At 64.3% G+C, this 54,212-nt stretch carries 61 protein-coding genes and 1 tRNA gene (1 of these 62 running past the window's edge); 35 read left to right on the top strand and 27 right to left on the bottom strand.

Annotation, left to right across the window (positions count from 1 at the left end; all coding sequences use genetic code 11):
- Positions 1-61: 61 nt before the first annotated feature.
- The 3 genes from Q8S60_RS16370 (at position 62) to Q8S60_RS16380 (ending at position 2,544) form a co-directional block, all read left to right on the top strand.
- Entirely contained in the window at positions 62-664 is a 603-nt protein-coding gene (locus Q8S60_RS16370; RefSeq protein WP_305276698.1) for a PilZ domain-containing protein, read from the top strand.
- A gap of 43 nt (positions 665-707) precedes the next feature.
- The gene (locus Q8S60_RS16375; protein ID WP_305276697.1) at positions 708-1,415 is read left to right on the top strand and encodes a crotonase/enoyl-CoA hydratase family protein; all 708 of its coding nucleotides are present in this window, start codon (positions 708-710) and stop codon (positions 1,413-1,415) included.
- 319 nt (positions 1,416-1,734) lie between these two features.
- The gene (locus Q8S60_RS16380; RefSeq protein ID WP_305276695.1) at positions 1,735-2,544 is read left to right on the top strand and encodes a transglutaminase-like cysteine peptidase; all 810 of its coding nucleotides are present in this window, start codon (positions 1,735-1,737) and stop codon (positions 2,542-2,544) included.
- A gap of 108 nt (positions 2,545-2,652) precedes the next feature.
- Here the strand turns inward: Q8S60_RS16380 and Q8S60_RS16385 are convergent, their stop codons facing one another.
- Positions 2,653-3,426: an enoyl-CoA hydratase-related protein gene (locus tag Q8S60_RS16385; RefSeq protein WP_305276693.1), complete on the bottom strand. Its 774-nt coding sequence runs from the start codon at positions 3,424-3,426 to the stop codon at positions 2,653-2,655.
- Positions 3,427-3,617: 191 nt separating this feature from the next.
- On the opposite strand from Q8S60_RS16385, the gene Q8S60_RS16390 reads away from it, so the two are divergent.
- Both Q8S60_RS16390 and Q8S60_RS16395 read left to right on the top strand, forming a co-directional pair.
- The gene (locus Q8S60_RS16390) at positions 3,618-4,430 is read left to right on the top strand and encodes a hypothetical protein (RefSeq protein WP_305276692.1); all 813 of its coding nucleotides are present in this window, start codon (positions 3,618-3,620) and stop codon (positions 4,428-4,430) included.
- Positions 4,431-4,632: 202 nt separating this feature from the next.
- Complete coding sequence (locus Q8S60_RS16395; protein WP_305276691.1) at positions 4,633-5,058, top strand: peptidylprolyl isomerase; 426 nt, start codon at positions 4,633-4,635, stop codon at positions 5,056-5,058.
- A 10-nt stretch (positions 5,059-5,068) separates the two neighbouring features.
- On the opposite strand, the gene Q8S60_RS16400 is transcribed toward Q8S60_RS16395, so the two are convergent.
- From Q8S60_RS16400 to Q8S60_RS16415, 4 genes are all read right to left on the bottom strand, one after another.
- Positions 5,069-6,247 (bottom strand): hypothetical protein, encoded by a 1,179-nt coding sequence (locus tag Q8S60_RS16400; RefSeq protein WP_305276690.1) that lies wholly within the window; start codon positions 6,245-6,247, stop codon positions 5,069-5,071.
- A gap of 82 nt (positions 6,248-6,329) precedes the next feature.
- On the bottom strand, positions 6,330-7,154 hold the full coding sequence (locus Q8S60_RS16405; protein WP_305276689.1) for an enoyl-CoA hydratase/isomerase family protein: 825 nt from the start codon (positions 7,152-7,154) through the stop codon (positions 6,330-6,332).
- A 61-nt stretch (positions 7,155-7,215) separates the two neighbouring features.
- Positions 7,216-7,689, bottom strand: coding sequence for a DUF192 domain-containing protein (locus Q8S60_RS16410; RefSeq protein WP_305276688.1), 474 nt, complete (start codon positions 7,687-7,689; stop codon positions 7,216-7,218).
- Positions 7,689-8,219, bottom strand: a complete 531-nt coding sequence (locus Q8S60_RS16415) for a gamma carbonic anhydrase family protein (protein WP_305276687.1) — start codon at positions 8,217-8,219, stop codon at positions 7,689-7,691. The genes Q8S60_RS16410 and Q8S60_RS16415 overlap by 1 nt, the downstream gene beginning before the upstream one ends.
- Positions 8,220-8,370: 151 nt before the next feature.
- On the opposite strand from Q8S60_RS16415, the gene Q8S60_RS16420 reads away from it, so the two are divergent.
- Both Q8S60_RS16420 and Q8S60_RS16425 read left to right on the top strand, forming a co-directional pair.
- Complete coding sequence (locus Q8S60_RS16420) at positions 8,371-10,359, top strand: PhoX family phosphatase (RefSeq protein WP_305276686.1); 1,989 nt, start codon at positions 8,371-8,373, stop codon at positions 10,357-10,359.
- 109 nt (positions 10,360-10,468) lie between these two features.
- The gene (locus tag Q8S60_RS16425) at positions 10,469-11,527 is read left to right on the top strand and encodes a hypothetical protein (RefSeq protein ID WP_305276685.1); all 1,059 of its coding nucleotides are present in this window, start codon (positions 10,469-10,471) and stop codon (positions 11,525-11,527) included.
- Here Q8S60_RS16425 and Q8S60_RS16430 read toward each other — a convergent pair.
- Both Q8S60_RS16430 and Q8S60_RS16435 read right to left on the bottom strand, forming a co-directional pair.
- Positions 11,524-11,835: a hypothetical protein gene (locus Q8S60_RS16430; RefSeq protein ID WP_305276684.1), complete on the bottom strand. Its 312-nt coding sequence runs from the start codon at positions 11,833-11,835 to the stop codon at positions 11,524-11,526. The two genes, Q8S60_RS16425 and Q8S60_RS16430, sit on opposite strands and share 4 nt — an antisense overlap.
- Before the next feature lie 38 nt (positions 11,836-11,873).
- Positions 11,874-12,239, bottom strand: a complete 366-nt coding sequence (locus tag Q8S60_RS16435) for a hypothetical protein (RefSeq protein WP_305276683.1) — start codon at positions 12,237-12,239, stop codon at positions 11,874-11,876.
- A 214-nt stretch (positions 12,240-12,453) separates the two neighbouring features.
- Between Q8S60_RS16435 and Q8S60_RS16440 the strand changes: the two genes are divergently transcribed.
- The gene (locus tag Q8S60_RS16440; RefSeq protein WP_305276682.1) at positions 12,454-13,239 is read left to right on the top strand and encodes a hypothetical protein; all 786 of its coding nucleotides are present in this window, start codon (positions 12,454-12,456) and stop codon (positions 13,237-13,239) included.
- A gap of 2 nt (positions 13,240-13,241) precedes the next feature.
- Here Q8S60_RS16440 and Q8S60_RS16445 read toward each other — a convergent pair whose 3' ends face one another.
- Positions 13,242-13,454, bottom strand: a complete 213-nt coding sequence (locus Q8S60_RS16445) for a DUF3126 family protein (RefSeq protein WP_305276681.1) — start codon at positions 13,452-13,454, stop codon at positions 13,242-13,244.
- A gap of 223 nt (positions 13,455-13,677) precedes the next feature.
- Here Q8S60_RS16445 and Q8S60_RS16450 point away from each other — a divergent pair, with 223 nt between their 5' ends.
- On the top strand, positions 13,678-13,824 hold the full coding sequence (locus Q8S60_RS16450; RefSeq protein ID WP_305276680.1) for a hypothetical protein: 147 nt from the start codon (positions 13,678-13,680) through the stop codon (positions 13,822-13,824).
- On the opposite strand, the gene Q8S60_RS16455 is transcribed toward Q8S60_RS16450, so the two are convergent.
- A complete protein-coding gene (locus Q8S60_RS16455; protein ID WP_305276679.1) occupies positions 13,821-14,627 on the bottom strand; it encodes a glucose 1-dehydrogenase in 807 nt (268 codons plus the stop codon). The genes Q8S60_RS16450 and Q8S60_RS16455 overlap by 4 nt on opposite strands.
- Positions 14,628-14,774: 147 nt before the next feature.
- On the opposite strand from Q8S60_RS16455, the gene Q8S60_RS16460 reads away from it, so the two are divergent.
- Positions 14,775-15,053, top strand: coding sequence for a hypothetical protein (locus tag Q8S60_RS16460; protein WP_305276678.1), 279 nt, complete (start codon positions 14,775-14,777; stop codon positions 15,051-15,053).
- 4 nt (positions 15,054-15,057) lie between these two features.
- A complete protein-coding gene (locus Q8S60_RS16465) occupies positions 15,058-16,329 on the top strand; it encodes an FAD-binding oxidoreductase (RefSeq protein ID WP_305276677.1) in 1,272 nt (423 codons plus the stop codon).
- Between the two features lie 10 nt (positions 16,330-16,339).
- On the opposite strand, the gene cysE is transcribed toward Q8S60_RS16465, so the two are convergent.
- Positions 16,340-17,173, bottom strand: a complete 834-nt coding sequence (gene cysE / locus Q8S60_RS16470; protein WP_305276676.1) for a serine O-acetyltransferase — start codon at positions 17,171-17,173, stop codon at positions 16,340-16,342.
- 195 nt (positions 17,174-17,368) lie between these two features.
- Between cysE and Q8S60_RS16475 the strand changes: the two genes are divergently transcribed.
- From Q8S60_RS16475 to Q8S60_RS16500, 6 genes are all read left to right on the top strand, one after another.
- Positions 17,369-18,178: an alpha/beta fold hydrolase gene (locus Q8S60_RS16475; RefSeq protein ID WP_305276675.1), complete on the top strand. Its 810-nt coding sequence runs from the start codon at positions 17,369-17,371 to the stop codon at positions 18,176-18,178.
- Between the two features lie 84 nt (positions 18,179-18,262).
- A complete protein-coding gene (locus Q8S60_RS16480) occupies positions 18,263-18,466 on the top strand; it encodes a hypothetical protein (RefSeq protein WP_305276674.1) in 204 nt (67 codons plus the stop codon).
- A gap of 16 nt (positions 18,467-18,482) precedes the next feature.
- Complete coding sequence (locus Q8S60_RS16485) at positions 18,483-18,995, top strand: thermonuclease family protein (RefSeq protein WP_305276673.1); 513 nt, start codon at positions 18,483-18,485, stop codon at positions 18,993-18,995.
- Between the two features lie 104 nt (positions 18,996-19,099).
- Complete coding sequence (locus tag Q8S60_RS16490; RefSeq protein WP_305276672.1) at positions 19,100-20,638, top strand: sulfatase; 1,539 nt, start codon at positions 19,100-19,102, stop codon at positions 20,636-20,638.
- A gap of 194 nt (positions 20,639-20,832) precedes the next feature.
- Positions 20,833-21,633, top strand: coding sequence for an enoyl-CoA hydratase (locus Q8S60_RS16495; protein WP_305276671.1), 801 nt, complete (start codon positions 20,833-20,835; stop codon positions 21,631-21,633).
- A 244-nt stretch (positions 21,634-21,877) separates the two neighbouring features.
- Positions 21,878-22,741, top strand: a complete 864-nt coding sequence (locus Q8S60_RS16500; RefSeq protein WP_305276670.1) for an SDR family NAD(P)-dependent oxidoreductase — start codon at positions 21,878-21,880, stop codon at positions 22,739-22,741.
- 25 nt (positions 22,742-22,766) lie between these two features.
- Here the strand turns inward: Q8S60_RS16500 and Q8S60_RS16505 are convergent, their stop codons facing one another.
- Positions 22,767-23,165 (bottom strand): DUF427 domain-containing protein, encoded by a 399-nt coding sequence (locus Q8S60_RS16505; protein WP_305276669.1) that lies wholly within the window; start codon positions 23,163-23,165, stop codon positions 22,767-22,769.
- 107 nt (positions 23,166-23,272) lie between these two features.
- Here Q8S60_RS16505 and Q8S60_RS16510 point away from each other — a divergent pair, with 107 nt between their 5' ends.
- Positions 23,273-23,629: a PilZ domain-containing protein gene (locus Q8S60_RS16510; protein WP_305276668.1), complete on the top strand. Its 357-nt coding sequence runs from the start codon at positions 23,273-23,275 to the stop codon at positions 23,627-23,629.
- Positions 23,630-23,726: 97 nt separating this feature from the next.
- Positions 23,727-24,518, top strand: coding sequence for an SDR family NAD(P)-dependent oxidoreductase (locus Q8S60_RS16515; protein WP_305276667.1), 792 nt, complete (start codon positions 23,727-23,729; stop codon positions 24,516-24,518).
- A 126-nt stretch (positions 24,519-24,644) separates the two neighbouring features.
- Here Q8S60_RS16515 and Q8S60_RS16520 read toward each other — a convergent pair whose 3' ends face one another.
- On the bottom strand, positions 24,645-25,406 hold the full coding sequence (locus Q8S60_RS16520) for an alpha/beta fold hydrolase (protein ID WP_305668727.1): 762 nt from the start codon (positions 25,404-25,406) through the stop codon (positions 24,645-24,647).
- Positions 25,407-25,481: 75 nt separating this feature from the next.
- Between Q8S60_RS16520 and Q8S60_RS16525 the strand changes: the two genes are divergently transcribed.
- Together Q8S60_RS16525 and Q8S60_RS16530 are read left to right on the top strand one after the other, a co-directional pair.
- Positions 25,482-26,738, top strand: a complete 1,257-nt coding sequence (locus Q8S60_RS16525) for a M20 family metallopeptidase (RefSeq protein WP_305276665.1) — start codon at positions 25,482-25,484, stop codon at positions 26,736-26,738.
- A gap of 99 nt (positions 26,739-26,837) precedes the next feature.
- Positions 26,838-27,185 carry a hypothetical protein gene (locus Q8S60_RS16530; RefSeq protein ID WP_305276664.1) on the top strand — a complete coding sequence of 116 codons (348 nt, stop codon included), beginning with the start codon at positions 26,838-26,840 and terminating at the stop codon, positions 27,183-27,185.
- A gap of 10 nt (positions 27,186-27,195) precedes the next feature.
- On the opposite strand, the gene Q8S60_RS16535 is transcribed toward Q8S60_RS16530, so the two are convergent.
- The 5 genes from Q8S60_RS16535 to Q8S60_RS16555 form a co-directional block, all read right to left on the bottom strand.
- The gene (locus Q8S60_RS16535) at positions 27,196-28,563 is read right to left on the bottom strand and encodes an MFS transporter (protein WP_305276663.1); all 1,368 of its coding nucleotides are present in this window, start codon (positions 28,561-28,563) and stop codon (positions 27,196-27,198) included.
- A 28-nt stretch (positions 28,564-28,591) separates the two neighbouring features.
- On the bottom strand, positions 28,592-29,344 hold the full coding sequence (locus Q8S60_RS16540; RefSeq protein ID WP_305668728.1) for an alpha/beta fold hydrolase: 753 nt from the start codon (positions 29,342-29,344) through the stop codon (positions 28,592-28,594).
- 2 nt (positions 29,345-29,346) lie between these two features.
- Complete coding sequence (locus Q8S60_RS16545) at positions 29,347-30,792, bottom strand: MFS transporter (RefSeq protein ID WP_305276661.1); 1,446 nt, start codon at positions 30,790-30,792, stop codon at positions 29,347-29,349.
- A gap of 522 nt (positions 30,793-31,314) precedes the next feature.
- Positions 31,315-31,902 carry an HD domain-containing protein gene (locus Q8S60_RS16550; protein ID WP_305276660.1) on the bottom strand — a complete coding sequence of 196 codons (588 nt, stop codon included), beginning with the start codon at positions 31,900-31,902 and terminating at the stop codon, positions 31,315-31,317.
- A 32-nt stretch (positions 31,903-31,934) separates the two neighbouring features.
- Positions 31,935-32,708, bottom strand: coding sequence for a class II aldolase/adducin family protein (locus tag Q8S60_RS16555; RefSeq protein ID WP_305276659.1), 774 nt, complete (start codon positions 32,706-32,708; stop codon positions 31,935-31,937).
- A gap of 122 nt (positions 32,709-32,830) precedes the next feature.
- Between Q8S60_RS16555 and Q8S60_RS16560 the strand changes: the two genes are divergently transcribed.
- Together Q8S60_RS16560 and Q8S60_RS16565 are read left to right on the top strand one after the other, a co-directional pair.
- Complete coding sequence (locus Q8S60_RS16560) at positions 32,831-33,550, top strand: Crp/Fnr family transcriptional regulator (protein WP_305276658.1); 720 nt, start codon at positions 32,831-32,833, stop codon at positions 33,548-33,550.
- Positions 33,551-34,061: 511 nt separating this feature from the next.
- Complete coding sequence (locus Q8S60_RS16565) at positions 34,062-34,325, top strand: zinc-finger domain-containing protein (RefSeq protein ID WP_305276657.1); 264 nt, start codon at positions 34,062-34,064, stop codon at positions 34,323-34,325.
- 8 nt (positions 34,326-34,333) lie between these two features.
- On the opposite strand, the gene Q8S60_RS16570 is transcribed toward Q8S60_RS16565, so the two are convergent.
- The 3 genes from Q8S60_RS16570 to Q8S60_RS16580 all read right to left on the bottom strand — a co-directional run bounded on the left by Q8S60_RS16570 (position 34,334) and on the right by Q8S60_RS16580 (position 35,810).
- Positions 34,334-34,420: transfer RNA gene (locus tag Q8S60_RS16570), tRNA-Leu, on the bottom strand.
- 115 nt (positions 34,421-34,535) lie between these two features.
- A complete protein-coding gene (locus tag Q8S60_RS16575) occupies positions 34,536-34,787 on the bottom strand; it encodes a hypothetical protein (RefSeq protein ID WP_305276656.1) in 252 nt (83 codons plus the stop codon).
- A gap of 258 nt (positions 34,788-35,045) precedes the next feature.
- Complete coding sequence (locus tag Q8S60_RS16580; protein ID WP_305276655.1) at positions 35,046-35,810, bottom strand: molybdopterin-binding protein; 765 nt, start codon at positions 35,808-35,810, stop codon at positions 35,046-35,048.
- A gap of 187 nt (positions 35,811-35,997) precedes the next feature.
- Here Q8S60_RS16580 and map point away from each other — a divergent pair, with 187 nt between their 5' ends.
- The gene (map, locus tag Q8S60_RS16585; protein ID WP_305276654.1) at positions 35,998-36,819 is read left to right on the top strand and encodes a type I methionyl aminopeptidase; all 822 of its coding nucleotides are present in this window, start codon (positions 35,998-36,000) and stop codon (positions 36,817-36,819) included.
- A gap of 9 nt (positions 36,820-36,828) precedes the next feature.
- Positions 36,829-37,521 carry a DNA repair protein RadC gene (radC, locus tag Q8S60_RS16590; protein WP_305276653.1) on the top strand — a complete coding sequence of 231 codons (693 nt, stop codon included), beginning with the start codon at positions 36,829-36,831 and terminating at the stop codon, positions 37,519-37,521.
- Between the two features lie 586 nt (positions 37,522-38,107).
- Here the strand turns inward: radC and Q8S60_RS16595 are convergent.
- Positions 38,108-39,532 (bottom strand): amidase, encoded by a 1,425-nt coding sequence (locus Q8S60_RS16595; RefSeq protein ID WP_305276652.1) that lies wholly within the window; start codon positions 39,530-39,532, stop codon positions 38,108-38,110.
- A gap of 156 nt (positions 39,533-39,688) precedes the next feature.
- Here Q8S60_RS16595 and purB point away from each other — a divergent pair, with 156 nt between their 5' ends.
- Both purB and Q8S60_RS16605 read left to right on the top strand, forming a co-directional pair.
- Positions 39,689-41,041 (top strand): adenylosuccinate lyase, encoded by a 1,353-nt coding sequence (gene purB / locus Q8S60_RS16600; RefSeq protein ID WP_305276651.1) that lies wholly within the window; start codon positions 39,689-39,691, stop codon positions 41,039-41,041.
- Positions 41,042-41,110: 69 nt separating this feature from the next.
- Positions 41,111-41,836 carry a histidine phosphatase family protein gene (locus Q8S60_RS16605; RefSeq protein WP_305276650.1) on the top strand — a complete coding sequence of 242 codons (726 nt, stop codon included), beginning with the start codon at positions 41,111-41,113 and terminating at the stop codon, positions 41,834-41,836.
- Between the two features lie 3 nt (positions 41,837-41,839).
- On the opposite strand, the gene Q8S60_RS16610 is transcribed toward Q8S60_RS16605, so the two are convergent.
- Positions 41,840-42,619 carry an enoyl-CoA hydratase/isomerase family protein gene (locus Q8S60_RS16610; RefSeq protein WP_305276648.1) on the bottom strand — a complete coding sequence of 260 codons (780 nt, stop codon included), beginning with the start codon at positions 42,617-42,619 and terminating at the stop codon, positions 41,840-41,842.
- Between the two features lie 80 nt (positions 42,620-42,699).
- A complete protein-coding gene (locus Q8S60_RS16615) occupies positions 42,700-44,619 on the bottom strand; it encodes a pyrroloquinoline quinone-dependent dehydrogenase (protein WP_305276647.1) in 1,920 nt (639 codons plus the stop codon).
- 117 nt (positions 44,620-44,736) lie between these two features.
- Between Q8S60_RS16615 and Q8S60_RS16620 the strand changes: the two genes are divergently transcribed.
- Complete coding sequence (locus Q8S60_RS16620) at positions 44,737-45,441, top strand: TetR/AcrR family transcriptional regulator (RefSeq protein ID WP_305276646.1); 705 nt, start codon at positions 44,737-44,739, stop codon at positions 45,439-45,441.
- A gap of 100 nt (positions 45,442-45,541) precedes the next feature.
- Positions 45,542-46,063: a PAS domain-containing protein gene (locus Q8S60_RS16625; RefSeq protein WP_305276645.1), complete on the top strand. Its 522-nt coding sequence runs from the start codon at positions 45,542-45,544 to the stop codon at positions 46,061-46,063.
- A gap of 6 nt (positions 46,064-46,069) precedes the next feature.
- Here the strand turns inward: Q8S60_RS16625 and Q8S60_RS16630 are convergent, their stop codons facing one another.
- On the bottom strand, positions 46,070-46,387 hold the full coding sequence (locus Q8S60_RS16630) for a DUF1476 domain-containing protein (RefSeq protein ID WP_305276644.1): 318 nt from the start codon (positions 46,385-46,387) through the stop codon (positions 46,070-46,072).
- 358 nt (positions 46,388-46,745) lie between these two features.
- Here Q8S60_RS16630 and purC point away from each other — a divergent pair, with 358 nt between their 5' ends.
- From purC to grxD, 6 genes are read left to right on the top strand one after another with little or no spacing between them, the layout of a single operon-like run.
- A complete protein-coding gene (purC, locus tag Q8S60_RS16635) occupies positions 46,746-47,507 on the top strand; it encodes a phosphoribosylaminoimidazolesuccinocarboxamide synthase (protein WP_012111509.1) in 762 nt (253 codons plus the stop codon).
- Between the two features lie 11 nt (positions 47,508-47,518).
- Positions 47,519-47,764, top strand: coding sequence for a phosphoribosylformylglycinamidine synthase subunit PurS (gene purS / locus Q8S60_RS16640; RefSeq protein WP_305276643.1), 246 nt, complete (start codon positions 47,519-47,521; stop codon positions 47,762-47,764).
- A 2-nt stretch (positions 47,765-47,766) separates the two neighbouring features.
- Positions 47,767-48,435, top strand: coding sequence for a phosphoribosylformylglycinamidine synthase subunit PurQ (purQ, locus tag Q8S60_RS16645; RefSeq protein WP_305276642.1), 669 nt, complete (start codon positions 47,767-47,769; stop codon positions 48,433-48,435).
- Positions 48,432-50,651 (top strand): phosphoribosylformylglycinamidine synthase subunit PurL, encoded by a 2,220-nt coding sequence (gene purL / locus Q8S60_RS16650; RefSeq protein ID WP_305276641.1) that lies wholly within the window; start codon positions 48,432-48,434, stop codon positions 50,649-50,651. The genes purQ and purL overlap by 4 nt, the downstream gene beginning before the upstream one ends.
- A gap of 31 nt (positions 50,652-50,682) precedes the next feature.
- Positions 50,683-50,919: a BolA family protein gene (locus Q8S60_RS16655; protein WP_305276640.1), complete on the top strand. Its 237-nt coding sequence runs from the start codon at positions 50,683-50,685 to the stop codon at positions 50,917-50,919.
- Between the two features lie 39 nt (positions 50,920-50,958).
- Positions 50,959-51,297 (top strand): Grx4 family monothiol glutaredoxin, encoded by a 339-nt coding sequence (grxD, locus tag Q8S60_RS16660; protein WP_305276639.1) that lies wholly within the window; start codon positions 50,959-50,961, stop codon positions 51,295-51,297.
- Between the two features lie 72 nt (positions 51,298-51,369).
- On the opposite strand, the gene rpsD is transcribed toward grxD, so the two are convergent.
- From rpsD to Q8S60_RS16675, 3 genes are all read right to left on the bottom strand, one after another.
- Positions 51,370-51,990: a 30S ribosomal protein S4 gene (rpsD, locus tag Q8S60_RS16665; RefSeq protein WP_305276638.1), complete on the bottom strand. Its 621-nt coding sequence runs from the start codon at positions 51,988-51,990 to the stop codon at positions 51,370-51,372.
- Between the two features lie 171 nt (positions 51,991-52,161).
- Entirely contained in the window at positions 52,162-53,631 is a 1,470-nt protein-coding gene (locus tag Q8S60_RS16670) for an alpha-L-fucosidase (protein ID WP_305276637.1), read from the bottom strand.
- 40 nt (positions 53,632-53,671) lie between these two features.
- On the bottom strand, positions 53,672-54,212 hold the 3' portion of the coding sequence (locus tag Q8S60_RS16675) for an RNA methyltransferase (RefSeq protein ID WP_305276636.1). It continues 248 nt past the right edge of the window; only the last 541 of its 789 coding nucleotides appear in the window; the start codon falls outside the window, past its right edge — the gene reads right to left on this strand; its stop codon occupies positions 53,672-53,674.

Below are 54,212 nucleotides of genomic sequence, written 5' to 3' on the forward strand. Positions count from 1 at the left end.
GGGTATTCTGGCCCGGAGATTCGGCGCTTTCGCGCTTTCGACAATGTACAGGCCATAGCCGATGCAGCCCGACCAGGAAGAAGAACGCCGCCGGTATCCCCGCGTTGCCGTCGAAGCCAAGGGGCGATTTCTCGCACCCGACGGGTCCGAGCACGAATGCTCGCTCCGCGACATATCGATCGGCGGCATCGCCGTCACCTCGCCGGTACCCCTCTCCGTGGGCGCTTTGATCATCGTCTATCTGGACGATTTCGGTCGCTTCGAGGGCAAGATCGCACGGCTTTTCGACGGTGGCTTCGCCATCGAGACCGCCATCAGCGGTCCGCGCCGTGAACGCCTGCAGCAGCGATTGGAGGCTTTGGCTCGCGGCGAAAAGATCGACGTGTCGGCCCGCCGCGCCTTCGCTCGCTATGTTCCGGGCGAGGCGGGACTGGAGGAAAGCTCCGTTCTGACCATGACGGACGGCTCGTCCATCCCCTGCCGCATCATCGACATGTCGCTGGGCGGTGCACAGGTCGCAATCGAACCGCGCCCCATGATCGGGACCCACGTCTCCATCGGCCGCATGGAGGGCCGCGTCGTCCGCCATACGGAAGAAGGCGTCGGCATCCAGTTCACCAACGTGCCCGAGCATTCCAACGCCTTTTCTCGTCCTTTCGGCTAGGCGCGCGTCGGTCTAGAGTGCCCCGCAACAAAAGGGGGGCAGCTTGACCGGATCGATTCTCACCACCGTCATTGAAGACAATATCGCCATCCTGGCCATGGATGACGGCCGCGCTAATGCGCTCGGCCACGCCATGATCGGCGAGATGAACGCCGCGCTCGACCGCGCCGAAAGGGATGCGAAGGCAGTACTGATCGCCGGCCGCGAAAAGCGCTTCTGCGCCGGTTTCGACCTCGAAGTAATGGCTTCGGGCCCGGAAAACGTGCGGAAACTGGTTTCGGCCGGCGCCGAACTTCTGCTCCGGCTGTATGAATACCCTCTCCCCGTCGTCATCGCCTGCACCGGTCACGCACTGGCGGCGGGCGGTTTGCTGCTGCTCGCAGCGGATAGCCGCATCGGCGCCGAGGGCGAATTCAAGATCGGCCTGCCGGAAGTCGCGATCGGCATGACCATGCCGATTTTCGGCCTTGAGCTTGCCCGCGACCGGCTCGCGAGCCACCGGCTGACGGAAGCCGTGACCCAGGCCCGCATCTACAACCCCGTCGAAGCGGTCGCGGTCGGCTATTTCGACGAGACGGCTTCCGCAACCGCCCTGATGGCGACCGCAAAGGCCCGCGCCGCCACCCTTGCCGGCTTGTCGCAGCCCGCCTTCGCACACACGAAACGGAAGGAACGGGCCGCCACGATCCGGCATATCCGGGACACGCTGGCAAGCGATTCAAGCACATTCGACGGTGCGAAACCGGCCTGACCGCATCCGAAAACCTCTCGCCGAAACTTTTTTCTGAAAAAAGTTTCGGCGGATGGAATGCATGAAACCGCGATCTCTCGTTACCCGCGAATTTCCCGTCCGCCATCGGCCCGGTCCGGTTCAAATGTTTGCCGGACAAGGGATTTTCATCTCCCGAAACTGCTTTGAATTTTATTCAAATCGGAATTCGTTCAAATTTTAGGCAAAGCTGATTTGAGTTTGAATCTTAGTTCCTTAAATTCCGAGTCCCGCATTTAAACGCCCGCCAATGCCTCCCTGACATCTTGCTCCCACGAAGCGAATTCACTGGGTGGGCAAAATGTTTTGGTGCAAGCGTATCGTTGTATTGGCGGGGATCGCCGCGGGGCTGGCGGGATGCGAGACGCCCGACCGTGTGGGCAGTATCGGCAGCTCGTTTTTCGACAATTCGGCCGGCGTGCATCTGGTCGTAGCCGCGATGCCGGAAGGCCAGCAGGTGATGGCGCCTTACGGCTATATCGGCTTCTGCGTGCGTAACCCGGACGAATGCGGCGGCGGCACCGATGCGCCGAAGGACGCCGCGCTGACGCCGGAAAGCTGGGCGGAGCTGAACAAGGTCAACAACTACGTCAACAACACCGTACCGCAGGTTTCCGACTACGCACTCTACGACCGTGCCGAATGGTGGGCCTATCCGGGCGCCAATGGCGGCGACTGCGAGGACTTCGCGCTGATGAAGCGCAAGCTGCTGATCGAGCGCGGCTGGGCGGCGGAAAACCTTCTGGTCGCCGTCGTGCGCGAATGGAATGGCGAGGGGCATGCCGTCCTTGTCGTGAAGACCGACCGCGGCGAATTCGTGCTCGACAACAAGAATTGGGAAATCGTGGCGTGGTCCGACGCGCCTTACCAGTGGATCAAACGGCAGTCGCGCGAACGGCCCTATATCTGGGTCAATCTCGATCGCCGCACATTCCGTGACGTGGCCCAGGCCGCACTGCCGCCTGTCGGCGAGCCGGCGCCCTTCCTTGCCGCGATCCAGAAGAAAACGCCCCAGCCTGCACTCGATATGCGCCCGGGCGTCAATGAAGGCCAGACAGCGAGCCGCGATATCTCCAAGGAGGAACCCACTGCCGCGCTCGCCCTGAACTGACCTGCCGACCGGGCACCACCGCCCCCCGTTGGGTCCCGGTCCTGTCGAGGCCGGCTCTGCTGCTCCCCCCGCAGCAGGGCCGGTTCTTTTTTCGGGCGCAGATGCCTCCTACTTGCCCTTCCAGACAGGCTTCCGCTTTTCGGCAAAGGCACGCGGGCCTTCGATCAGGTCCTCGCTCTTGAAGAGCGCCGCGACCGCGGGATACTTGCCCGTGATGGCCTTTTCGAGATCGGCTTCGTCGAGCCCGCCATAGACGGCTTCCTTCGACGCGCGGATCGACATGGGCGAACATTCCATGATGAGCCCTGCCCAGCGCTTGGCAGCGGTGAGGAGTTCCGCAGCGGGAACGACCTCGTTGACGAAGCCGAGTTCCTTGCCCTCCTTCGCCGGAACCTGCCTTCCGGTAAGGATCATGCCCATAGCCTGCTTCACGCCGATCTGGCGCGGCAACCGGTGAAGCCCGCCGGCCAGCGCGGCAAGACCGACCTTCGGTTCCGGCAGCGCAAAGACAGCATTTTCCGATGCAATGATCAGGTCGCAGGCGAGCGCGATCTCGAAACCGCCGCCCATTGCCACGCCGTTCACGGCGGCAATCACCGGCTTGTTGAGGTCGTAACGCGAGGTAAGGCCCGCGAAGCCCGACTTCGGCACTTCCAGCTTGTTGCCTTCGGCCTGCCAGCGCAGGTCGTTGCCGGCGCTGAATGCGCGCTCCCCCGCCCCGGTAATGATCGCGACCCAAAGCTCGGGATCGGCCGCGAAATCGTCGAAAATCTTCTCGAGCTCGAAATTCGCAGGCGGATGCAGCGCGTTCATGCGCTCGGGGCGGTTGATGGTGACGACGAGCAGGTGCCCGTCGCGCTCGGCCTTGCAGAATTCGGTCATCGGCGTTTCCCGTTAACAAACTATTGATTTCGGCGCCTTGTCGCGCATTGGCGGGGACTTTGCCCCGTCGCCAGCGAGGCGGCAAGCACCCTCGTGTTGACGTTGCGGTAACCAAAACCCTCTAAAAACGGAAACACGGAGCCAGTTCAAGCCCCGCGCACGCGGTGCCGAAACCCCACGAACGAAAGACGATGGCGCAGACCGACATGGCGCAAACAAACGAAATATCGGCCGAGCCTGCCCCGGATGCCGTCCCGGCCCATCGCTGGGTGCTGAAATATGGCGACCGCGTCTACGGCCCCTATAGCTTCGAAACCATGAAGGCCTATGTCGCTGAAGGCCGCGTGGCCGAGCACAGCCTGCTCGCGCCCGAAGGCACGCCCGCAGGCGCCGGCATGTGGCGATATGCAGTCGACCTGCCCATCTTTGCCGCGCTCTTGCGCGACCTCTCGGCCGTGGAACCGGAAGCGGACGCGAGCGTTGAACGGACAGCGCCGCAGCCCCAGACCCCCGCGGAAGCGGCGCCCGATACGGCCGTCAGGGCGGAAGACACAGAACTGGCGGAACGCGACGTGGCCGATCCCGATGCTGCGGCGGATGAACCCGGGCAACAGGATCGGCCCTTCGCGGAACCGGCGTCCCAGCCTCTCGCACAACAGCCCGCCGACGAGCGCCGCGTGTACGGCCCCGGCAAAGGCCAGGTGGACCGGCGCCGGCAACCCGACACCGCCAATTTTCTCATCGTGATGGATATCAAGGCCCGCTTCGCCGGCCCGCTCGAACAGGCGATCATGTCGCTTGGACCGGCCTACAAGCTCGCCGCGAATGTCTGGTGCGTGAACGCTGATGCGACGGCGGCCGGCCTGCTGAACGATCTGAGCCCTTATATCGGCCGCTCCGACAGCATGTTCATCGCCGACACCACACGCGACCGCACCGCCTGGAGCTCGATGGGACCGGAAGTCGATGCCAAGATTCGCCGCGTCTGGCGCCGGACATATTGAGTTAAACCGCGGGCATCGGCCTTCCCGAGGTGGCCACACTCGCGCTGCGCTGCTAAAGTCATTTGCCGATGATTTGGGGGCCTTCAGGTGAAACACCTGAAGGCCTTTTTCGTTAAATCCATCTCTGATCGGTCCGCCGGTTCATCGAATGGCGCGAGGTTTCCCGTTATGGGCGGAGCCGCTGCGCGGAAAGGCAAAGCAAATGGCAGTACAGAATGGCGACAAGGTCCGGGTGCATTACACCGGCAAGCTGAAAGACGGCACGGTTTTCGATTCGAGCCGCGACGGCGAACCCATTGAATTCGCGGTCGGCGGCCAGATGGTGATCGCGGGTTTTGAAAACGCGGTCGTCGGCATGGAACCGGGCGACACCAAGAGTGTCACCATTGCTTCGCAGGATGCCTATGGCGAACACGACCCGCGTCTCGTGCAGGACATTCCCCGCACCGAGCTTCCGCCCGAACTCGAACCGCAGCCCGGCATGCGGCTGACGGCGAGCGGCGGCGACGGGCGCGAGATCGCGCTGGTCGTGACGGAAGTAAATGACAATGTGGTGCGCCTCGATGCCAACCATCCGCTGGCGGGCGAAGACCTGACCTTCGAAATCCAGCTCGTCGCCGTCGCCTGACCGGAGACGGCTAACGCGGCCTGGCGAGCGGCAGGCGATATTTCGATGTCGCCGCCGCAACCGCCCGTTCGGCTCCCGTGTCCGGCTCGAAGTCGGAGACGCCGCCAACTTCTTCCCCTCCCGGTCTGCCGCCGGGTCTCGCCAGCGGCAACGGCGCAGCGGCCCCGCGCAGCATGACCGGTCCTGTCTCTCCCTGCGGCTCGTCGGGCGGCGTCGCGGCGGGCTCAGCCATTTCCACAGGCTCTTCGGCAGGTCCATCTAGCAACGCCGCGCGTTGGTCCGCCGGAACGAGATCGGTCATGATTGCCTCCCCTCGCCGCCAGCGCAGGATGAGCGGCGCACCGAGCGCGCTCACATCGGCGCACCGCGCCGGTGCAGTTTCGCGGCGATCGCAGAGTACGGTTGCGCGCACGAGTTCAAGCTGGAACTGCGAGCGGCGCAGGAACTCGGGGAAGAGTCCCCCTTTTTGCGCGGCCTGCACCAGCGGCAGATAGGCTGCGCAATCCGTTTGCTGTCGCTCCTGCATTTCCGCCAGCATCTCCGCCTCGGGCGATCCTTCCGCTGGTGCCGCCTCGCAGATGCGCCACATCAGCTCCGCCGTCGCATGATCGTAGAGAAGGATAAGGCCGCGGTTACGGTCATCGAGCGCCGCATAGAGCCGCGCCGTATCGCTTGGCGCCCAGCCGCGAAACCCGTCCAGGAACACGAGAATGTCCACACGCCCCGAAGGTGCCGGGCGATAGCGCCGCTCTTCTTCGGTCGTCACGGTCGGGCGGACGCCGCGCTTCAGGAAGGAATATTCGCGCGCCGCGCCGAGATCGGGCGTGCCGTCCGGCTTCGACGGAATGAAGAGAAACTGCAGCCCGAGCGGACGCTCCTCGATATGGAAGAAAGCACCGTCGCTGTCGGCGCCGACCGCGCGAAGGACGCCCTGAGCGCTGCCTTCGTCCAGGTCCGCACGCTCGCCGTTCAGCGTGTACCCGGCATCGCTCGGCGACGCGAGACGCCCGACGACGCGGCGTTCCGACTGCGTCAGCGTGAGCGTCATGCCCGCCGCCTCGCCGATCCCGTCGAACCCGCCGCCAAGCTGCGCGGCGCGCGCGGGAGACGCGAGCACGATGAGCGCGAACAGAACCGCCGCGCATCTTGCCCCGCTCGCCGTCCACCCGGCGGACTGCCCCCGCATCATTCTCGATTGCCCACTCAAGTCTTGTCCGTCGTGGCGGCCGGGCCACGACGGCTGATGTAACCGGTCGAAGATCGAGAGGCTTTTACCTCCCCTTGAACTTCGGTTCCCGCTTTTCGACAAACGACATCATTCCCTCTTTCACGTCTTCCGTCCGCATCAGGGGAAGGAGCTGAAGATAGACGTGATGTACATGCTCCGGGAACGGTTCGTTCAGGCCCATGCGCATCATCCGCTTTGCCGCCCGAACCGCGAGCGGCGCATTGGCCGCAATCTCGGCTGCAAGCGCGCGAGCGCGAGGCATCAGGTCCGCGTCCTCGACGACTTCGGACGCAAGGCCCCAGGCGACGGTTTCATCCGCCGACAATGTACGGCCCGTGAAAATCAGTTCGGCGGCCTTCGACCAGCCGATGAGGCGCGGCAGATACCATGTGCCGCCCGATTCCGGCACAAGCCCGCGCTTGCAGAAGGCGGCCGCAAGCTTCGCCGACTTCCCCATGATGCGGATGTCGCAGCCGAGCGCCGTGTCCATGCCATAGCCGGCGGCGCCGCCATTCACGGCGCAGATCGTCGGCGTCTCCATTTCCTGCAACACGGTGGGCGGCGTGTTCTTGAGATCGAGGCTCGTCGAGGTGACGCCGCCGCTCGAGCCGATCGAAAGGCCCGCCCCTTGCGTCTGCGCGCGAAGATCGAGACCGGCACAAAAGGCGCGCCCCGCACCGGTAAGGATCACGCAGCGCACTTCCGGGTCGGCATCCGCTTCCTGGAGACGCTTCGTGAGCTGGTTCAGCATCGGACCCGAAATCGTGTTCATGCGATCGGGTGCATTGAGCGTGATGGTCGCGATGTGACCGTCGACCTTGTAGAGAACTTCCTGTACTTCCTGCGGCGCTGCCTGTGCCTGGCTCATAGCCCCTCCCGATGTTCTGATTTTGCCGGAATATGCCTTGTGCGTAGTCTAGCTGATAAAATCAGCCGCAAGTAGCCTTGCCCGTCTCGCCGAACCAGGGATGGCGGACATAATCCCCCTCCGCGATTCCGAGACGCTGCGTCAGCCCGCCATTTACCTCCAGCACCCCGTTCACCGGCGCCCCCGATTGATGGATGGTGAGCGTTTCCGGCTCGGTATTTCGCTCGATCCGCGCGATCCGCCCATCCGCCCCGATGAAGATCATGTCGAGCGGGATATAGGTGTTCTTCATCCAGAAGCTGGCCGTATCGCATTGCGCGTAGAAGAAGAGCATGCCGCGGTCGTCGTCCAGCTTCTCGCGAAACATCAGCCCTTGCCGTTGTTCTTCATCCGTGACGGCCAGTTCGACCGTGAAGACATGCACCGCGCCGCCCGCCGTCTCGATCGTGAGGTTGGCATCCGGATTGGGCGTTTCCGTGCATCCCGCGCAGGCGAGCAGAACGGCAAGGCAGGCGGCAAGAACAGACGCGCGCATCAGTCGATCCGCTTGAGGCCGGCGGCGTAGCGCTTCCAGTTCTGCACATAGTGATCGGCGGAGAGCCGCAGCGCCTCGGCGGTTTCCTTGTCGAGCGTGCGGACGACCTTGCCGGGCGAGCCGAGCACCATCGAATAGTCGGGAATGTCCTTGCCCTCCGCGATCAGCGAATTCGCGCCGATCAGGCAGCCCTTGCCGATCTTCGTGTTGTTGAGAACGATACTGCCGATGCCGATAAGGCTGCCCGCGCCGATGGTGCAGCCGTGCAGCATCACCATATGGCCGATGGTGACGTCGCGCTCGATGACGAGCGGCGAGCCGGGATCGGTATGCAGCACCGAGCCGTCCTGGACGTTGGAGTTTTCGCCGATGGTGATGAGCTCATTGTCGCCGCGCAGCACCGCGCCGAACCAGACGCTCGCATTCTTCTCGAGCTTCACATTTCCCATGACCTCCGCATTGGGCGCGATCCAGTAATCGCCTTCCGCGGGCAGGATCGGCTTCGCGTCGCCGATGGCATAAACGGGCATGGATTTCTCTCCTCGATCGGTTGTTTTGAGGCGACTATGGCATGGGTGCGTTCTGGACACGAGACTTGCGAAAGACCGCAAAATAGGGCTGTCATCGGACCGTCAAGGCGGACGCCTAACCTCCGGACGGGGCGAACAAGGGGCTGATTACATGACGGAGCGCAAATCTCTCGGCGAGGAACTCGCAGCCGCCGACGACGAACCCGTGGCGCGCGCCACGTCGCCGTCGCTCGCCACCCTCTGGCAGCGCCGCATCGGAAGACGGGACGTGCTGGCCGGTTTCGGCAAGGCGGCGCTCCTCGCCTCCGTCTCGCCCGCCATCCTCTCGCTCGCCGCCTGCGGCGACAGCTACGCCCCCGACGACATTTTCGGCTTCGAGGAGGTGCCGCGCGGCGTCGACGAGACCCATCACATCGCGGCCGATCACAATGCCGATGTCCTCATCCGCTGGGGCGATCCGGTGCTCCCGAATGCACCGCCCTTCGACATCGCGAACCAGAGCGCGGCGGCGCAGCTCAGGCAGTTCGGCTACAACAACGACTATATCGGCTTCGTGCCCCTGCCCTTGGGCTCGAACTCGAGCGACCGCGGTCTTCTCTGCATCCACCACGAATACACCAACGACAATCTGATGCACGCCGGCATGACGGCCGAAGACCCGCGCGAAAACTTCACGCGCGAGATCGTGGAGATTTCCATGGCCGCGCATGGCGGCACCATCGTGGAAGTCGCGCGCGGCAAGGACGGCAAATGGCTGGTGGTGAGGGACAGCGAATACAACCGCCGCATCACCCCGCTCACCACCGACATGACGATCTCCGGCCCGGCCGCCGGTCACCCGCGCCTGCAGACGGGCGAGGATCCGACCGGTCACAATGTCATCGGCACGATCAACAATTGCGCCGGCGGCATCACGCCCTGGGGCACGTGGCTCATGTCGGAAGAAAACTTCAACTTCTACTTCATCGGCGAACCGGCGGACGAGATGGAAGCGGCGAACCATGCGCGCATGGGCTTCCCCGCCGGCCGCGCCTATCCCTGGGGCCTCTATCATAAACGCTTCGATCTCTCCGTGGAGCCGAAGGAGCCGAACCGCTACGGCTGGGTGGTGGAGGTCGATCCGCTCGACCCCTTCTCGACGCCGGTAAAGCGCACTGCGCTCGGCCGCTTCAAACATGAAGGCTGCGAAAACGCGGCCACGAAGGACGGCCGCCTCGTCATCTATATGGGCGACGACCAGCAGTTCGAGTATCTCTACAAATTCATCACCGCCGGAAAGGTGGACAGTGATGACCGCGCCGCGAGTGCGTCGCTGCTCGACGAAGGCACGCTCTACGTCGCGCGCTTCGAGGAAGACGGCAGCGGCAAATGGATGCCGCTCGTGCATGGGAAAAACGGCCTCGACGCCGCGAACGGTTTTGCCTCGCAGGCCGACGTGCTGATCGAAACCCGCCGCGCGGCCGACCTTGTCGGCGCAACGCCGCTCGACCGGCCGGAGGACGTGGAGCCAAATCCGGCAACGGGAAAAATCTATGTCGCGCTCACCAACTCCAAGGAGCGCCGGCAAGACCAGGTCGACGGCGTGAACCCGCGTGCCGCCAATCTCTGGGGCCAGATCGTCGAGATGGAACCGGGAGACGGCGATCACGGCTCCGAAAATTTCACATGGACGCTGATCGTGAAATGCGGCGAACCCCGTTTTCCCGCCATCGGCGCCGCATGGCATCCCGATATCGGCGAGAACGGCTGGTTCACCTGCCCCGACAACATGGCGGTGGATCCGAAAGGCCGCCTCTGGGTCGCAACCGATCAGGGCTCCGGTTGGGACGCCTCATCCGGTTCCGCCGACGGCCTCTATGCGCTCGCAACCGTGGGGGAAAAGCGCGGTCTCGCACGCCGGATATTCCGTGCGCCCATCGGCGCCGAAGTCTGCGGCCCCTGCTTCACGCCGGACGGCACCACGCTCTTCCTCGCCGTGCAGCATCCGGGTGCCGACGGCACGAAGAACTACAAGGGCTTCGAGCGCGACTCCACCTTCGAGGACCCGGCGACACGCTGGCCCGATTTCGAGCCCGGCATGCCGCCCCGCCCCTCGCTCCTCGTCATCACCGCCAAAAACGGCGGCCCCGTCGGCGCGTAATCCGTAGGCGGCATTTCGCGACGCCGGAACCCGCGCATCCCTCCCGGGTTGCGCATTGCGCCGCAATAGCCCAAGCTTGACGCGCGGCTTCATGAACAGGCGTTCCGGTATGCGATTTCTCATCAGTCTCGTCCTTTTCCTGCTCGTCCTGCCGCTCCTCTTCATGTTCGCCTTCCAGCGCGGGCTGCTCGACGGCTATGTCTCGGACGACGACATCCCTGCCGAGCCTTTCATCGTCGCCGAATTGAAGAGCAAGACGGATGGGCCCGATCTCAGCCGCCGCATCGATACGGCACTCGACGAAGACGCTTATGACGACGCCGTGATGTATGCCGAGATCGCAGCCTATATCGAAACGCCGCTCAACCCGGACACGGTGATGCGCCTCGAGGCGGAGGATGCCTACACCCGCCGCTTCACCCGCAACACGTCAAGCTTCATCCAGGGCTTCGTCACCGGCGAGGGCAACGACACACCCGCTTTCATGGGCGCAATGGCGTCCGACCTCACCGTCGTCGGCGACGTGCGCGACATCGGCTCGGAAGGCTCCAAGCTCGTGCGCGGCGAGGAATATTCGAAGATGATCCTCGGCCTCTCGGTCGTCGGCCTCGCGGCGACGACGGCGACGGTCGCGACCGGCGGCGGCGGGCTCCCCGCCCGCATCGGCGTGTCGCTGCTGAAGATCGCGCGCAAGGCGGGCACCGTCACAACGGGTTTCGCGCGCGACATGACGAGAGTGCTTCAGGAAGCCGTCAATTTCGAAAAGCTCGGCGGCACGCTCCGTGCCGTCGATCTCGCCAACCCGCAGGCGACGCGGCGCGCCGTGATGGAATATGCGGACGGCATCTCGATGGCGCGGGTAACGCCCATCCTCGACGATGTAACGGCGCTGGAGCGCGCGACGGGCCCGGCGGAAACCGTGCGGATCATGAAATATGTCGACAGTACCGACGATCTTGCCCGTGTAACGAAGATGAGCGGTACGCTCGGCACCAAGACGCGCGGCATCATCGAGATCACCGGCAAGACCGGCCTCCGTGCCTTCAAGACGGCATGGAACCTGTTGCTGGTGGCACTGGAGTTTGTGTGGGCGATCGTTGCCGGTCTCGGCGCGCTCTTCGCGACGGCGCTCGGCCGTCGCGTCGTTCGCGGCCGGCGGCGGGCTTAAGCCGAGAGCATTACGCCGAGCAGGAAGACGCCGGAAAGAAAACTCCACATCATCGCGATGCAGCCGGAGAGCAGCATCCAGAATGGCGGGCGGTTCTCGAACACCTGCGCGCGGAGTGCGTTGCGGAGAATGACGGTCGGCCCCGCGAAGATCAGCGTGAAGACGCCGATCACCTGCCACATCATCGTCTCGGAGGTGAGCTGAAAGCTCGGCGGCTTGTTCGTCACCATCCGGTAGAAGCTGCTGGTGAGCCCCGCCGCGACAAACCCCGTCGCGATCGCAAAGAAGAACGCTGTAAACTGATGCATGTGCCCCTGTCGCCCTGCTGTCGTTCGATCCGGCGGCCTCAGCGGGCGCCGGTTTCGATCCCCTCGATGAATTGATTGGCCAGCGCGGCAAGGCGCGTCTGCGCCGCCGCCACCGCGAATTCCGGAACGACCCGCTCGTCGAGCAGGCTCGCGAGCTTCGGATCGGAAAGCGATTGCTTGAGATCGGCGATCGGGTTGCCCCGCGCCCGCGCGGCCAGCGCCGCAAGGAGCGGCGAGCGCTCGCCAAGCTCGATATCGGTCTCGCCGAGCCGGCAGGAGCCGAGATCGGCCTCGCAGGCGAAATCCGGCAAGGTGAGCCTTGCCTCGCCCGGCAGTGGCGCATGCCCCCCAAAGAACAGGAAGGCCCCGGCGATCATCAGCGATTTGAAAACGAACTTTGTCATGCCCCCCTGTCCGCAAGCGCCATACCAGCGCCGGCAGCGGCGGGGCCAAACCCTTCGCAATTTGAAATGATCTTTTAATTTCAGCAGGTTATAAGAACAACCAAGCGATGATGCTTGGGAATCGCCGGCCACCCGCAAGGGTCATGCGTACCGGTTTGCGCCGGCCCTGTGCCAATTGGAAACAGGCCCGGCAGACCATGGGAAGGAAAGCGCCTTGGCGCGGGGCAGTCGAAATCGGGGAAGATCGGGACAGGCGGACGACGAACTCGTCCGCGAGCGCCCGGCATGGATCATCCCCGCCCTCGTGTTCGTCGGCGTACTGACCTTCTCGGGCGCGTTTCTCTATTACTATTTCGGTCCGACGCCGGCCGAGTTGCTCGGCCTCGATCCCCGCGCCAGCGAGCGCGCCAGTCGCATCGAAGCCATCGTCGGCGATACGCGCTTCCTGATCCCGGAACATTACACGCGCTATCCGAGCCAGCGCGGCGGTGGCCGCCGCTCGCAGGTCGATATGCACGCTCTGCTGCCCGGCCTCCGCCCCTACGAAACCGGCCTCCAGGAGGAATTCGGCGACCATTCGGCTGAATCCGACGTCATCTTCTTCTCGCTGAGCGAAACCGCCACCCCGTTGAATGCCGCCCGCCGCCTCAAGGACATCTATTCCAAATATCTGGAGACGATGGAGCCCAAAGCGGGCCCCGCCGGCCTGCAACTCTTCACCTTCCGCGCCAATACCGGCTACGCCAATCAGGACCTTCTGGTCGGCAAGGACAAGGAAGAGCGGATGGTGCTGATCGTCTGCGACCGCGCCGGGCCGCTGGTCGAGAGCCCGAATTGCTCAAGATCGCTGCTGCTCGGACCGGAGCTGGAACTGAGCTACCGCTACAAGCGGGATCATCTGGACGAATGGTACGAAATCGACCAGGCCCTGACGGCCCTCGTCGCCGGTTTCGAGACGATAGAACCGACCGACGACCTGCAGGGCACCATTCTCGACTGACCCTACTCCTCCAGGTCGATATCCAGGATCGCCATGTTGAAGGCATAGGACGTCTCGCCCTCGTCGACATCCTTGAAGATGACGCCGATGAACTCGTCGCCGATATTCACTTCCGCCGAATCGTCCTTCTGGGGCCGCTGCCGCACCGAGATCGAGGGCAGTTGGAATTTCCGGCGCAGATAGGCCTCGATGCGTTTGATTTCGGTCTTGTCCAAGAAGCTCTCCCGTCATCGCGTAATGAAAATCAGCCTGAAATGGAGGCCCTGAAAGGGGCTTGAGGCTTCCGGCCGCCGGCTACGTCAGAGGTTGTAACCATTTGACGCGGGCCCTGTAAACCCGGCCTCCTGCCGGTTCCGGCCTGCGGCGGTTCGTCCAATAGCCCGCTTTCCCCGCTCATGTCACCGTCGTGACCTTGCTGGGGAGCATCGGGAGAGCGGAATGTCGGAGCGCATGCGGAAATGGCTGACGGTCTTCGCGGTCGTGCTGACCGTTGGCGCGCTGATTGCGCTCTCGCAGCGCGGCGAGCGCGTAAATGAGGCGCGCACGCCGGCCGAGAGCAACCACGTCGTATTGGCGCCCCGCTAGCGGGTCGTATACCCGCCATCCACGACGATTTCCGATCCCGTCATGAAGGTCGACTCGTCGCTCGACAGGAACAGGATCGCATTGGCAATTTCATCCGCAATGCCCAGCCGTCCGATCGGATGCAGCATGATGAGAAGATCGCGCATCTCGTTCGGCCCCACCGCCGCGCCCGCGACGACGCCACGATTGAGCGCATCCTTCACCATCGGCGTGTCGATATAGCCGGGATGCACGGAATTGACGCGAATGTTGTAGCCGGCCTCCGCGCATTCGAGCGCCGCCGATTTCGTCAGCAGCCGCACGCCGCCTTTCGCCGCGTTGTAGTCGCTCGCGTTCGGCTGGCCGACAAGGCCGAGGATCGATGAGATATTGATAATGGAGCCGCCCGCGCCGCCCTTCGCCGTGTATTTCTTGATTGTGCGGATGGCGTGCTTGCAGCCGAGGAACACGCTGTCGAGATCGACCTCGATGGTGCGCCGCCAAGAAGCCAGCGTCTTCTCCTCGATAGGCCCGCCCTCCGGCGCAATGCCCGCATTGTTGACGACCACATGAAGCCCGCCGAATTTCTCCTCGGCCAGCTTCACCACGGCTTCCCACTGCGCCTCGTCGGTCACGTCGTGCCGGAAGAAGGTCGCCGTCCCGCCCGCGCCCGCGATCTCGTCGGCGACGGCCTGGCCGTTCTCCGCGTCGAAATCGCTGCAGACGACCTTCGCGCCCTCGCGCGCCAGCGCCTTGGCGGTCGCCGCCCCGATACCCTTTGCCGCGCCCGTGACGATGGCAACCTTACCCTGCATGCGAGCCATTTTCGGCTTCCTCCCTTATGTTTATGTTTGTTGGGCGCCATTCTGCCGCGCCAATCCCTGCCCGCAAAGCGCGAAAGCGCCGCACCCGTATGATATAGAACGGCCCCATGAATCCCCCGCCCGTTCGGGTATAGATGAGGAGTACCGATGCCTGTCGCCCTGCTGATTACCTTCGAAACCTCGCAAGCCGACCATATCCTGACGCAGCTCCGCGCCTTCAAGGAACGCGAGTTCGACCGCAACCCGCCGCGCGGCTTCCTGCGCTCCAGCGTCGAGGACAAGGACGGCAAGGTGATCTTCCGCAGCGAATGGCAGGACGACGACGCGCTCGAATACATCCGCGACAGCGCGCCCTTCGAAGCCTGCCTCGATCTTTGCGACATCTATGCCGACAGCCGCAAGGACGAGAAAATCGGGATAGACTGAGCGCATGGCTTATCCGCCCTCCTACTACGCCGCCACGGCGAACGACACGCAGCCGCTCGTCTCCCTGAACGGCGACGAGACGGCGGATGTCTGCGTCGTCGGCGCGGGCTATACCGGCCTCTCCGCCGCGCTGCATCTCGCCGAACGCGGCTTCTCGGTCGTCGTGCTGGAAGCGGAGCGCGTCGGCTGGGGCGCGTCGGGCCGCAACGGCGGACAGCTCGGTACCGGGCAGCGCAAGGACCAGCGTTCGCTGGAGAAGATGCTCGGCAAGGAATGGGCACGCCGCCTCTGGGACCTCGGCCTCGAAAGCAATGCCCTCGTCAAACATCTGATCGCGCGACACGAGATCGACTGCGACCTGAAACCCGGCCTCCTGCAGGCCGGCTGGAAAAAGAGCTGTGCCACCTGGCTCAAATCCGAAGTCGACTACCTCAATACGCATTACGGCTATGACAAGGCGCGCTACGTCCCGCGCGACGAAATGCACGAAATGCTGGCGACGGACTGCTATCACGGCGGCATTCTCGATACGAACGGCGCCCACCTCCATTCGCTGAACTATGCGCTCGGCCTCGCCCGCGCCGCCCGCGAAAAAGGCGTCCGCATCTACGAGGAAACCCGCGTGCTGGACGTGACGCATACCGATCCGGCGAACGTGAAGACGGCGCATGGCGCGGTGCGCGCGCGCCATGTCGTGCTGGCCTGCAACGCCTATCTCGGCATGCTGGAGCCGCGCGTCGCCGGTTACATGATGCCGATCAACAATTTCATCGCCACGACCGAACCCCTCGGCAACGAAGCGCGCCGGCTCATCCGCGACGACGTCTGCGTGCAGGACACGAAATTCGTCATCGACTATTACCGCCTCACGGCGGACGGCCGCCTGCTCTTCGGCGGCGGCGAAAGCTATTCGCCCTCGCTCCCCGCCGACCTCGCATCCTTCGTGAAAAAGCCGATGCTGCGTGTCTTCCCGCAACTCCAGGACAAGCGCATCGACTATGCCTGGTCCGGCGCCGTCGCGATCACGCTGAAGCGCCTGCCGCATTTCGGCCGCCTCGCACCCAACGTGGTTTTCGCGCATGGCTATTCCGGCCAGGGCATCAACATCGCCACGCTGGGCGGCAAGCTGATCGCCGAAGCCGTCGCCGGACAGGCCGAACGCTTCGACTGGATGGCGAACCTCAAGACGCCGAAGTTTCCGGGCGGCACATGGCTCCGCTATCCGGCACTCGTCGCCGGCATGATCTTCTATGCCATGAAAGACAGGTTGCCCTGACGCGCCGGCCTCAGTCGGAGATAGGGCCTTCTTCGTCGCGGATCATGTGATCCATCGAATGGCTCGGCTTGTCGCAACCCGCGCAACCGACGATCTTCGCCGGCACACCGACAGCCGTGCAATGCGGCGGCACCTCATGCAGCACCACGCTGCCGGCACCGATGCGGCTGTATTCGCCGATCTCGATATTGCCGAGCACCTTGGAACCGACCGAGATGAGCACGCCGCGCCGCACCTTCGGATGGCGGTCGCCCGTCTCCTTGCCCGTGCCGCCCAGCGTCACGTCGTGCAGCATCGACACATCGTCTTCCACCACCGCCGTCTCGCCGATCACGATGCCGGTCGCATGGTCGATGAAGATGCCCCGGCCGAGCCTTGCGGCGGGATGGATGTCGACGGCGAAGAGTTCGGAAATGCGGCTCTGCAGGTAGAGCGCCATCGCGCGGCGGCCCTTGTTCCACAGCCAATGCGCAACGCGGTAGCCCTGCAGCGCATGGAAGCCTTTGAAATAGAGCAGCGGCTGGATGTAGGAATGGCAGGCGGGATCGCGGTCGTAATAGGCGACGATGTCGGCCCGCGTCGACTCGCCGATGTCGGACGCCTCCGTCAGCGCCTCGTCGAACAGCTCGCGAAGCTGCATCGAATGCACTTCCGTGTTCCCGAGCTTCTGCGCCAGATGATAGGCGACCGCGTCGTTCAGGTTCCGGTGATTGAGGATGGTGGAATAGAGGAAGCTGGCGAGGATGGGTTCGCCCGCGGCCATCTCCTCGGCCTCGGTGCGCACGCGCTCCCACACGGGATCGCAAAGCGATAGCCCCTGATTCTTCTCGACCGGCTTCGACATGACCCCGCTCCTTCCCTTCCGGGCCTGCCCGCTCCCTTCCGGGGAATGTGACAAGCCGCGACGGCGGACAGCCCACAAAAGAGCATGGGCCAGCTTACAAGAGCTTAATACATAGAACCGCCCCTTGCGAGTTCAATGGCGGAACCCTCTCGGCCCCTGTGTTAATCTTCCCGAAAGCAACAGGGAGCGCGGACCATGCCATTCGCCAAGGCGGGCGACATCGACATTTTTTACGAGCGCATGGGCTCCGGCCCCCGCCTCCTGTTCATTTCCGGCACGGGCGGCGACCTCCGCAACCGGCCCAACGTGCTGGACGGCCCCTTCCCCAAATCCTTCGACATGCTGGCCTACGATCAGCGCGGCCTCGGCCGGACCTCGAAGCCGGACGCCCCCTACAGCATGAGCCAATATGCCGAGGATGCCGTCGGCCTCATGGCCGCGATCGGCTGGGGCTCCGCCCTCGTCATCGGGGTCTCCTTCGGCGGCATGGTCGCGCAGGAGCTCGCGATCAATCACCCGCATGTCGTGGAAGGCCTCGTCCTCGCCTGCACCTCCCCCGGTGGCTCGGGCGGCGCCTCCTACCCGCTCCACACTCTGGCGCATATGAGCCGGGATGAGCGCGCCCGTCACATGATCCCGATTTCCGATACGCGCCATGATGACGAATGGGCGAAAGCCCATTCCGGGACATACGAGACGCTCGTTGCCATGGCGGCCGCCGATCCGTATACGGACGAACCCGGCCACGAGATGGGCCAGCGCCGCCAGCTCGAAGCCCGTGCCGCGCACGACACATGGGACCGGCTCGGCCGGATCCGCTGCCCCACCCTCATCTGCGCCGGCAAATACGACGGCATCGCGCTCCCCGAAACGCAGGAAAAAATGGCCTCGCGCATCCGCGGCGCTGAGCTCCGCTTCTTCGAAGGCGGCCACCTCTTCATGCTGCAGGACCGCGACGCGCTCCCTGCCATGACGCGCTTTCTGAAGGGCGAAGACGGCGGCTGACCCGTTCCGGGACGGCCGCGAAAGAAAGCATTAAGCGGCGCCCGTTAGGCTCGACATGAAATCCGCCTCATGTCCCGGGCCTCCATGTCCACATCGAACATCGCCGCCGCAGCCGTCGCCAGCCAGCAGAGCCAGCTTCAACTGGCCATGCAGACGGCCATGCTGAAGGCCGGCCACAGCCAGGACATTGCGCTCGTCGAGATGATCGCGGAATCCGCCGAGACCGCCGCCAAACTCACCGCCAGCGCCCCGCCCGGCACCGGCACGCGGCTCGATATCCGCGTCTGAGACGGGAGCTGCGGCAATGGCGCAGATCGTCCCCTTCTCTCCATCGGCACGCCGGAAGCATTTCCGTCAGGCAAAACCCGGCCGCAACATATCGCTGCGGCTGCTTCTCTCCCTTGTGCCCCGCTACGCAGGCTTCGTCGCCCTGCCCTTCCTTCTCGCCGCCATGCTTGCCCTCACCGTCGAACGCTATCCCGTTGTTCCAGCAGCGCTTGGCGACCGGGTTTATGTTTATGACGGCGATACTATTCACGTGAATGATGAGCGTATTCGCATACTCGGTCTGGATACCCCGGAATACGGCAAGCTCTCGCGATGCCGGGAGGAGGCGCTGGCCGCGAGTATTGCGAAAGAAGCGCTGCAAAACCTGGTTCTTCGGGGCGAAATTGAAATCGAACGGCGGGGGTTGGACCGCTATGGCCGAACCCTTGCGTATGTTCGCATAGACGGCGTGAATGTGGCTGATGCTCTCATCGCCCAGGGGCTCGCCCGCGAATATCATGGCGGCCCCCGCAAAGGCTGGTGCGGCTGATCTTCGGTTGCGTCGTCACGCTTGCCGGATAGCCACCTCCCCCTCTAACATAATGAATAACATTAATGTGACGCGGGCGAGCGAAGCCCACGCAGGAGATACGCATGGGCCGGAAAATTCTCTTCATCACGACAGACCAGATGCGCTTCGACGCCATCGGCGCGAACGGTCAGAAGGTCGCGCGCACGCCCGCCATCGACGCGCTCGCGGCCACCGGCATCAACTATACCCGCGCGCATAACCAGAACGTCGTCTGCATGCCCGCCCGCTCCACCATTATCACCGGGCAATATGTCTCGACGCATGGCGTCTGGATGAACGGCGTGCCGCTCCCCGTCGATGCGCCCTCCGTCGCGCAATACCTCAACGAAAAAGGCGGCTACAAGACGGCGCTGATCGGCAAGGCGCATTTCGAGCCCTTCCTCGATCTCCACCAGCAATTCTACGAAAGCCAGATGGCCCGGCGCGGCGAGCACGGTCCGCATCGCGGCTTCGACTACATGGACCTCGCCACCCATTCGCCGCTCATCCTCCACTACAACGAATGGATGAAGAAGAATGACCCCGAGGCGCTCGATTATTTCTACCAGAACCTCAACGACAAGTTTCAGGTGAACGCGGCCGGCGGCGGCGAGACCGGCGGCTGCCAGCTCCACTTCAACAAGGTCTCGCGCGAGCACTACCACACCGACTGGGTCGCCGACCGCACCATCGACTGGCTCGCCTCCGTCGGCGCGGGCGACGACTGGTTCTGCTGGATGAGCTTTCCCGATCCGCACCACCCCTGGGATCCGCCGCAGTCGGAACTGAAGCGCCACCCCTGGCGCGAAACGCCGCTGCCGGAATTCTATCCGGGCTCGAAGGAAAAGATCGAAGCCATACTCGCGGACAAGCCGCGCCACTGGATGGAATGGTACACCGGCGAGCGCGTAACCAATTACGAAGCCCCGCCCGAGTTCCGCGCCAGGGACATGACCGCCGATCAGGTGCAGGAGATCAACGCCTTCACCCATGTCGAAAACGAGCTGATCGACGAGGCGATCGCGAAAGTCATGGCCTATGTCGAAAAGCGCGGCTGGGGCGACGATGTCGATGTCGTCTTCACCACCGACCACGGCGAATTCCAGGGCGAGTTCGGCCTGCTCTTCAAGGGCCCCTATCACGTCGACGCGCTGATGCGCCTCCCCATGATCTGGCGTCCCGCAAAATCCGCGAAAGTCGCGCCCGCCGCCGTCGAAAAACCCGTCGGCCAGGTCGACCTCGCGCCCACTTTCTGCGAAATCGCCGGCCTCCCCGTGCCCGAATGGATGCAGGGAAAACCGATGCCGAAAACCGATGCCGAAGGCGAGAAACAGGGCCGCGAACGCGTCTTCACCGAATGGGACTGCAAACATGTCGACGGCACCACCGTCGGCCTGCGCACCATCTATCGCGACGGCTACACCATCACGGCCTATCTCCCCGGCACGATCTATGACGGCAGCGAAGGCGAACTCTACGACCACGCCAACGACCCGCGCCAACACCGCAACCTCTGGAACGACCCGGCCTACGCCAAGCTGAAATCCGATCTCCTCGCCGACCTGAAGGACCACCTCCCCCCCGTCCGCGACCCCCAACTCGAATACGTCGCCCCGGTTTGAGGCACAGGCATCGACTCAAAAAATAAGTGTCACCCCGGCGAAAGCCGGGGCCCATTCGCTTTTCCTCTTGCCGCGGTCGCATAGGGGCCCCGGGAACAACCCCCGGGGGTGACGCTGCATTTTGCTTGGTTGCCAGCATCCCGCCCCGCCTGTATCCCAGACAGCAGCGAAACATCTGATCCGGGAACAGCCTCTTGTCCATCTCCTCCCCCACCCCGAAAATGATCGCGGCGAAAGACGGCGCGATCGGCTGGATGATCTTCAACAATCCCGAACGCCTGAACGCCGTCAGCCTCGACATGTGGCAGGCCGTACCGGAAATCCTCTCCGCCTTCGAGCATGACGATGAGATCCGCGTCATCGTCCTGAAGGGCGCGGGCGACCGTGCCTTCGTCGCCGGCGCGGACATCTCGCAATTCGGCGAAAGTCGCTCCTCGGCCGAAGGCATCCTCGCCTACGAAACGGCAACGGAAATCGCCTTCGACGGCATCTCCAACGCCTCGAAGCCCACCATCGCCATGATCGACGGCTACTGCATCGGCGGCGGCCTCGGCATCGCCCTCTCCTGCGACCTGCGCATCGCCGCCGACGGCTCCACCTTCGGCATTCCTGCCGCCAAGCTCGGCCTCGCCTACGGTGCGGGCGGCACCGGCCGCCTTGTGCATGTCGTCGGCCCCTCCTTCGCCAAGGAAATCTTCTACACCGCCCGCCGCTTCACCTGCGACGAAGCGCTCGCCATGGGCCTCGTCAATCGCGTGACGACGAAGGAAGCACTGGAAAATTTCACCCGCGACTATTGCACGACCATCGCCGAAAACGCGCCGCTTACCGTCGGCACCGCGAAACAGGTCGTGGACGAATTCACGAAAGCACCGGGCAATTTCGACGCCGCGAAATGCGACGCCCTCATCGCCCGCTGCTTCGCCAGCGACGACTACAAGGAAGGCCGTGCCGCCTTCATGGAAAAAAGAAAGCCGGTATTCAAAGGAAAATAGGCCTCCTCTTCCCACCCTCCCCCTGTGGGAGGGTCGAAAAATTGCAGCGAAGCGAAGATTTTTCGGGGAGGGGTAAGCGAGGAACCTCTGCGCATAATCAAACGCAAACCACTCCGTAACGCAGAGCCCCCTCCCCAAACCGCTTGCAGCGGTTTGACCCTCCCACAGGGGGAGGGTGGCCGCTAACATGAACGCAGAAATACAAACGACAGAAAAATCAAAAACTGAAACAGGGAGAAACATCATGGGACGTCTCGACGGCAAGGTCGCCATCATCACCGGCGGCACAAGCGGCATCGGCCGCGGCACTGTCGATCTCTTTCTGAAGGAAGGCGCGAAAGTCGTCGCCGCCGACCTGCAGGATCACAAGGGCGAGGCAATGGAGCGCGAGCTGGGAGACAGCTTCTCCTATTGCCGCGCCAATGTCGCGCATGAAGACGAAGTGAAAAATCTCGTCGATCACACGGTGAAGAAATTCGGCAAGCTGGATGTCCTCTTCAACAACGCCGGCTATGGCGGCGTCGGCGGCGAGCTTCAGGAAATCGACATGAACGGTTTCGACGAAACCGTCGGCGTCCTGCTGAAGGGCGTCGTGCTCGGCTACAAATATGCCGTGCCCCACATGAAGGCACAGAAATCCGGCTCCATCATCTCGACGGCCTCCGTCGCCGGATTGCAGGCAGGCTACGGCCCCTTGATCTATTCCGCCTGCAAGGCCGCCGTGCATCACTTCTCGCGCTGCGCCGCCCTCGAACTCGCGCCCCATTTCGTGCGCTCGAACGCGATCTGCCCCGGCGGCATCGCCACCTCGATCTTCGGTGCCGGCCTCGGCCTCGGCACGCAGGTCGCAGACCAGTTCGCCGAAGTCATGAAGACGCATCTCGCGAAAATCCAGCCGACGCCCCGCTCGGGCCTCCCGGAAGACATCGCCAACGCCGCGCTCTTCCTCGCCAGCGACGAATCCACTTTCGTCAACGGCCAGACCATCGCCGTCGACGGCGCCCTGACGGCAGGCCCGATGGCCACGCTCGGCAAGCGCATCGACTTCGAAAAGGTGATCGGCGATTTCCTGTCGAGCCTGCCGGAGGATCAGCGCAAGCCGGCGTGACGGGCCGCCGGCCTGAGCGCGTGCCTCAGGCCGGCGCCACCTCGATCTCCACCTTGTTCGGATAGAACGACATGTAATTCTGCAGATCCGCCATCTCGACGAACGGGTCCTCATACGACCAGACGGCGTCCTGCCCGTCCGCTCCCGCCGCGTCGATCGACCAGTAGCTCGCCTGGCCCTTGAACGGGCACCAGGTCACGCTCTCCGTCGGCGTCAGCAGGTCCATTTTCACGTCGTCCCGCGGCAGGTAGAAGACCGGCGCATACTCCGCCTCGAAAAGCTCCAGCGCCCTCGTGCTGTCGGCCAGCAATTCGCCATTGAAGCGGACGCGAACGCGCCGTCCGGCGGGCATCAGGCGCAACAGATGGCCGGGATGGCTCTCATAGCCGGACGTATGCTCCTTGCCGGACATCAATTGTCCCATGACGAACCTCCTTGTTGATCGGCGAGCATGAAATGGGGCGGCGGCAATCATTTGGCAACCTTGCCCCCCTAGCTTCAGGGCACGAGGCATGTCTCAAGGCTGATCTCATGGTTGAGCCGTCGCAAAATCCACTGGAACACAAAACGCCCGAAGAGCGCCGCCGGTTTCGTCGCATCGCCACGCGCATCGAGGGCCGGATCGTCTTTGCCGGCGTCGATGCCGAATGCCTCATTCATGAAATGTCGGCCACGGGCGCCGTGGTCGAGGTCTCGCCCTTGCCCGCGCTGGGCGCCGAAGTGGCGCTCGACGTGCCGGGCGTGGGTTTCGCGCGCGGCCGCGCCACGCGCCACCCCGCGGCCGATCTCGTCAGCATCGACCTCGACGTGCCGCCCGCCCGCCACGACAGGCTGACCGACCGGCTGATCCTCGCCGCCTTCCGCCACCCGCCTCTCCGAAACGTCTGACGAACAGTCGTAATCCGGCGCTTCGCGCGATCTTCTGTTGGGCCGGGCCGCCTGCCTCGCTACACTCCCCGCAAATCCGAACTCAGGGGAGAAATTCATGTCGGCGCTCAGGAACAAGGTTGCCATCGTCACAGGCTCGGCCACGGGCCTCGGTGCCGCCGTCGCGCTGCAGCTCGCGGACAAGGGCTGCAACGTCGTCATCAACTATACGAAAAGCGAAGCCGAGGCGAAGGAGACGCTCGCCGCCTGCGAGGCGAAGGGCGTCGAGGCGATCCTCGCCCAGGGCGATGTCGGCGAGGACGCCGATTGCCGCCGCATCGTGCAGGCCGCGGTCGACAAATGGGGCCGCGTCGATGTGCTGGTCAACAATGCCGGCGGCACCAAATTCGCCAACCACGCCGAGCTCGACGAACTCAACGCCGAGGACTTCCTCTGGATATATAAAGTGAACGTCGTCGGCGCCTATCAGATGATCCGCGCCTGCGCGCCGCACATGAAACAGGCGGGCAAGGGCTCGGTCGTCAACATCTCGTCGATAGCAGGCGTCACCGGCATCGGCTCCTCCGTCGCCTATGCGGCGTCGAAGGGCGCGCTCAACACCATGACGCTCTCGCTTGCCCGCTCGCTCGCACCCGTCATCCGCGTCAACGCCGTCTGCCCCGGTTTCATCGGCACGCGCTGGTTCTCGGACCGCTTCGGCACGCAAACCTTCGAAGGCATCAAGCGCCAGCAGGAAGAATCGACCCCGCTGCGCCGCGCCGGCACGCCCGAAGACATCGCCACCGCCGTCGTCTTCTTCTGCGGCGAAGGTTCCGACCACATCACCGGCGAAACCCTCATCACCGACGCCGGCATGCACCTGGGGTTTGCCCCGCTCACCGCGCGGTAGGGTCCGTCCTCCTGCGGTTTCGTTTTCTTCCCACCCTCCCCTTGGGGGAGGGTCGACAAAATTCGAGCGCAGCGAAGAATTTTTCGGGGAGGGGTAAGCGTGGAACTTCTGCGCCGTGAACGCCCCTCACCCCTCCAGAAACTTCAGCACCGCCTCCTTGTAAGCCCTGTCCCCCACCGTCTTCATGTGGTCGCGCTTCGGCACCGTAAAGCCCCGCGCGCCAGGTATCCGCGCCGCCAGCGCCCCCGCCGCACCCGCCTGTGTGTCCGTCTCCCCCGCCACCACCAGCACCGGCCGCGAAATCCGCGAAAGTCCCTCCGCCGGAAAAGGCGCCCGCACCGCCTCGAAGCAGGCCGCGAGTGCCACGCGGTCCTGTCCGTTCTGGTCCGCGAACACGCGGAACATCCGCGCCCCCGCATCCGTCACGCTCGCCGGATCGTCCGCCAGCAGCGCCTCGATCACCGGCCCCGGATCGCGCTCCGGGTCGAGCAGCCGCGCGCCCACGCCCGCCGCGATCACCCGGTCGAACCGGTCCGGCCATTCCATCGCCGCGACCAGCGCCACCATCGCCCCCATCGAATAGCCCATAAGGTCCGCGCCCGGCTCGCCTAGATGATCGAGCAGCGCCACAAGGTCCGCCGCCATCGCGGAAAGCGTGTAATCCTCCGCCTCATGCGGCTTGTCGCTCTCCCCATGCCCCCGCATGTCCGGCATGATGACGCGAAACCCCGCCTCCATCAGCGCCCGGCTCCACCCCGTCGTGATCCAGTTCACCCGATGCGTCGACGCAAACCCGTGCGCCAGCACGATCGGCGTCCCCTCGCCCTCCGCGAAATAAGCCAGCCTCAACCCGTCGGATTCGAAAAATTCCATGTCGCCCTTCCGCATGAATTCCAGCGCCGCCGCATGGCTGGAAAACCATGCCGCAACAGTCTACGCTTCGTCAAAACGGGGAGACGAAAAATGACCGAAGCCGCCGCTCTCAAGCGCGAAGTCTGCGACGCCATCGACGCCATGTCCGCCGAGCTTCTGGGGGTCAGCCACGAAATCCATTCGAAGCCCGAACTCGCCTTCCACGAGCACGAGGCCGCGCGCATCCTCACCGCCGCGCTCGACAAGGCCAACCTCCCCGTCACGCGCGGCGCCTTCGGCCTCCCGACCGCTTACGCCTCGAGTTTCGGTGAGCGCGGCCCCGAAGTCGCGATCCTTTCCGAATACGACGCCCTCCCCGGCATCGGCCATTCCTGCGGCCACAACATCATCGCCACCACCGGCCTCGGCGCCTCGCTCGCGCTGGCGAAGCTGGGCGCGAAGCTTCCCGGCCGCGTCCGCTATCTCGGCACGCCGGCGGAGGAGCAGGGCGGCGGCAAGGAACTGATGGCGCAGGAAGGCGCCTTCGACAAACTGGATGCGGCCATGATGGTGCATCCGGCCGGCGTCGATCTCGTCACCATGCCCTGCATCTGCGTCTCGGAAGTCGCCGTCACCTATCGCGGCCGCTCGGCGCATGCCTCCGCCATGCCGCATATGGGATTGAACGCGCTCGACGCCCTCATCACCGCCTATCAGGCGATCGCCCAGCTCCGCCAGCACATCAAGCCGACCGAGCGCATCCACGGCATCATAAAAAAAGGCGGCAGCGCGCCCAACATCGTGCCGGACGAAACCGCCGGCCTCTTCTATGTCCGCGCCGCCTCCGCCGAAGACCTCGCGCCCTTGAAGGCGCGCGTCCAGGCCTGCTTCGAGGCGGGCGCGCTGGCGACCGGCTGCACGGCGGAAATCAAATGGGCCAAGGCCGATTATCTCGACCTCAAGACCAGCATGCCCATCGCCGACGCCTATGAGGCGAATGCCCGCGCCCTCGGCCGCGACTTCTTTCCCTTGTCGAAAATGCCCGCCGGTTCCTCCGGCAGCACCGACATGGGCAATGTCAGCCACCGCGTACCCTCGATCCACCCGATGATCGCCTGCGCACCGCCCCATGTCGTGATCCACAATCCGGAATTCGCGAAATGGGCCGCCTCCGAGTTGGGCGACAAGGCCTGCCTCGACGGCGCCAAGGCGCTCGCCATGACCGCCATCGACTTCATGACCGACGCCGCCATGCGCGAAAAGGCGAAAGCGGATTTCGCGGCCACCGCCGCCAGCTCCGCCCGCTCCGTCGCCGCCGCCTACGACCCGAACGGCGCCACCAACATCGGCGGCTGCGGCTGCATGTAAGACTGGAAAAGTTGAGGAGTGCGGCCCCGATCTTGACGCGCCCGGGCAACAAGCTCACGCTCTCCCAACCGGCATGGGCCGGTATGGGGAGTGATGGAAATGAAGACGGTCTGTGGATCAATCGTCGGCGTGCTCGCATTCTTCGGGCTGCTCGCCGGCGCGCAGGCGGAGGAACCAGCGGAAGATTCGCTGCGGACGTTCATCCTCGAATGCGACGACTATCTCGACGATTGCCGCGCCTATATGAACGACTTCATCCTGTCGGGACTGAAGCTCTCGAACAATCCGGAGCCGGCCTGCATTCCGGTCGAGCGTAACAAAGCGGCTGACATGATGATCGCCCGCCTGAGAGAGCTAGCCGGCGATTCCTGGTGGGCGGAGGAGCCCTACGGTAGCGCCATGATGCAGGCGATGACCGATGCCTTTCCCTGCCTGACGGACTACTGAAGCCCCTTCCTCACGGCAAATTCGGCGCCCGCTCCGTCTGCTCCACTTCCTCGACGAAACGCTCGTCGAGTTTGCGGCGCAACTCTTCCTGTTCCTTGAGCCCGATCGGATAGAACCAGATGATCGCCGCCACCAGCGCATTGCAGATCATCGGCACGGCGACGAACACATAGGACAGCCCCTGCACCGCGCCCGGCGCATTCTCGCCCTGCGGGTTGAAGCCGATCAGCGCCAGCGTCCAGAACACGACGCCGACCGCCACCGCCCCGCCGATCTTCTGCGTCAGCGTCAGCAGCGCATAGAAAAGCCCCGTCCGTTTCTGCCCCGTCTCCAGTTCGTCGAGATCGGCCACATCCGCCATCATCGAGCGGTAAAGCGTCGTCGTCGTGCCGACATTGACGCCGAGGAAGAACAGCACCGCCGCCGCCACCCAGACATTGCCGAACGGAATGAGGAAGATCACCGGCGGAAAGAGAACATTGAACCCCGCCGCCACCACCACGGTGCGGTGCTTGCCGAGATAATAGCTCGCCTTCAGCACCAGCGGGATGAAGCCGATGCCGCCGAAGAAATAGAGCAGCAGCAACAGGCTCGCCGACGAGCCCACGCCCCAGACCAGCGTCGCCTCGTACATGTACATCGACGCCAGCGCCGTGCCCGCGAAGCCCGAAAGGAAATCCGCCGCCAGCAGCCGCCGGAGCGGCACGTTGCGGAACAGCGGCACCACCTGCGCGAGAAAACTCGCATGCTTCTGCGGCCGTGCCGGTTTTTCCGGCACCAGCCAGAGGTTGAGCCCGATCGCGATCGGCAGCACGATCATGATGAACCAGCCCATCGAGGCGACGCGCGCCGCCTCCATGTTCTCCGGTCCCATCCGCTCGATCACCGCCGGCAGCAGCAGCACCAGCGGCACGCCGAGCAACTGGAACGCCTCGCGGAAACCCTGGATGCGCGAGCGCTCGTTATAGTCGTCGGAAAGCTCCGCCGCCCATGCCATGTGCGACAGCGTCAGCAGCGTCCAGCCGATATAGAGAAAGAACATCCACGCCAGCAGATAGAAGCTCGTCACCGGCGCCGTCGGCACGAACACCATATAGGCCGACAGCATGAGGATCGGCACCGACAGCACGATCCAGTGCCGCCGCCTGCCCCAGCGCGAGGGAAACTTGTCGGACAGCACCCCCATCGCCGGATCGGTGAAGACGTCCCAGAACCGCGCCAGCATGAAGATCGTGCCGACCGCGGCAAGCCCCAGCCCCATCGGCCCGGCATAGAAATGCGGCAGGTAGACGCCGATCGGAAGCCCGAGCGCGCCGATGGGAAGGGCGGGCCCGGAGAAGGCGGCCAGGCGCCACGACGACAAGCGTTTAGCGTTCATATTGCTGCTCAGCCTCGACAGTTCGAATTCAGATATAGCCGGTGAGAAAATCCATGACCGCGCCCTTGAACATCGGGTTCGGCAGCGCGAACATATGATCCGTACCGGGAATGGTTTCCGCCTTCGCGCCCGGAATGCGCGCCGCGAGCACCGCCGGATCGCCCGCCATGTCGTCCCGCGCGCCCGCGATCACCAGCGTCTCGTTGCGGATCTCGCCGAGGAAATCGGTTGCCGCCCCGCCGCGCGGCGCCCGCGCGCAGGCGGCAATCGCCCGCAGGTCCTGGCCGAGCCCTTCGGCATAGAGCCGGAAGCCCCGCGCCGTCCGGTCGCCGATCGTTTCCGGGTCCGCGGCTTCGAGCGCGTCGGCCGTCGCCGCGCCGAAGGACGACGGCTCCAGCATCCGCCCGCCGACGCCGCCCAGCACCACGAAGCGGAACCGCGCGCCCTGTGTCGCGGCAAGCCGCATGGCGATCCCCGCCCCCATCGAATAGCCGATCAGGTCCGCCCGCTCGAGCCCCAGGTGATCGAGCAGCGCCACCGCGTCCCCCGCCATCTTCTCCATCGTGTAGTCGGCCGGATCGTAAAGCTTCGCGCTCGCCCCGTGCCCGCGCAGGTCGAACGTCACGACCTTGCGCTTCGCCCGCGTCAGCGCCTGCACCCACCCCGTGCGGCCCCAATTGTCGTCGGCGGTCGCCGCGAAGCCATGCACCAGCAGGATCGGATATCCCTCCCCCGCTACCTCATAGGCGATCTCGACGCCGCCGGATGAAAACACCGCCATCCTCAATCCGCCGCCACGCCGGAGGATTGCGCGTCCGAAGGCTGCCCCGTCCGCATGGCGATGGCCGCCGCCGCCGCTTCCAGCCCGCGCTCTTCCAGTATCGCGCGGTTCGCCTGCTGCGCCTTCTCGTCGATGGGGAAGAACCACATGATGCCCGCGACCGCGATGCTGATGACGCAGGCCGGCCACACATAGACCATGCGCAGCCCGTCGAGCGCGGCCTGCGTGTTCTCGCCCCCGGCGCGGAAGCCGATGGCGTCGAGCAGCGTATAGCCCATGAAGATCGCCACCGCCGCGCCGATCTTGTTGGTCGATGTCAGCATCGAATAGAAAAGCCCCGTCCGCTGCTGATGCGTGATCACCGTGTCGTGGTCCGCGACGTCGGCCATGATCGAGCGGAACAGGAACGGCCCCGCCGCCATGTTGACGCCGCAAAGGATCCACACCGCCAGCGCCGCGCCCGCATTCCCCGCCGGCACCAGCAGGATGAGCGGCACGCTCGCCGCGTTGAACAGCGCCGAATAGGCCGCCGTCCTGTGCTTGCCGAGCTTCCGGCTCACCCACAGGATCATCGGAATGAAGGCGACGCCCGAGAGGAAATAGCCGAGCAGCATCAGGCTCGAATATTTGCCGAGCTGCAGCGCGTCTTCCGCGAGAAACAGGAACATCGACGCGACGAGCCCGCCCGACACGCCGGAAATGAGGTCCGCCGCGAGCACGATCTGCAGCGGCCGGCTGCTCACCAGCGCGCCCACCGCCTGCCGCATCGGCACATGCACCGGCGGCTTCGTCGGCCGTTCCGGCACCTTCCACACGGCCAGCGCCACCGTCAGCGGCAGCAGGATCAGCACGAACCAGCCCATCGAGGCGACGCGCGCCGAGGCGAGGTTCTCCGGCTCGAGCTGCTCGATCATCACCGGCAGCATCAGCACGAACACCATGCCGAGAATGAGCAGCACCTCGCGCGCGCCCTGCACGCGCGAGCGTTCGTGATAGATGGGCGTCAGCTCCGCCCCCCACGACATGTGCGAAATCGTCAGCAGCGTCCAGCCGACATAGAGAATGAAGAGCCAGAAGATGAGGTAGCTCGCGCTCACCGTGCCCGGCGGCATGAAGATCATGAACACCGACACCAGCATGATCGGCACCGAGGCGACGATCCAGTGCCGCCGCCTGCCCCACCTGGTCTCGTATTTGTCGGAGAGAATGCCGAGCACGGGATCGGTGAACACGTCCCAGAACCGCGCCAGCATGAAGATCGCGCCCACCACCGGCAGCCCGAGCCCGAGCGTGCCCGCATAGAAAGGCGGCAGGTGAACGACGAGAGGTAACCCCATCGCGGAAATCGGCACCGCCGGCAGCGCAAAGGCAAACAGCGTCCAGCGCGATAGCGGCGCGCCCTCTGCGCCACGCGCAGCGGCATGGCCGGTCGAGGCCGCGTTCTTCATCTCGGGAGTTCCTCCTCCATGTGTCCGGCCGCGGGCTCTTCGGCCCGTCATTGCCGCTACGCAATTATGGCCGATGCACCCCCGCCCGACCAAGCACCTTCGCTCCCCCCAACCTCACATTTTCGTAAGGGTGAGGTCCGGTTTGCGAAGCAAACGCAAAGGGCCGGTGGCCCTTTGCGAGGACCGAACGCCCGGAGCCATGCGAAGGGCCGGTCCGGCGGGCATTCCATCGCATAACCACGCCCCCGGCGAATCCCTCCTCTTCCCACCCTCCCCTTGGGGGAGGGTCGACAAAATTCGAGCGCAGCGAAGAATTTTTCGGGGCGGGGTCGCCGTAGAACCCGCATACACAATCGGCAACGAGTTCACTCCACTTGCACGCCGAGCCCCCGCCCCAAACGGCCTTCAGCCGTTTGACCCTCCCCGAGGGGAGGGTGGAAGATTGGACTGAAGGTCAGCCCGCCCATCTCCTTCTTCCCGCCTTCCCCTTGCGCCGGCCGCCCGTTATCCGTCGGCCGCCCGTTATCCGTCGGCCGGCACCCTCTCCCGCCGGGGCGCAGCCAGGATGCGGTGCAGCATCGGCTCGAAAAAGTCGAGCGGCAGCGAGCGGTAGTGGGGATCGAAGGCGGGCGCATCGTACTTCGCACAGAACTCCGCCGTCCGCTCGTAAAGCGGATTGCCCTTGAACTTGTCCCGCCCGTTCCGGTCCATGCCGAGATAGTGGAAGAAGTAATAACCCTGGAAAATTCCGTGATGCGCGACCATCCAGTGATTCTCCGGGCTGACGAACGGCTTCAGGATTGCCGCCGCGATATCAGGGTGATTATAGCTCCCCAGCGTGTCGCCGATGTCGTGCAGCAGCGCACAGACGACATATTCCTCGTCCCGCCCGTCATGATGCGCCCGCGTCGCCGTCTGCATGCTGTGCGTCAGCCGGTCGACGATGAACCCGCCATAATCCCCGTCCAGCAGCCTCAGATGATCGAGCACCCGCAGCGGCAGCTTCGCCGCGAAAGGCAGAAACTCATCGGCGATCCGGCTCCAGTCCTCCTGCGTCCCCTCTGCCATATCGGTAAATGTCGCGCGGAGATGAGGTGTTGAAGACGACATGGGATGTTCCTTTCGATTGATTTGCAAATGCCTTACTCCCGAAACGAAGGATCGAGCCGCTCCATCTTCCGCATCACCGCCGGCCACACGCGGTCCGAACCGCTATTGCCGAGCGTCTGCTTCACCTGGGCGCCGATGCCGTCAAGGATCGCGCGCGGTATCTCGATGAGTTCCGCTCCGCCCGCCTCCGCCATCACCTGCACTTCGCAGGCGCGCTGCAGCGTGAACATGGCGAGAAAGGCATCGCCGACGCTCCGCCCGCAGGTCAGCAGCCCGTGATTTTCCAGGATCATCATTTTGGCGCGGCCTAGATCGGCCTGCAGCCGCGGCTTCTCTTCCGCCTCCAGCGCCACGCCCTCGTAAGCGTGATAGGAAATCGACGCCAACGCATAAAGCGCCGTCTGCGACACGGGGCGCAGCCCGCCCTTCCGGCACGACACGGCCACGCCCTCCGGCGTATGCAGATGGATGACGCAATGCGCATCCGCCCGCGCCTCATGCACCGCGCTGTGGATGATGAAGCCGGCAGGGATCACATCATAAGACGACGGCAGAACCTTGTTGCCCTCGATGTCGAGCTTCACCAGCGACGACGCCGTCACCTCTTCGAACATCAATCCGTAAGGGTTGAGCAGGAAATGCCCGTCCTCCCCCGGTACCCGCGCCGAAATATGCGTGAAGACGAGATCGTCCCAGCCCAGATGCGCGATCATTCGGTAGCAGGCCGCAAGCTCCACCCGCAGCGCCCATTCCGCCTCGCTCACCTGGCCTCTCACCGGCGTTTCCACCAAAGCGCTCATCGCCATCCCGCATCTCCTCTTGTTGATGCGGCGGAGACTAGGCCCATCCGTCAAATCGAATTGTCAGATACTTGACAATTCGCGCGCTTTTTCCGCCAATGCCGGTCTGCCGGATGTATAGGTGCCACATGAACGGGAAAGCCCTGCGTCATATCCTCTCGCGTTCCGAATGGTTCGCCGCGCTGCCGCCGGCGCTGGCGGAAGGCATCGTCGCGGAAGCCCGCATCCGCCGCTTCCGCAACCAGCCGATCTATCTCACGGGCGACGCACCGAACGGCCTCTTCCTGCTGCTCGCGGGCGAGGTCCGCATCGTCCATTACGCGGGAGACGGCAGTCCTGCCCTTCTCGGCGCCACCAATCCCGGCACATGGTTCGGCGAATCCTCCATGCTGGATGGCCGCCCCCGCTTCTCGGACGCCGTCGCCATCGGCGAGGCAAGCGTGCTGCAGCTCGCTCCCCCTGCCTTCCGCAAGCTTACCGAAGGGAGCGCGGCACATTATGCCGCCTTCACCCGCCTCCTCTGCGAGCACTACCGTCTCGCCATCGCCCATATCGTGAGTACGGCGACGCTCCCCGCCATGACCCGCCTCGCCCAGCGCCTGCTCTACTTCGCGGAGGAGGAAGGAAGGTCCCTCCCCGGCCGCCGCGCCGTCGAGTTCCGCCTCTCCCAGAAAGACCTCGCCACCACGGTCGGCATCTCCCGCCAGACGTTGAATGGCCTCCTCAAGCAACTGGAAACGCAAGGCCTCATCGAAACCGGTTACGCCAGAATCATCCTGAAAAAACCCGCCGCCCTCCAGCGCCTTGCCAGACGAGAGCCGGAGCAATTGCCCCAAGGCGGAAGCTGAAAAACGACACTCCCCTATCCCCGCTGTGGCCCATCCGCCACGTATTTGCCGCCTGCGCGAGAATTCTGCGCGCCGCCGCGAAATCCGGCCCGGCGATTTTCGATTTCAAGTGGGGATATCTTCAAATCCGCTTTTTGCGCCTCCGGGGCGTCCCGCCGGACGGCGTTCGGGATCATCCGTCTACGGATCATGAGGCCTTCCCTCCGCCCGGACCCGCCCTCTCGCGGCCGGGCGATTCCGGTTTCAAGAGGGGATATCTTCCGTCGCGCGCAGCCGCCCCGGGACCCCTCGGCACCCCCTCCCGCCCCGCCGGAAAGTGTTTGTGACATTTTCATGACAATACGATGACAGTCAAACCGGCAAAAGACCGGAAACCCTTGTCCTTTCAACAGCTTGCACCGGAAATGGCGTTTTTCGCCGACCGGCGCGGAATCCGCCGTCCGGACGCCTTGCGGAGGGCTCCGCGCGGCTCTAGTTTCACCGCAGTTTCAGGTCATGCGGAGAGCGCGAGATGAGCGGCGGAGCCACACCGAAATTCAGCAACCAGGCGGGCGTCCGGGAAATCCGTATCGGCGTCAGGGAGTTCGAGTGCATCGGCGCGAACCCGCCCTTCGATCATCCGCATGTCTTCCTCGACATGGGCCGCGAAAACGAGATCGTCTGCGGCTACTGCTCGACGCTCTACAAGTTCGACGCCTCCCTGAAGGAAGACGAAAGCCTGCCCGCCGACGCGCTCTACAGCGAAGACCGCCACGCGCTGGCCGGTCACGGCTGAACGCGGAGTGGTGGCCCCTGCGGGACTCGAACCCGCACTCCCTTACGAGAAGCAGATTTTAAGTCTGCTGCGTATACCAGTTTCGCCAAGGGGCCCTTCTGCCACAGGTATGCCCGCTCGCGGGCGCGAGCGCAAAAACTAAAGAGCGCACAAAGAAAAACGGCGGCCCCGAGGGACCGCCGTTTGTCATTCCGTCGAAGCGACGAGAGCTTAGCCCTCGAGGCCCTGCCATACCGGCCAGCAATTGCCGCCGGCGCTCGCGGCGAGCGTCGCCTGAGCTTCCTTGGCATTCGCGCCCTGGGCGGTCTGCTCGCTGTCCGCGCCGCCGGTGCACCAGACGTAGAACTTGTGCGTGCCGGACTTCGACTGCGCGTCGAAGCTCGAGTCGAGAGCCGAGGCAGCGCTCGACAGCATCATCGCAGCGCCGGCGACCAGGCCCAAAATTCCGATGGTCTTCTTCATGTCGTTTCTCCCTCCGGGTACCGTGACCCTAAATCGTTCCCAGGCTATTATTTGCAGGTCGAAGCCTGTTTCCCCTCTGCCAGCCTCCCCGTGCGAAGCAAGCCGCCAGACGCGACCGACAGACCCTTCAAGCCGAGAACTCTAGTCGGTTCGTCAGAAATTGTATCGCGCCAGAACCGGCAGGGATGCTGAAACTTTCGTAATGTTGCCGCGTCTGTTGCAGATATGCGACAGAAATCCCAGCTTTTCCGCCATTTATCATGCCGGATCGCCGATGGCGGGTTCCACGCCAAAGGCGCGCATCAATTCCGCCACCTCGCCCGCGACGATATCGAGCTCGGTCGAATCGACGGCGCGCATGACGATGCTGGTGCCGAAAACCTTGCCCCGGTAATAGGGATAGCTGCCGATGCCGACATCCGGGTGGCGGGCCTGCAGGTCGCCCAGTTTTTCCGCGATGGTGCCCTCGCCGATCTGGCCGGTGACGGTGCGGCTCTGCATCGCAGCGCCGCCTTCGAGGCGGCCGGTCAGGCTGTCCAGCATGACCTGCATGACCATCGGCACGCCGGCCATCACGAAGACATTGCCGATCTGGAAACCGGGCGCCTTGCTCAAGGGGTTGTCGATCATGGTGGCGCCTTCCGGCAGCCGCGCCATCCGCATCCGCGCCTTGGTGAATTCGCCGCCGGTCGCCGCGTAGTGATCGCCGAGCAGCTTCACGGCTTCCGGATGGTAATCGATGCCGACGCCGAAGGCCTTGGCGACCGCGTCCGCCGTGATGTCGTCATGCGTCGGGCCGATACCGCCGGTCGTGAAAACATAGTCGTAGCGCGCCCTGACCTCGTTCAGCGTCGCGACGATCGTCTCCTCGATATCGGGAATGACGCGCGCCTCGCGCACCTGCACGCCGATCCTGTTCAGATGCGTCGCGATATAGCCGAGGTTCGAATCCCGGGTGCGGCCCGACAGAATCTCATCGCCGATCAGCAGCACGCAGGCGGTGACGAGTTTCGTATCGGGCATGGGTCTTGTCCTTCGCTCGGGGGCTCGCGGCTATCTATACAGGATAACGCCCCCGCGACCGCCCTTTCAAATGCAGCGGGGCCCGGAAAACCCCGCAAAAGCCCCGGAAATCGGGGGCTAGGCCCGCGGCGGCCGCGATACTATGTTAGGCTGGACAAATCACCCTTCTTCCCGATTGCGAGACGAGATGAGTTTTACCGACGCAGCCGAAGCCCCGGACGTCAATATCGGCCGGATCAAGCTCCACGACGCCGAAGCCTTCGAAGGCATGCGCCGCGTCGGCCGGCTTGCCGCGAGCGCGCTCGACATGCTGGTCGCTGAAGTGCGTCCCGGCGTGACGACGGACGCGCTCGACAAGCTCGTCTTCGACTATGCGATGGACCACGGCGCCTATCCCGCGCCGCTGAATTATCGCGGCTTCCGCAAGTCCTGCTGCACCTCTATCAACCACGTCGTCTGCCACGGCATTCCCGGCGACCGCGTGCTGCGCGACGGCGACGCGGTCAATATCGACGTGACCTACATCCTCGACGGCTGGCACGGCGACACCAACCGCATGTATTTCGCCGGCGAAGCGCCGCGCAAGGCGCAGCGGCTTGTCGAGGTGACGTATGAATCCATGATGCGCGGCATCGCGGCGGCAAAGCCCGGCGCGACGCTCGGCGACATCGGCTGGGCGATTCAGGAATTCGCCGAAAGCCAGCGCTGCTCGGTGGTGCGCGAATTCTGCGGCCACGGGCTCGGCCGCGTCTTCCACGATGCGCCGAACATCCTTCACTACGGTCGCAAGGGCCAGGGCGCGGTGCTGAAGCAGGGCATGTTCTTCACCATCGAGCCGATGATCAATCTCGGCAAGCCGGGCGTGAAGATCCTGTCCGACGGCTGGACGGCGGTCACGCGCGACCGCTCGCTCTCCGCGCAGTTCGAGCATTCGATCGGCATCACGGAAGACGGCGCGGAAATCTTCACGAAATCGCCGGCGGGCTTCGACTGCCCGCCCTACGCCTGAGCCGAACGAATGGAGAGCGGCGACGCCGACGCCAAGCCGCACTACGCCGGACATCGCGAAAGGCTTCGCGAGCGCTTCCTGAAATCGCCGGAAACGCTGCCCGACTACGAACTTCTAGAACTCATCCTCTTCCGCGCGATCCCGCAACGCGACGTGAAGCCGCTCGCGAAGGAGCTTATCGCGAAGTTCGGCGGCTTCTCGGAAGTGCTGAACGCAGAGCCCGCCCGTCTGCGCGAAGTGAAGGGCGTGAAGGACGCGACCGTCACCGAATTGCGCATTGCCCGCGAGGCCGGGATCCGGCTTTCGCAAGCTGCGGTGCTGAAGAAGGAGGTGCTGGGTTCGTGGAACGCGCTCCTCGATTACTGCTCCGCCTCGATGGCGCACAACCCGACCGAACAATTTCGCATCCTCTTCCTCGACCGGAAAAATGTTCTGATCGCGGACGAAGTGCAACAGAAGGGAACGGTCGACCACACGCCGGTCTATCCGCGCGAAGTCGTCAAACGCGCACTCGAACTCAACGCCTCCGCCCTCATCCTCGTGCACAACCATCCGTCAGGCGACCCGACGCCCTCCACCGCAGATGTCGAGATGACGCGCCAGATCGTCAATACGGCGAAACCCCTCGGCATCGAGGTGCATGACCACCTCGTCGTCGGCAAGGGACGGCATGCGAGTTTCCGGACTTTGGGATTGATCTGAACACGGACGATCAGGCGGGAAAACGCGGTTTTTGCGCAAAACCGGCGAATGGCGAAAACGTCAATCAACCTGTTGAAAAACAACATCTTTCCGGCTTGCCCCCGGCCGGACCGTCATCGAACTGTCATCAAACCGTCATGAAGGGGTATCCGGCTTCTTATCCCCGTCTCCCGGCGCAGTTTGCGCGTAATAATCCCCGGGGTGATTTCGACGGTCTTCGCATGGAAGACGGATCATGGGTGGCAATGGCAATGTGCCTGAAACCGGGGATAAGAAATCTCGGCCCTGTGTCCGGTTTGCACGCTGTGACATTCCGGTTCTGACGCGATTGCCACACGTGGGGACAAGATTTTTGTCCCCGGTTTTTGGAAGCGGGCACCCTGAAAAGGAAATGTCATCCCGGCGAAAGCCGGGACCCATTGGTTCCCTTAGTAAGCGATGTCGAGGGAGGCATTAATCGCAGCCACCGTCCAATACAAGTCAATGGCTGCGGCCAGTTGATCTGCGAGTGGATCCCGGCTTTCGCCGGGATGACATTTCTTATTTGGACAACCTCGTAGAAAACCGCCACTTGAAGAGCAAGTGGTTATCCCGCAAACACCGGCGGATATTTGTCCGCCCACGGACGGGCCTGTTCGAGTTCGAAGGCGAGTTCGAGGAGGACTTTCTCCTGCCCGGGCTGCGCGGCGAATTGCGAGCCGATGGGGAGGCCGGCCTTGTTCCACGACAGCGGCACGGACATGGCGGGCGTGCCCACCACATTGTGGAGCGGCGTGTAGGTGACGTAGTTGAAGACGCGCTCATAAAGCGTATCGAAAGGCACGGTCGGCGCCTGCTCGCCGGTCTTCGGCGGCGCGGAGGCCAGCACCGGCGTCAGCCAGACGTCGTAATCCGCCATGAAGGCCTCGGTCTGTGCGGTGACTTTCGCGAAATGGGCGAGCGACTTTTCCAGCGTGCCCGCGGGCTTGCTGTTGAAGAGCTCGGCAAGGCCGACGGTCCAGGGCTCAAGCACGGCTTCGGGATCGAGGCCCATCTGCTTCACGAGCGCGACAAGCTCCGCCGGGCCCGACGCCCAGGCGGCGAGGAACGCATCCTCAAAGGCAGCGCCATCGATCCGGTTCCGAGCGGGGACAATCTCGTGACCGAGATCGGCGCAGAGCTGCGCCACATCCTCAAGTGCCGCCTTCACATCCGGCGCGGGCTCCCGGCCCTTGTAGTCCATGGTGCCGAAAGCGATCCTGAGGCGCTTCTTGCCCGGCCCCTCGACGCGGCCGACCGGCGGCAGCACGGCTTCCTTGCCCGTGAGCTCCGTGAGCGAGAGCAGCGTCGCACTGTCGCGAACCGAACGGCTGACGCAATGCTGGAACCCGATATCGCCCGGCAATTGCCTCTCGCCGAGATAGATGCGGCCACGGCTCGGCTTCAGCCCGAAGACGCCGCAGCAGGAAGCGGGAATGCGGATCGAACCGCCGCCATCCGTCGCATGGGCGACAGGCACCATGCCGGAAGCGACCGCCGCCGCCGCGCCGCCCGACGAACCGCCCGGCGAATGCGCGACGTTCCACGGATTGTTGCAAGAACCGAGCAGCAGCGATTCCGTCGTGCCGAGCAGGCCGAATTCCGGCGTGTTGCTCTTGCCGACCATGACGAAGCCCGACTTCTCCTTGCCCGCGATGATGGGATCGGTTTCCGGCGAGATATTCTGCGCGAGAAAGCGCGAGCCGGAGGTGGCGCGCGTGCCTTTCAGATTGTCGAGATCCTTCACGAGGTTCGGGACGCCGGTGAAGGGCCCCTCGGGCAGCTTGCCTTTGGCCGCTTCGCGCGCCCGGTCGTAGAATTTTTCCACCACGGCGTTGACCTGGGGATTGACCTGTTCGATGCGGGAAATGCCCGCCTCCACCAGCTCCAGCGCCGTCAGCTCGCCCTTGCGCACCAGTTCGGCCTGCGCGGTCGCGTCGAGCTTCGCGAGTTCCGGCATGACCGGCTTCGCGCCCTTCAGATTGCTGTCCATCAGCCCCTCCCCTTCGTTTTTGCCTTTTTCCTTGGGGAAAGCCTAGCGCCAAGACCCCGGAAGCGCCACCGGAAGCATCCCCTTGAGAGGCGGGCCCCCCGGTGCTAAACCCTGCCCATTCCTTCCCCCTGCCCCGCCAACCTTGAGAGGCGCCTGATGATTCCGCGCTATTCGCGGCCCGAAATGGTCGCCATCTGGGAACCCGACACGAAGTTCCGCATCTGGTTCGAAATCGAGGCGCATGCCTGCGAGGCGCTGGCGGAACTGGGCGTGATCCCGAAGGAGGCCGCGAAGAACATTCGCGAGCGCGGCGACAAGGCCGTGTTCGACGTCGCCAAGATCGACGAGATCGAGCGCGAGGTGAAGCACGACGTCATCGCGTTTCTCACGCATCTGGCCGAATTCATCGGCGAGGATTCGCGCTTCGTCCATCAGGGCATGACGTCTTCCGACGTGCTGGACACCTGCTTCAATGTGCAGCTTGTCCGCGCCGCCGACATCATGCTGAAGGATATCGACGATCTGCTGGCCGCCATCAAGCGCCGCGCCTTCGAGCACAAGGACACGGTTTCCATCGGCCGCAGCCACGGCATCCATGCCGAGCCGGTGACCTTCGGCCTGAAGATGGCGGAAGCCTATGCCGAGTTCACACGCTGCCGCGAGCGGCTGGTGAACGCCCGCAAGGAAGTCGCGACCTGCGCGATCTCGGGCGCCGTCGGCACCTTTGCCAATATCGATCCGCGCGTGGAAGAACATGTCGCGAAGGCGCTCGGCCTCGAGCCGGAACCCGTGTCGACGCAGGTGATCCCGCGCGACCGCCACGCCATGTATTTCGCGACGCTCGGCGTCATCGCCTCCTCCATCGAGCGCGTGGCGACGGAAATCCGCCACCTGCAGCGCACCGAGGTTCTGGAAGCCGAAGAGTTCTTTTCCGAAGGCCAGAAGGGCTCGTCGGCAATGCCGCACAAGCGAAACCCGGTGCTGACGGAAAACCTGACCGGCCTCGCCCGGCTCGTGCGCGGCATGGCGCTCCCGGCGATGGAGAACGTGGCACTCTGGCATGAGCGCGATATCTCGCACTCCTCCGTCGAACGCATGATCGGCCCGGACGCGACGGTGACGCTCGACTTCGCGCTGGCGCGACTGACCGGCGTGATCGACAAGCTGCTGGTATATCCCGAGCAGATGCAGAAGAACCTCGACAAGCTCGGCGGGCTCGTCCATTCGCAGCGCGTGCTGCTGGCGCTGACGCAGAAGGGTGCCTCCCGCGAGGACGCCTACCGCCTCGTGCAGCGGAACGCCATGCCGGTCTGGCGCGGGGAAGGCAATTTCCTTGAGTTGCTGAAGGCGGACAAGGACGTCTCGGCGAAGCTTTCCGACGCCGAACTCGAAGCACTGTTCGACCTCGGCTACCACACCAAGCATGTCGACACGATCTTCGCGCGGGTGTTCGGGAAAGACGCGATGGCGGCGGCGCAGAAAAACAACAAGGGGAAGGCGGCGGAGTAAGGCTTCACTTCTCCGTCACATTCCCGCCTATACTGCGCGGCATCGTTATTTTCTTCCGGGGGAAAGCCCATGCTTCGCACCGCTTTCGACGGCTCGCGCCGCCGCCGCATCTATCTGTTCCGCCATGGCGACGTTTCCTATGTCGACGACAAGGGGAACCGGGTGGCGGATGCCTCCGCCGTGCCGCTGACGGATTGGGGCCGCGAACAGGCGAGCCTGACCGGCAAGGCGCTCCAGAAAATTCCGTTCGACCGGGCGGTGACGTCGAGCTTTCCGCGCTCCGTCGAGACGGCGCAACTCATCCTCGAAGGGCGCGGGCTCGAAATCGAGCCGCTGGAGCATTTCGTGGAATTCCAGAGCAACAGCTCCTTCCGCGACCAGATCAAGGATCTGAACGACATCGCCTATTCGTTCCGCGACGCGCATCTGCCCGGCGCGCGCTACAATGGCGGCGACAGCTTCGAGGAAGTGAACGCGCGCGTCGTCTCCGCGCTCGAAGAGGTGATCGCCGAACCCGAATGGGAGACGCTCGCCCTCGTCGCGCATGGCGGCATCAACCGCCTGGTGATCGGCTGGGCGCTGGGCTCCGGCCTCTCGACCTTCGCGGCCATCGACCAGAACACCTGTTGCGTCAACGTGATCGACTTCGACGAACACCCGGAGACGAGACAGATCGTCCGCAAGACGCTCCGGGCACTGAACGTCACGGTCTATGACGTCGTGAAGGAAGGCAACCATCTCTTCTCGCTCGAACAGATTGCGGCGCGGCTGAAGGTGAAGGAAGCGGCGGCCTGACGGCTACCGCTTTCCCTTCACGAACTTGTCGCTTTCCTCCCGCGCCGAGCGGAAATTGGTCGAGAGCTGGCTCTGGTCGGCATCGGCATAGGCGCTCACCTTGTGCAGCGCATTGGCCGTTGCGTTGACCGCTTCCTTGACCATGCGGATGGCGGGCGCGGGCATCGACGCTGCGGTGGCGGCAAGCTCCATCGCCTTTTCGACGACATGGCCGTCATCCGCGATCTCCTCGATGAGGCCCCAGTCGAGGGCATGCGCGGCGCTCATGCGCTCGCAGAGAATGCAGATGCGCTTCGCGCGGGCGGGGCCGACCAGCGTGATGAGACGCGGCAGCGCACCCCATTGCAGGTTGATGCCGATCTTCACTTCCGGGACGTAGAGAAAGGCGTTCCGCCCCATGACGCGCCAGTCGAGCGCGAGCGGCAGCGCGACGCCCGCACCGACCGCCATGCCCTCGATCGCGGCGACCGTGATCTGCGGCATGTCCTCCCAGGCCTGGCAGAGCTTCACGCCGCGATAATAGACCTGCCTGAGTTCGAGATCGGTGCCCGCCGTGACGGCGCGGCTCGCTCTTTCCTTCAGGTCGATACCGCCGGAGAAGGCTTCGCGTGTACCGGTCAGTACCACGGCCTGCGTTTCGAGATCGTCATGGAAGCGGCGCGCGACGTCCGTGAGTTCGAGGATCGTCTGCTGATTGAAGGCGTTGCGCGCGCCTTTCCGGTCGAACCGGACGAGCGCTACCGGGCCTTGTCTCTCGATGGTGACGTTTTCATAGGCGGTCATGCCCACCCCTCCCCTTTTTATTGTTGTTCGCGGGAGGATTGTGCGGGGAGGCGCGGGACGATGACAAGCGGAATGCGGGGCTACTCCGGCAACGCGAAGGCAACCACGGAGTCGCCGAGCCTCGTCGTCGCGCGGGCATGGCCGCCGGCGGCGATGACGACATATTGGCGGCCCTCCCATTCATAGGTCATGGGCGTCGCCTGCCCGCCCGCGGGAAGACGGCCCTTCCACAACTCCTCGCCCGAGGCGGCGTCGAAGGCGCGCAGGTAATCGTCCATCGCCGCTCCGATGAAGACGACGCCGCCCGCCGTGACGATGGGTCCGCCGAAATTCGGCGTGCCGAGTTTCCACGGCAGTGGCACTGGAGCGAGGTCGCGCACGGTACCGAGCACACTTTCCCACGCGATCGTGCCATCGGAGAGATCGACTGCGGTCAGCATGCCCCAGGGCGGCGGGTTGCAGGGCAGATCGAGCGGCGAGAGCACAAGCTCGCGCTTCACCGCCCAGCGCGTCGGCGCCTGCGGCGAGATTTCCTCGTTCGGCTCGGCCGCTTTCGCGGCTTCATAGTTTTCCGACGGGATCAGCGTGATGAGATGCGCGGCGCGGCTCGTGTTGATGTACATGAGCTGGCTTTCGGGATCGAACGCCATGCCGCCCCAGTTCGCACCGCCGCCCGTGAAGGGATACATGATCGTGCCTTGCGGCGAGGGGGGCGTGAAGAGACCTTCCGAACGCGCGCCCGCGATCTTTTCGCGGCAGGCCTTGCGGTCCCAGTATGTAAGGCCCCAGGCATCGTCCGGCGACAACGTCTGCGGCACCAGCGGCGGCGGTGCAACGGGGAAGGGCTGCGTCGGCGAGAGAAACTCGCCCGCCGCGCCGCCTTGGGGCACCGCGCGCTCTTCCACCTCGAAGATCGGCTTCCCGGTATCGCGGTCCAGCACGAAGACGAAGCCGGTCTTCGTCACCTGCACCACGGCATCGAGCGGCTTGCCGTCGCGCGTCAGCGTGACGAGGCTCGGCTGCGCGGGAAGATCGTAGTCCCAGACGTCATGATGCACGGTCTGGAAATGCCAGCGGACATCGCCCGTGCGGGCATCGAGCGCGACGACGGAATTCGCATAGCGGTTGTCGCCGGAACGCTCGCCGCCGAAGAAGTCGGGGCTGGGCGATGATGTCGGCAGGAAGAAGAGCCCGCGCGTCTCGTCCGCCGACATCGGCGCCCAGACATTGGCATGACCGGTATGTTCCGCGACGCCGCGCGGCCAGTCTTCGGGATGATCCTTCGCGCCGCGTGTCACCGGATTGAATTCCCAGCGCGGCTTGCCCGTGCGCGCATCGAAGGCGCGGACCGTGCCCTTCGGCGCATCGACGCGGCGATTGTCGCTGATGGCGGAACCGATGACGACGACGCCATTGGCGACCGAAGGCGGCGACGTGATCTGGAATTCGCCGGGCCATTGAAGCGCCATACCGGGATCGATGCGGACTTCACCGTCCATGCCGAAGCCGAGGCAAGGCTGGCCTGTCCCGGCATCGAGGGCGATGAGCCGCGAGTCGACCGTGCCCATGAAAAGCCGCGTGGCGCAGAGATCGCCCTCGCCCGCCGCCGCATCCACCCAGGGCGTGACGCCCCTGCAGATGAACTGGTTGCCCGGCCGGTAGCCGGTCGCAACCTTCGGGTCGTAGCGCCACTTCTGCGCGCCCGTGCCGGGATCGAGCGCGATCACCTCGTTGAAGGGCGAGCAGAAGATGAGCGAGCCCGCGACCAGAACCGGCGTGCCCTCGAAGGCGCTGTATTTCATGTCGTCCACGCGGGCCGTCATGTCGCCTGTCGAATAGGTCCATGCCGGCGCGAGCTTGCCGACATTCGCCGGCGTGATCTGCGCCGATGCGGAATGGCGCTGCCCGCCCGCGTCGCCCCCGTAATGCGTCCAGCCTTCCGCCAGCGCGGAAAACGGCAACAGCGTCGCGAATACCAGACAGAGCCAAAGGCGGGTCATTTTCCATCTCCCTCCGAATTAATTGACTGAATGGTTCATTCATTTATCCTGAGAGTCAAGACGATTCGAAATCCGGATGGGAAACCGCCGGAGAAACCGGAAAGGAAGGAACGAGGAGTGGCTCGCAAGAAGACCCCGCAAAAGGTGGACGACATCGCCGAAGCCGCCATTGCCTGCTTCACGGATCTGGGGGTAAGGCGCACGCAAATGGCCGATGTGGCCAAGGCGGCGGGCGTTTCGGCCGGGACCCTCTATCTCTATGTGACGAGCAAGGAGGCCCTCTTCCACCTTGCGATCCTGAAGGTCTGCGCGCAGCCACTCAACACGCTCGCCCTGCCCCTCGCCGATCCCGGGATGAAGACGACGGCGGCGATCTTCTCGGCCCGGACGGCGGAGGTCCGCCACTGGCCGGCGCTCGACAATGCGCTGAAGCCGCGCGCGACAGTGGAGGTGGAGACGCTGCACCGCATCGGCGAAGAGCTCTACGACATGCTCTGCGAGGCTCGCCGCGCCATCTGGCTGGTCGACCGCTGCTCCTCCGAAATACCCGAATTCGAGGAAATGCACGCGCGCGATCTCCGGGCCCGCCACCGTGACCATCTTGCAAGCGTGGCCCTGAAGGCCGCGAACCGGAAAGGCACGCCCTCGCCCGCCCTCCGCCTGGCGGCGCGGCTCGGCATCGAGATCGTGGCCTGGGCCGCCATGCATCGCCTGCGTGAGTCGCCGGCAAACAATATCCCCGGCCTCTCCGAAACGGACGCAAGGGAAACCGCGGCCCGCAGCTTTGCGGCTACGCTGATGAAGGCCGCGGAGGGAAACTGACACCGTTTCGAACCGGAAATGCCTCTATTTTAAGGGGATTTTATTGCTTTACTGATGACATGAAACCAGCGGACAGAACACTCCGCGACATGAAGCCAGGATGGCGACGATGCACGCCGATGCGAGAAATCAGCTCCCCACAGAGGCCCAGACCGCCCGAATAGAGGCGCTCGTCGAGGCGATCCCGGCTGCCACCCATCCTGAATCGCTGGCCCTCATCGCATTCTGGGAAAAGCACCACATCAACGGCCGCGTGCTTCGCCGCGCCGACCTCCCCTGCCGCGAGGCCGCGCCCCTGCTTCCGAATGTGTTCGTGCTGCAGCCGACCGACGAAACGGCAACGGACTGGCGCCTGCGCCTTGTCGGCACCAAGCTGACGCGCTGGCTCGATTTCGATCCGACGGGCCTGACGATTTCGGGTTTCTACCATCCTGACCACGTCGCCGAGAACGCGGAGGTCTATCGGATGGTCACGCGCGACCGCCGCCCCCATGTGACACAGGGGCGGCTCGGCGGCGTGAACCGCGATTTCCTGAAACTTGAAATCGTCCATCTGCCGATGGAGGGCGCGTCGGTAGACGAGATGCTGCTTCTCGGCTGCATCTCCGTTTTCGAGCAGTAGCCGTCCTCAGCTCTGGAGCTGGCGGACCGCCTCATCCATCAGTTCGGTCATGGTGCGGCGGATCTGGTGATCCGACTGCTCCACGCCCTTGGCGTCGAAATCGCCGCGAATCTTGCGGAAAACGTCCTCGTCGCCGGCTTCCTGGAAATCGGCCGCGATCACTTCCTGCGCATAGGCCGCGGCGGCGTCGCCGGAAAGCCCCATCAGTTCCGCCGCCCAGAGCCCGAGCAGCTTGTTGCGCCGCGCATTGGCCTTGAAACGCAACTCTTCGTCATGGACGAACTTCTTCTCGAAACCGTCTTCGCGCTTGTCGAAGGTGGACATGAATGGAAACTCTCCGTTCAGAGGGCGGATGCGCCCCGGCCAGCGAAAGCGCGGCCGGCGGCAATTTGACCCTAGGCATAGCCGCCCGGCCTCCCCAAATCAACCGCGAACGGAAGACGGGCGGCGCCTTGCGGCAAATTGGCTAAAGCCCTGATTTCCAGCCGTTTTTCTCCAGGGTTGCGCCGCACCAAAGGCTCGTTGTATCGCTTCTGGCCTTGGGGTACTTTGCGCACGCCGGAGGGCCGATTCCGCTGCCGCTTCCGGCTCTCCTACCGCCTTGGAGCGGCCCCTCGAAATTCGCGCGGGCGACCCCCGCGCGCCCAGACGACCCTCCGGGCTAACCGATTGGAATCATGACATGAGCCGGCGCAGACGCGTTTACGAAGGCAAGGCAAAGGTGCTTTACGAGGGCCCGGAACCGGGCACGCTCATTCAGCACTTCAAGGACGATGCGACGGCCTTCGACGCGCAGAAACGCGCCACCATCGAGGGCAAGGGCGTCCTCAACAACCGCATCTCGGAATTCATTTTCACGCGGCTGAACGAGATCGGCGTACCGACGCATTTCATCCGCGCGCTCAACATGCGCGAACAGCTCATCCGCGAAGTCGAGATCATCCCCTGCGAGGTGGTGGTGCGCAACGTGGCGGCCGGTTCGCTTTCGAAGCGCCTCGGCATCGACGAGGGCACGGTGCTGCCGCGCTCGATCATCGAGTTCTACTACAAGAACGACGAGCTGCACGACCCGATGGTGTCGGAAGAACACATCACGGCCTTCGGCTGGGCGACGCCGCAGGAAATCGACGACATGATGGCGCTCGCGCTGCGCATCAACGACTTCCTGACCGGCCTCTTCCTCGGCATCGGCATCCGCCTTGTCGACTTCAAGGTCGAGTTCGGCCGCCTCTACGAAGGCGAGATGGTGCGCGTCGTCCTCGCGGACGAGATCAGCCCGGATTGCTGCCGGCTGTGGGACACCCGCACCAACGACAAGATGGACAAGGACCGCTTCCGCCGCGACATGGGTGGACTGATCGAAGCCTATTCGGAAGTCGCACGGCGGCTCGGCATCCTGTTCGAGAACGAGCCGAAGCGCAGCGGCCCCAAACTGGTGAAGTGACGCGAGGAAGTATGAAAGCGCGTATCAAAGTCACGCTGAAGAACGGCGTTCTCGATCCGCAGGGAAAGGCCATCGAGGGCGCGCTGGGCTCGCTCGGCTTTTCGGGCGTCGCAAGCGTCCGTCAGGGCAAGCTCTTCGAGGTCGAACTCGCCGAGACGGACCCGGCAAAGGCACGCGCCGCGCTGGAAGAGATGAGCAAGAAGCTCCTCGCCAACACGGTGATCGAAAACTACGCGGTCGAGCTGGACGAGAAGTGAGCATGAAATCAGCCGTCGTCGTCTTTCCCGGCTCCAACCGCGAGCGCGACATGCTGCGCGCGCTCGAGACCATCACCGGCACCAGGCCGGCAGCCGTCTGGCATGCCGACCGCGATCTGCCCGACACCGACCTTGTGGTGCTGTGCGGCGGCTTTTCCTATGGCGACTATCTCCGCACCGGCGCCATCGCCGCGCGCGGCAATATCATGCCGGCGATCGCGAAGGCGGCCGACAGGGGCGTGCGCGTGCTGGGCGTCTGCAACGGCTTCCAGATCCTTTGCGAGGCGGGCCTGCTGCCCGGCGTGCTGATGCGGAACGCCGGCCTGAAATTCGTCTGCAAGCATGTCGACCTCGAAGTCGCGAATGCCGATACGGACTTCACGCGCAAATACGAAGCAGGCCAGGTGTGGCGCTGCCCCGTCGCGCATGGCGACGGTAATTACTTCACCGACCCGGAAACGCTGAAGCGCCTCGAGGGCGAAGGCCGCGTCGGCCTGCGCTATGCGCATGGCACCAACCCGAACGGCTCGCTGAACGACATTGCCGGTATTCTCAACGAACGCGGCAATGTGTTCGGCCTGATGCCGCATCCCGAAAACATGATCGAACCGCTGAACGGCTCGACCGACGGCAGGGCCCTGTTCGAAAGCGTGCTGGAGGCGGTTGCGTGATACCGAACGATGTCAGGATCACCCCGGAGCTGATCGCCGAGCACGGCCTCAAGCCCGACGAGTACCAGCGCATTCTCGACCTGATCGGCCGCGAACCGACGCTGACCGAACTCGGCATCTTCTCCGCCATGTGGAACGAGCACTGCTCGTACAAATCGTCGAAGAAGTGGCTGCGCACGCTGCCCACCACAGGACCGCGCGTCATCTGCGGGCCGGGCGAGAATGCGGGCGTCGTCGATATCGGCGACGGGCAGGCGATCATCTTCAAGATGGAAAGCCACAACCATCCCTCCTACATCGAACCGCATGAAGGCGCCGCGACCGGCGTCGGCGGCATACTGCGCGACGTCTTCACGATGGGCGCGCGGCCCATTGCGGCGCTGAACGCGCTCCGTTTCGGCGAGCCGGACCATCCGCGCACGCGGCACATCGTGTCGGGCGTCGTCGCGGGCGTCGGCGGCTACGGCAACAGCTTCGGCGTGCCGACCATCGGTGGCGAAGTGAATTTCGATCCGAGCTACAACGGCAACTGCCTCGTGAACGCCTTCGCGGCGGGCCTCGCGGACGCCGACAAGATTTTCTATTCGGAAGCGAAGGGCGTCGGCCTCCCCATCGTCTATCTCGGCTCCAAGACCGGACGCGACGGCATTCACGGCGCGACCATGGCATCGGCCGAATTCGGCGAGAACTCGGAAGAGAAACGCCCGACCGTGCAGATCGGCGATCCCTTCTCCGAAAAGCTGCTGCTCGAAGCCTGCCTCGAACTGATGGCGTCCGGCGCCGTCATCGCCATTCAGGACATGGGCGCCGCCGGCCTCACCTGCTCCGCCGTCGAAATGGGCGCGAAGGGCGATCTCGGCGTCGAACTCGACCTCGACAAGGTGCCCTGCCGCGAAGACGGCATGACGGCCTACGAAATGATGCTGTCGGAAAGCCAGGAGCGCATGCTCATGGTGCTCGACCCGGCGAAGGAGAAAGAGGCCGAGGCGATCTTCGTCAAATGGGGCCTCGACTTCGCGGTGATCGGCAAGACGACCGACGATCTGCGCTTCCTGATCAAGCAGCATGGCCAGGTCATGGCCGATCTGCCGATCAAGGAACTGGGCGATCAGGCGCCCGAATACGACCGCCCCTGGATCGCGGCGGAAAAGCCGAAGCCGCTCGACCCGGCCGACGTGCCCGCGCCGAACGATATCGGCGATGTGCTGACCCGGATGCTGGCGCTGCCCGACATGTGCTCGCGCCGCTGGGTCTGGGAACAATATGACCACCTCATTCAGGGCAACACCGCCATCGGCCCCGGCGGCGACGCGGCCGTGATCCGCGTCGAGAACGGGCCCAAGGGCCTCGCCTTCACGCTCGACGTGACGCCGCGCTATTGCGCCGCCGACCCGCGCGAAGGCGGCAGGCAGGCGGTTGCCGAATGCTGGCGCAACCTGACGGCAGTGGGTGCGGAGCCGCTTGCCATCACCGACAACCTGAATTTCGGCAACCCCGAAAAGCCGGACATCATGGGCCAGTTCGTCGGCTGCATCGAAGGCATCGGCGATGCCTGCCGCGCTCTCGACTTCCCTGTCGTCTCGGGCAATGTGTCGCTCTACAACGAGACCAACGGCAAGGGCATCCTGCCGACACCCGCCATCGGCGCGGTCGGCCTGCTCGATAATTTCGAACAGCGCGTGACCGTCGCCTTCAAGGCGGCCGGCGAGGCCATCGTGCTGATCGGCGAGACGAAAGGCCATCTCGGCCAGAGCATCTATCTGCGCGACATCGCCGGAAAGACCAACGACCGCAGCGCGCCGCCGCCCGTCGACCTCGCCGTCGAGCGCCGCAACGGCGACTTCGTGCGGACCGAAATCCGCGCCGGCAGAACCACCGCCGTTCACGACATTTCGGATGGCGGCATCCTGGTGGCACTCGCCGAAATGGCGATGGCGGGCGGCCTCGGCGCAAGCGTCAAACCGGACGCCGTCCTGCCCCTCCACGCCTGGGCTTTCGGCGAGGATCAGGCCCGCTACCTGGTAACCATGCCGGAAAAGGAGGCGGAAGCCTTCATCGCCCGGGCCGGAAAAGCGGGCGTTCCCGCCACCCGCCTCGGCACCACCGGCGGTAACGAATTGACACTCAACGGCGGCGTTCCCATATCATTGACGGGTATAAAGGCCGCCCATGAGAGTTGGTTGCCTGCCTATATGGCGGCAGGCGCCGAACTGTGATCGCCGGCGCCAAACGGGAGACGCGCACGACATGGCTATGACCGCCTCGGATATCGAACGTCTCATCAAGGAAGCCATCCCCGATGCGATCGTCGACATCCGCGATCTGGCGGGCGACGGCGACCACTACGCCGCCAACGTCATCTCGGCCGCCTTCAAGGGCAAGACCCGCGTGCAGCAGCACCAGATGGTCTACAGCGCCTTGAAGGGCGGGATGGGCAGCGAGCTTCACGCATTGGCGCTGCAGACCAGCGCGCCGCAGGACTGACACAAGCGCCGGCCCCGAGCCGCGAAAGGACGAAACGACATGAGCGAAAATCCGGTCTTCGACCGCATCAAAAGCGAAGTGGCGAGCCAGGACGTGGTGCTGTTCATGAAGGGCACGCCGGTCTTTCCGCAATGCGGCTTTTCCAACGCCGTCGTGCAGGTGCTGACCTATCTCGGCGTCCCCTTCAAGGGCATCAACGTGCTGGAGGATGACGACATCCGCCAGGGCATCAAGGAATTCTCGGAATGGCCCACCATTCCGCAGCTCTATGTGAAGGGCGAATTCGTCGGCGGCTGCGACATCATCCGCGAGATGTTCGAGCAGGGTGAACTGCGCGACTACCTCGCGCAGAAGGGCATCCAGACGGAAGCGGCGTAAGCTTCTTCGCCGGACGGGCACAAAAAAGGCCGCGCAACGCGCGGCCTTTTCTTTTGTCGTGACGCGGCAGGACTAGCTGCGCGAATAGAATTCGACGACGAGGTTCGGTTCCATGTGGGCGGCGTAGGGCACGTCGCCGAAGGCCGGAACGCGGACGAACTTCGCGACCATCTTGTCGTGGTCGACTTCGATGTAGTCCGGCGTGTCGCGCTCGGCCGACTGCGCGGCTTCGAGAACCACGGCGAGGTTCTTCGACTTCTCGCGCACCTCGATCACATCGCCCTCGCGGACGCGGTAGCTCGGCACGTTGACGCGTTTGCCGTTGACCAGAATGTGGCCATGGCCGACGAACTGGCGCGCGGCGAAGGGCGTCATCACGAACTTGGCGCGATAGACGACCGCGTCGAGGCGGCGCTCAAGCAGGCCGATCAGGATTTCACTGGTATCGCCGCGGAGGCGGTTCGCCTCCTTGTAGATGCCGCGGAACTGCTTTTCGGAAATATTGCCGTAGAAGCCCTTGAGCTTCTGCTTGGCGCGCAGCTGCACGCCGTAATCCGAGAGCTTGCCCTTGCGGCGCTGGCCGTGCTGGCCGGGGCCGTATTCGCGGCGGTTGACCGGGCTCTTCGGACGACCCCAGATGTTTTCGCCCATCCGGCGGTCGATTTTGTACTTGGACTCCTGGCGCTTTGTCATCGCGGTTTCCTTGGTCAAGAATGACGGAAACGCGCCCTCCTCTGCCCTTTTTGGGCCGACAGGGGATGGCTACAAGCGTCGCCGTCCCCGCGGGTGCGTAGTTAAATAAAACAGGCCCCCAAATCCGGGAGCCCGTTTCGAGGCGGGTTTTAGCGCGAGGGGGTGCCCCTGTCAAACGCGGCCTTCCGTCACGGCGACGACCGGGGCAAAGCCGCCCTCCAGCGGATGCCGGAACTGCAGCACCAGATCGTCCTCCTCCGCCCGCAACTGGACGGGGCTGCCGTCGCTCAGGAGCGCCGCCTCGCCCGCCAGCGCCACATTGCGCAGACGCAGGCTCTCGCCGGTGGGCCGCCCCAGGATGAGGATGTTCACAACCCCGGCCCGGCGCGTGAACCGGACCTCCAGCTCCTCATCCGTGACGGCGGCGGCCGTCTCGCCGGGCGCCCCGCCCGGCCCCGTCCCGTAGATCGCGGTGCCATTGACCCTGAGCCAATCGCCAAACGCCTTGAGGCGGGCAAGCTGCGGCTCGGGGATCGCGGCGTCCTCGCCGCGCGGACCGATATTGAGGAGCAGGTTGCCGCCCTTCGCCACGCCGTCGATGAAATCGGCGATGAGCGTGTCCGCCGCCTGATAATCCTCTTCCCCGTCGTTGCGATTGAAACCGAAGGAATGGCTCATGCCGCGCGTCGCCTCCCACTTCTTGGCCTGCACGGTCGGGAAGCGGCGATATTCGGGCGTGCGGAAATCGCTGTGCGGAATTTCCTGCGGCAGCACACCCTCGACCGCTTCGGGATGCTTTGCGATGTACCGCTTGGCGAAGAAGTCGAGCAGGCGCCGGGCAGGCTTGAGGCGCAGCAATTTCGACGACAGCCGGACATGGACCCAGCGGTCGTTGACGACGCCTTCGGGCACGGCGTTGTAGTAGTCGGCAAAGAGACCCAGCATGTCGTCGAAGCCGGTCGGCCAGGAAATGTCGTTCCAGAGCACGCTGGGCTCGTAGCGCTCGATCAGCTCGCGCGTCTGCGCCATCGCATAGGCGGGATAGTCGCCACCCGGCATCGAACCGATGAAATCGGCAAACGTGCGGAGCGGCTCGCGGTTGAAGGTCCAGTCGATGCCGCCGGAATAATAGACACCGAAGCGCAAGCCCTGCGCGCGAACGGCCCGCGCGAGTTCGCCCACGATGTCACGCTCCGTCGTCCAGCCCTGCTCGTGGCGGTTCTCGACGCCGCTCGGCCACAGGCAGAACCCGTCATGATGTTTCGTCACCAGCACGACATATTTCGCACCCGCATTCGCAAAGGCTTCGGCCCAACTGTCCGGATCCCAGCTTTTCAGGCCCGCGGCGAAGGCTTCACGAAAATCGCCATAGGGACGGCCGCCATACTGCTCGGCATGAAACTGCGCCGAGGGCGTTCCGGGCACCTTGATCGCGTTCGCATACCACTCGGTATAGGGCGTCATCGCGACGGCGCGGTCGTAGTCCTTCTTGAAGGCATCCGAGATGCTGCCGAGGCGCGGCGCGAAGGCGGGGATCGAGAACAGGCCCCAATGGATGAAAATGCCGAACTTGGCGTCGTCGTACCATTGCGGCAGCGGACGCGAGCCCAGCGATGCGAGCGTACCTGTATACCGATCCATTTGTTCCCCCCTCCGGCAGATCCCTCATCCGCGCAGCCTGTCAGTCCGGCGGTCCCTCGCCTTTCGGATAGCGGCGCGTCAGCGCCGCGACGACGCCGCGCAATGTGCGGACTTCCTGCTCGGTCAGCACCGCGCGCTGGAACATGTTGCGCAGGTTGCGGATCATCGAGGGCCGCTTCTCCGGCGGCTTCAGGAAACCGAAGCGATCGAGCTCGCCTTCGAGGTGATTGAAGAAGCCGACAAGCTCCTCTTTCGTCGCCGGGCGCGTCTGCAGATATTCGATCCGCTCCGCTTCGGTCCGGTCGCCCGCCTTGAACCACTCGTAGGACATCAGCAATACGCATTGCGCGAGATTGAGCGAGGCGAAGGCGGGGTTCACCGGCACCATCATCAGCGCATCTGAAAGCGCGAGGTCGTCGTTCTCGAGCCCGGTGCGCTCCGGCCCGAAGAGAAGCCCGGACCGGCCGCCCGCCGCATGCGCCTCGCGCAGCCGTGTAGCCGAGGTCTCGGGCGTGAGGATGGGCTTCACCATGTCGCGCGGGCGGGCTGTCGTCGCCACGACATAATCGAGGTCCGCGATC

The sequence above is a fragment of the Parvibaculum sp. genome, from assembly GCF_030694575.1.
Lineage (GTDB): Bacteria > Pseudomonadota > Alphaproteobacteria > Parvibaculales > Parvibaculaceae > Parvibaculum.

Bases quoted from the DNA above. Each gene is read 5' to 3' on its own strand.
- Q8S60_RS16465 (WP_305276677.1), top strand. From the start codon at position 15,058: ATGGCTTATCCGCCCTCCTACTACGCCGCCACGGCGAACGACACGCAG.
- Q8S60_RS16535 (WP_305276663.1), bottom strand. From the start codon at position 28,563: ATGAACGCTAAACGCTTGTCGTCGTGGCGCCTGGCCGCCTTCTCCGGG.
- Q8S60_RS16550 (WP_305276660.1), bottom strand. From the start codon at position 31,902: ATGTCGTCTTCAACACCTCATCTCCGCGCGACATTTACCGATATGGCA.
- Q8S60_RS16655 (WP_305276640.1), top strand. From the start codon at position 50,683: ATGGCTATGACCGCCTCGGATATCGAACGTCTCATCAAGGAAGCCATC.
- radC (WP_305276653.1), top strand. From the start codon at position 36,829: ATGGAGAGCGGCGACGCCGACGCCAAGCCGCACTACGCCGGACATCGC.
- Q8S60_RS16545 (WP_305276661.1), bottom strand. From the start codon at position 30,792: ATGAAGAACGCGGCCTCGACCGGCCATGCCGCTGCGCGTGGCGCAGAG.
- Q8S60_RS16615 (WP_305276647.1), bottom strand. From the start codon at position 44,619: ATGACCCGCCTTTGGCTCTGTCTGGTATTCGCGACGCTGTTGCCGTTT.
- Q8S60_RS16385 (WP_305276693.1), bottom strand. From the start codon at position 3,426: ATGACCGAATTCTGCAAGGCCGAGCGCGACGGGCACCTGCTCGTCGTC.
- cysE (WP_305276676.1), bottom strand. From the start codon at position 17,173: ATGTCGAAGCCGGTCGAGAAGAATCAGGGGCTATCGCTTTGCGATCCC.
- purB (WP_305276651.1), top strand. From the start codon at position 39,689: ATGATTCCGCGCTATTCGCGGCCCGAAATGGTCGCCATCTGGGAACCC.
- Q8S60_RS16490 (WP_305276672.1), top strand. From the start codon at position 19,100: ATGGGCCGGAAAATTCTCTTCATCACGACAGACCAGATGCGCTTCGAC.
- purC (WP_012111509.1), top strand. From the start codon at position 46,746: ATGAGCCGGCGCAGACGCGTTTACGAAGGCAAGGCAAAGGTGCTTTAC.
- Q8S60_RS16555 (WP_305276659.1), bottom strand. From the start codon at position 32,708: ATGGCGATGAGCGCTTTGGTGGAAACGCCGGTGAGAGGCCAGGTGAGC.
- Q8S60_RS16670 (WP_305276637.1), bottom strand. From the start codon at position 53,631: ATGGATCGGTATACAGGTACGCTCGCATCGCTGGGCTCGCGTCCGCTG.
- Q8S60_RS16460 (WP_305276678.1), top strand. From the start codon at position 14,775: ATGCCTGTCGCCCTGCTGATTACCTTCGAAACCTCGCAAGCCGACCAT.
- Q8S60_RS16455 (WP_305276679.1), bottom strand. From the start codon at position 14,627: ATGGCTCGCATGCAGGGTAAGGTTGCCATCGTCACGGGCGCGGCAAAG.
- Q8S60_RS16515 (WP_305276667.1), top strand. From the start codon at position 23,727: ATGTCGGCGCTCAGGAACAAGGTTGCCATCGTCACAGGCTCGGCCACG.
- Q8S60_RS16580 (WP_305276655.1), bottom strand. From the start codon at position 35,810: ATGCCCGATACGAAACTCGTCACCGCCTGCGTGCTGCTGATCGGCGAT.
- Q8S60_RS16380 (WP_305276695.1), top strand. From the start codon at position 1,735: ATGTTTTGGTGCAAGCGTATCGTTGTATTGGCGGGGATCGCCGCGGGG.
- Q8S60_RS16370 (WP_305276698.1), top strand. From the start codon at position 62: ATGCAGCCCGACCAGGAAGAAGAACGCCGCCGGTATCCCCGCGTTGCC.
- Q8S60_RS16435 (WP_305276683.1), bottom strand. From the start codon at position 12,239: ATGACAAAGTTCGTTTTCAAATCGCTGATGATCGCCGGGGCCTTCCTG.
- purQ (WP_305276642.1), top strand. From the start codon at position 47,767: ATGAAATCAGCCGTCGTCGTCTTTCCCGGCTCCAACCGCGAGCGCGAC.
- Q8S60_RS16480 (WP_305276674.1), top strand. From the start codon at position 18,263: ATGTCCACATCGAACATCGCCGCCGCAGCCGTCGCCAGCCAGCAGAGC.
- Q8S60_RS16505 (WP_305276669.1), bottom strand. From the start codon at position 23,165: ATGGGACAATTGATGTCCGGCAAGGAGCATACGTCCGGCTATGAGAGC.
- Q8S60_RS16450 (WP_305276680.1), top strand. From the start codon at position 13,678: ATGTCGGAGCGCATGCGGAAATGGCTGACGGTCTTCGCGGTCGTGCTG.
- Q8S60_RS16575 (WP_305276656.1), bottom strand. From the start codon at position 34,787: ATGAAGAAGACCATCGGAATTTTGGGCCTGGTCGCCGGCGCTGCGATG.
- Q8S60_RS16475 (WP_305276675.1), top strand. From the start codon at position 17,369: ATGCCATTCGCCAAGGCGGGCGACATCGACATTTTTTACGAGCGCATG.
- purS (WP_305276643.1), top strand. From the start codon at position 47,519: ATGAAAGCGCGTATCAAAGTCACGCTGAAGAACGGCGTTCTCGATCCG.
- grxD (WP_305276639.1), top strand. From the start codon at position 50,959: ATGAGCGAAAATCCGGTCTTCGACCGCATCAAAAGCGAAGTGGCGAGC.
- Q8S60_RS16405 (WP_305276689.1), bottom strand. From the start codon at position 7,154: ATGAGCCAGGCACAGGCAGCGCCGCAGGAAGTACAGGAAGTTCTCTAC.
- Q8S60_RS16395 (WP_305276691.1), top strand. From the start codon at position 4,633: ATGGCAGTACAGAATGGCGACAAGGTCCGGGTGCATTACACCGGCAAG.
- Q8S60_RS16610 (WP_305276648.1), bottom strand. From the start codon at position 42,619: ATGACCGCCTATGAAAACGTCACCATCGAGAGACAAGGCCCGGTAGCG.
- Q8S60_RS16530 (WP_305276664.1), top strand. From the start codon at position 26,838: ATGAAGACGGTCTGTGGATCAATCGTCGGCGTGCTCGCATTCTTCGGG.
- Q8S60_RS16415 (WP_305276687.1), bottom strand. From the start codon at position 8,219: ATGCCCGTTTATGCCATCGGCGACGCGAAGCCGATCCTGCCCGCGGAA.
- Q8S60_RS16630 (WP_305276644.1), bottom strand. From the start codon at position 46,387: ATGTCCACCTTCGACAAGCGCGAAGACGGTTTCGAGAAGAAGTTCGTC.
- Q8S60_RS16560 (WP_305276658.1), top strand. From the start codon at position 32,831: ATGAACGGGAAAGCCCTGCGTCATATCCTCTCGCGTTCCGAATGGTTC.
- Q8S60_RS16510 (WP_305276668.1), top strand. From the start codon at position 23,273: ATGGTTGAGCCGTCGCAAAATCCACTGGAACACAAAACGCCCGAAGAG.
- Q8S60_RS16595 (WP_305276652.1), bottom strand. From the start codon at position 39,532: ATGGACAGCAATCTGAAGGGCGCGAAGCCGGTCATGCCGGAACTCGCG.
- Q8S60_RS16430 (WP_305276684.1), bottom strand. From the start codon at position 11,835: ATGCATCAGTTTACAGCGTTCTTCTTTGCGATCGCGACGGGGTTTGTC.
- Q8S60_RS16485 (WP_305276673.1), top strand. From the start codon at position 18,483: ATGGCGCAGATCGTCCCCTTCTCTCCATCGGCACGCCGGAAGCATTTC.
- Q8S60_RS16605 (WP_305276650.1), top strand. From the start codon at position 41,111: ATGCTTCGCACCGCTTTCGACGGCTCGCGCCGCCGCCGCATCTATCTG.
- Q8S60_RS16410 (WP_305276688.1), bottom strand. From the start codon at position 7,689: ATGCGCGCGTCTGTTCTTGCCGCCTGCCTTGCCGTTCTGCTCGCCTGC.
- map (WP_305276654.1), top strand. From the start codon at position 35,998: ATGAGTTTTACCGACGCAGCCGAAGCCCCGGACGTCAATATCGGCCGG.
- Q8S60_RS16525 (WP_305276665.1), top strand. From the start codon at position 25,482: ATGACCGAAGCCGCCGCTCTCAAGCGCGAAGTCTGCGACGCCATCGAC.
- Q8S60_RS16500 (WP_305276670.1), top strand. From the start codon at position 21,878: ATGGGACGTCTCGACGGCAAGGTCGCCATCATCACCGGCGGCACAAGC.
- Q8S60_RS16420 (WP_305276686.1), top strand. From the start codon at position 8,371: ATGACGGAGCGCAAATCTCTCGGCGAGGAACTCGCAGCCGCCGACGAC.
- Q8S60_RS16520 (WP_305668727.1), bottom strand. From the start codon at position 25,406: ATGCGGAAGGGCGACATGGAATTTTTCGAATCCGACGGGTTGAGGCTG.
- Q8S60_RS16425 (WP_305276685.1), top strand. From the start codon at position 10,469: ATGCGATTTCTCATCAGTCTCGTCCTTTTCCTGCTCGTCCTGCCGCTC.
- Q8S60_RS16400 (WP_305276690.1), bottom strand. From the start codon at position 6,247: ATGATGCGGGGGCAGTCCGCCGGGTGGACGGCGAGCGGGGCAAGATGC.
- Q8S60_RS16625 (WP_305276645.1), top strand. From the start codon at position 45,542: ATGGCGACGATGCACGCCGATGCGAGAAATCAGCTCCCCACAGAGGCC.
- Q8S60_RS16565 (WP_305276657.1), top strand. From the start codon at position 34,062: ATGAGCGGCGGAGCCACACCGAAATTCAGCAACCAGGCGGGCGTCCGG.
- rpsD (WP_305276638.1), bottom strand. From the start codon at position 51,990: ATGACAAAGCGCCAGGAGTCCAAGTACAAAATCGACCGCCGGATGGGC.
- Q8S60_RS16540 (WP_305668728.1), bottom strand. From the start codon at position 29,344: ATGGCGGTGTTTTCATCCGGCGGCGTCGAGATCGCCTATGAGGTAGCG.
- Q8S60_RS16390 (WP_305276692.1), top strand. From the start codon at position 3,618: ATGGCGCAGACCGACATGGCGCAAACAAACGAAATATCGGCCGAGCCT.